The organism is Calothrix sp. CBUCES-K 9914 (genome assembly GCF_059640475.1).
This window is the reverse complement of the sequence record NZ_JBXXZH010000036.1, coordinates 1-50,666: the sequence shown is the minus strand read 5'-3', so window position 1 is coordinate 50,666 and position 50,666 is coordinate 1. Positions and strand designations below refer to the sequence as shown.

49 protein-coding genes, 1 tRNA gene, 1 pseudogene and 1 riboswitch are annotated in these 50,666 nt (G+C 39.2%); of the genes and pseudogenes, 28 read left to right on the top strand and 23 right to left on the bottom strand.

What is annotated here, in order from left to right; translation table 11 throughout:
• Positions 1–340 precede the first annotated feature (340 nt).
• The 6 genes from fcmC to AC2JBO_RS11050 form a co-directional block, all read right to left on the bottom strand.
• Complete coding sequence (gene fcmC, locus AC2JBO_RS11075; RefSeq protein WP_496953700.1) at positions 341–883, bottom strand: filament morphology membrane protein FcmC; 543 nt, start codon at positions 881–883, stop codon at positions 341–343.
• A 5-nt stretch (positions 884–888) separates the two neighbouring features.
• Complete coding sequence (gene fcmB, locus AC2JBO_RS11070) at positions 889–2,076, bottom strand: filament morphology actin-like protein FcmB (RefSeq protein ID WP_496953699.1); 1,188 nt, start codon at positions 2,074–2,076, stop codon at positions 889–891.
• A 241-nt stretch (positions 2,077–2,317) separates the two neighbouring features.
• On the bottom strand, positions 2,318–2,986 hold the full coding sequence (locus AC2JBO_RS11065) for a DedA family protein (RefSeq protein WP_496953698.1): 669 nt from the start codon (positions 2,984–2,986) through the stop codon (positions 2,318–2,320).
• 250 nt (positions 2,987–3,236) lie between these two features.
• A complete protein-coding gene (locus AC2JBO_RS11060) occupies positions 3,237–4,325 on the bottom strand; it encodes a Gfo/Idh/MocA family oxidoreductase (protein ID WP_496953704.1) in 1,089 nt (362 codons plus the stop codon).
• Positions 4,326–4,957: 632 nt separating this feature from the next.
• Positions 4,958–6,283, bottom strand: coding sequence for a hemolysin family protein (locus tag AC2JBO_RS11055; protein ID WP_496953697.1), 1,326 nt, complete (start codon positions 6,281–6,283; stop codon positions 4,958–4,960).
• A 79-nt stretch (positions 6,284–6,362) separates the two neighbouring features.
• Positions 6,363–7,055, bottom strand: a complete 693-nt coding sequence (locus AC2JBO_RS11050; protein WP_496953696.1) for a hypothetical protein — start codon at positions 7,053–7,055, stop codon at positions 6,363–6,365.
• A 231-nt stretch (positions 7,056–7,286) separates the two neighbouring features.
• Here AC2JBO_RS11050 and AC2JBO_RS11045 point away from each other — a divergent pair.
• A tRNA-Ile gene (locus AC2JBO_RS11045) sits at positions 7,287–7,359 on the top strand.
• Between the two features lie 81 nt (positions 7,360–7,440).
• Here AC2JBO_RS11045 and AC2JBO_RS11040 read toward each other — a convergent pair.
• Complete coding sequence (locus AC2JBO_RS11040; RefSeq protein WP_496953695.1) at positions 7,441–7,872, bottom strand: hypothetical protein; 432 nt, start codon at positions 7,870–7,872, stop codon at positions 7,441–7,443.
• A 122-nt stretch (positions 7,873–7,994) separates the two neighbouring features.
• Here AC2JBO_RS11040 and pyrE point away from each other — a divergent pair, with 122 nt between their 5' ends.
• The gene (gene pyrE / locus AC2JBO_RS11035) at positions 7,995–8,639 is read left to right on the top strand and encodes an orotate phosphoribosyltransferase (protein WP_496953694.1); all 645 of its coding nucleotides are present in this window, start codon (positions 7,995–7,997) and stop codon (positions 8,637–8,639) included.
• A gap of 247 nt (positions 8,640–8,886) precedes the next feature.
• Here the strand turns inward: pyrE and AC2JBO_RS11030 are convergent, their stop codons facing one another.
• From AC2JBO_RS11030 to AC2JBO_RS11020, 3 genes are all read right to left on the bottom strand, one after another.
• On the bottom strand, positions 8,887–9,237 hold the full coding sequence (locus tag AC2JBO_RS11030; protein ID WP_496953693.1) for a type II toxin-antitoxin system PemK/MazF family toxin: 351 nt from the start codon (positions 9,235–9,237) through the stop codon (positions 8,887–8,889).
• Positions 9,227–9,457 carry an antitoxin family protein gene (locus AC2JBO_RS11025; protein WP_496953692.1) on the bottom strand — a complete coding sequence of 77 codons (231 nt, stop codon included), beginning with the start codon at positions 9,455–9,457 and terminating at the stop codon, positions 9,227–9,229. Before AC2JBO_RS11025 ends, AC2JBO_RS11030 begins: the two co-directional genes overlap by 11 nt.
• Before the next feature lie 178 nt (positions 9,458–9,635).
• A complete protein-coding gene (locus AC2JBO_RS11020; RefSeq protein ID WP_496953691.1) occupies positions 9,636–10,793 on the bottom strand; it encodes a hypothetical protein in 1,158 nt (385 codons plus the stop codon).
• Positions 10,794–10,933: 140 nt separating this feature from the next.
• On the opposite strand from AC2JBO_RS11020, the pseudogene AC2JBO_RS11015 reads away from it, so the two are divergent.
• Together AC2JBO_RS11015 and acpP are read left to right on the top strand one after the other, a co-directional pair.
• Positions 10,934–12,205: pseudogene (locus AC2JBO_RS11015) on the top strand (hypothetical protein); the annotation flags it as partial.
• 66 nt (positions 12,206–12,271) lie between these two features.
• Positions 12,272–12,532 (top strand): acyl carrier protein, encoded by a 261-nt coding sequence (gene acpP, locus AC2JBO_RS11010; RefSeq protein WP_496953703.1) that lies wholly within the window; start codon positions 12,272–12,274, stop codon positions 12,530–12,532.
• A gap of 343 nt (positions 12,533–12,875) precedes the next feature.
• Here acpP and thiC read toward each other — a convergent pair whose 3' ends face one another.
• Complete coding sequence (gene thiC, locus AC2JBO_RS11005) at positions 12,876–14,255, bottom strand: phosphomethylpyrimidine synthase (RefSeq protein ID WP_496953690.1); 1,380 nt, start codon at positions 14,253–14,255, stop codon at positions 12,876–12,878.
• Between the two features lie 14 nt (positions 14,256–14,269).
• Positions 14,270–14,368: riboswitch (TPP riboswitch) on the bottom strand.
• A gap of 178 nt (positions 14,369–14,546) precedes the next feature.
• On the opposite strand from thiC, the gene AC2JBO_RS11000 reads away from it, so the two are divergent.
• Entirely contained in the window at positions 14,547–14,693 is a 147-nt protein-coding gene (locus AC2JBO_RS11000; RefSeq protein WP_496953689.1) for a hypothetical protein, read from the top strand.
• Positions 14,694–15,025: 332 nt separating this feature from the next.
• Complete coding sequence (locus AC2JBO_RS10995; protein ID WP_496953688.1) at positions 15,026–16,495, top strand: DnaJ domain-containing protein; 1,470 nt, start codon at positions 15,026–15,028, stop codon at positions 16,493–16,495.
• Positions 16,496–16,526: 31 nt separating this feature from the next.
• On the opposite strand, the gene AC2JBO_RS10990 is transcribed toward AC2JBO_RS10995, so the two are convergent.
• Together AC2JBO_RS10990 and AC2JBO_RS10985 are read right to left on the bottom strand one after the other, a co-directional pair.
• Positions 16,527–17,564 carry a glycosyltransferase family 4 protein gene (locus tag AC2JBO_RS10990; RefSeq protein ID WP_496953687.1) on the bottom strand — a complete coding sequence of 346 codons (1,038 nt, stop codon included), beginning with the start codon at positions 17,562–17,564 and terminating at the stop codon, positions 16,527–16,529.
• 132 nt (positions 17,565–17,696) lie between these two features.
• Positions 17,697–17,909: a hypothetical protein gene (locus AC2JBO_RS10985; protein WP_496953686.1), complete on the bottom strand. Its 213-nt coding sequence runs from the start codon at positions 17,907–17,909 to the stop codon at positions 17,697–17,699.
• Here AC2JBO_RS10985 and AC2JBO_RS10980 point away from each other — a divergent pair.
• From AC2JBO_RS10980 to AC2JBO_RS10965, 4 genes are all read left to right on the top strand, one after another.
• Positions 17,908–18,531, top strand: coding sequence for a pseudouridine synthase (locus tag AC2JBO_RS10980; RefSeq protein WP_496953685.1), 624 nt, complete (start codon positions 17,908–17,910; stop codon positions 18,529–18,531). The two genes, AC2JBO_RS10985 and AC2JBO_RS10980, sit on opposite strands and share 2 nt — an antisense overlap.
• A gap of 264 nt (positions 18,532–18,795) precedes the next feature.
• Complete coding sequence (locus AC2JBO_RS10975; protein ID WP_496953684.1) at positions 18,796–20,481, top strand: sensor histidine kinase; 1,686 nt, start codon at positions 18,796–18,798, stop codon at positions 20,479–20,481.
• 423 nt (positions 20,482–20,904) lie between these two features.
• Positions 20,905–22,965, top strand: coding sequence for a serine/threonine phosphatase (locus tag AC2JBO_RS10970; RefSeq protein WP_496953683.1), 2,061 nt, complete (start codon positions 20,905–20,907; stop codon positions 22,963–22,965).
• A gap of 37 nt (positions 22,966–23,002) precedes the next feature.
• On the top strand, positions 23,003–24,211 hold the full coding sequence (locus tag AC2JBO_RS10965) for a protein kinase domain-containing protein (protein ID WP_496953682.1): 1,209 nt from the start codon (positions 23,003–23,005) through the stop codon (positions 24,209–24,211).
• Between the two features lie 55 nt (positions 24,212–24,266).
• Here the strand turns inward: AC2JBO_RS10965 and AC2JBO_RS10960 are convergent, their stop codons facing one another.
• Positions 24,267–24,488 (bottom strand): DUF4327 family protein, encoded by a 222-nt coding sequence (locus AC2JBO_RS10960; protein WP_496953681.1) that lies wholly within the window; start codon positions 24,486–24,488, stop codon positions 24,267–24,269.
• Positions 24,489–25,862: 1,374 nt separating this feature from the next.
• Between AC2JBO_RS10960 and AC2JBO_RS10955 the strand changes: the two genes are divergently transcribed.
• Together AC2JBO_RS10955 and AC2JBO_RS10950 are read left to right on the top strand one after the other, a co-directional pair.
• Positions 25,863–26,198 (top strand): hypothetical protein, encoded by a 336-nt coding sequence (locus AC2JBO_RS10955; protein WP_496953705.1) that lies wholly within the window; start codon positions 25,863–25,865, stop codon positions 26,196–26,198.
• Positions 26,146–26,277, top strand: coding sequence for a hypothetical protein (locus AC2JBO_RS10950; RefSeq protein WP_496953702.1), 132 nt, complete (start codon positions 26,146–26,148; stop codon positions 26,275–26,277). The genes AC2JBO_RS10955 and AC2JBO_RS10950 overlap by 53 nt, the downstream gene beginning before the upstream one ends.
• Positions 26,278–26,476: 199 nt before the next feature.
• On the opposite strand, the gene AC2JBO_RS10945 is transcribed toward AC2JBO_RS10950, so the two are convergent.
• The 3 genes from AC2JBO_RS10945 to AC2JBO_RS10935 all read right to left on the bottom strand — a co-directional run bounded on the left by AC2JBO_RS10945 (position 26,477) and on the right by AC2JBO_RS10935 (position 28,005).
• A complete protein-coding gene (locus tag AC2JBO_RS10945) occupies positions 26,477–27,127 on the bottom strand; it encodes a Uma2 family endonuclease (protein ID WP_496953680.1) in 651 nt (216 codons plus the stop codon).
• Positions 27,128–27,273: 146 nt separating this feature from the next.
• Positions 27,274–27,396 carry a hypothetical protein gene (locus AC2JBO_RS10940; protein WP_496953679.1) on the bottom strand — a complete coding sequence of 41 codons (123 nt, stop codon included), beginning with the start codon at positions 27,394–27,396 and terminating at the stop codon, positions 27,274–27,276.
• A 405-nt stretch (positions 27,397–27,801) separates the two neighbouring features.
• A complete protein-coding gene (locus tag AC2JBO_RS10935) occupies positions 27,802–28,005 on the bottom strand; it encodes a hypothetical protein (RefSeq protein ID WP_496953678.1) in 204 nt (67 codons plus the stop codon).
• 253 nt (positions 28,006–28,258) lie between these two features.
• On the opposite strand from AC2JBO_RS10935, the gene AC2JBO_RS10930 reads away from it, so the two are divergent.
• From AC2JBO_RS10930 to AC2JBO_RS10915, 4 genes are all read left to right on the top strand, one after another.
• On the top strand, positions 28,259–29,611 hold the full coding sequence (locus AC2JBO_RS10930; protein WP_496953677.1) for a glycosyltransferase family 2 protein: 1,353 nt from the start codon (positions 28,259–28,261) through the stop codon (positions 29,609–29,611).
• A gap of 130 nt (positions 29,612–29,741) precedes the next feature.
• Positions 29,742–30,128, top strand: coding sequence for a tetratricopeptide repeat protein (locus tag AC2JBO_RS10925; protein WP_496953676.1), 387 nt, complete (start codon positions 29,742–29,744; stop codon positions 30,126–30,128).
• Positions 30,129–30,174: 46 nt separating this feature from the next.
• Positions 30,175–32,859 (top strand): glycosyltransferase, encoded by a 2,685-nt coding sequence (locus AC2JBO_RS10920; RefSeq protein WP_496953675.1) that lies wholly within the window; start codon positions 30,175–30,177, stop codon positions 32,857–32,859.
• A complete protein-coding gene (locus AC2JBO_RS10915) occupies positions 32,856–34,526 on the top strand; it encodes an O-linked N-acetylglucosamine transferase, SPINDLY family protein (protein ID WP_496953674.1) in 1,671 nt (556 codons plus the stop codon). Before AC2JBO_RS10920 ends, AC2JBO_RS10915 begins: the two co-directional genes overlap by 4 nt.
• A 308-nt stretch (positions 34,527–34,834) precedes the next feature.
• Here AC2JBO_RS10915 and AC2JBO_RS10910 read toward each other — a convergent pair whose 3' ends face one another.
• The 3 genes from AC2JBO_RS10910 to AC2JBO_RS10900 form a co-directional block, all read right to left on the bottom strand.
• Entirely contained in the window at positions 34,835–37,054 is a 2,220-nt protein-coding gene (locus AC2JBO_RS10910) for an O-linked N-acetylglucosamine transferase, SPINDLY family protein (RefSeq protein WP_496953673.1), read from the bottom strand.
• Positions 37,055–37,149: 95 nt separating this feature from the next.
• Positions 37,150–37,707 (bottom strand): type IV pilin-like G/H family protein, encoded by a 558-nt coding sequence (locus AC2JBO_RS10905; protein WP_496953672.1) that lies wholly within the window; start codon positions 37,705–37,707, stop codon positions 37,150–37,152.
• Between the two features lie 122 nt (positions 37,708–37,829).
• The gene (locus AC2JBO_RS10900) at positions 37,830–39,164 is read right to left on the bottom strand and encodes a class I SAM-dependent methyltransferase (protein ID WP_496953671.1); all 1,335 of its coding nucleotides are present in this window, start codon (positions 39,162–39,164) and stop codon (positions 37,830–37,832) included.
• Between the two features lie 298 nt (positions 39,165–39,462).
• Between AC2JBO_RS10900 and AC2JBO_RS10895 the strand changes: the two genes are divergently transcribed.
• From AC2JBO_RS10895 to AC2JBO_RS10885, 3 genes are all read left to right on the top strand, one after another.
• Positions 39,463–39,843, top strand: a complete 381-nt coding sequence (locus tag AC2JBO_RS10895) for a hypothetical protein (protein ID WP_496953670.1) — start codon at positions 39,463–39,465, stop codon at positions 39,841–39,843.
• 627 nt (positions 39,844–40,470) lie between these two features.
• On the top strand, positions 40,471–40,884 hold the full coding sequence (locus AC2JBO_RS10890) for an element excision factor XisH family protein (protein ID WP_496953669.1): 414 nt from the start codon (positions 40,471–40,473) through the stop codon (positions 40,882–40,884).
• Positions 40,872–41,207 (top strand): XisI protein, encoded by a 336-nt coding sequence (locus tag AC2JBO_RS10885; RefSeq protein WP_496953668.1) that lies wholly within the window; start codon positions 40,872–40,874, stop codon positions 41,205–41,207. Before AC2JBO_RS10890 ends, AC2JBO_RS10885 begins: the two co-directional genes overlap by 13 nt.
• Positions 41,208–41,320: 113 nt before the next feature.
• Here the strand turns inward: AC2JBO_RS10885 and AC2JBO_RS10880 are convergent, their stop codons facing one another.
• A complete protein-coding gene (locus AC2JBO_RS10880) occupies positions 41,321–41,575 on the bottom strand; it encodes a helix-turn-helix domain-containing protein (protein WP_496953667.1) in 255 nt (84 codons plus the stop codon).
• Positions 41,576–41,606: 31 nt separating this feature from the next.
• Positions 41,607–41,819 (bottom strand): type II toxin-antitoxin system HicB family antitoxin, encoded by a 213-nt coding sequence (locus AC2JBO_RS10875; protein ID WP_496953666.1) that lies wholly within the window; start codon positions 41,817–41,819, stop codon positions 41,607–41,609.
• A gap of 97 nt (positions 41,820–41,916) precedes the next feature.
• Between AC2JBO_RS10875 and AC2JBO_RS10870 the strand changes: the two genes are divergently transcribed.
• The 7 genes from AC2JBO_RS10870 (at position 41,917) to AC2JBO_RS10840 (ending at position 47,939) form a co-directional block, all read left to right on the top strand.
• The gene (locus AC2JBO_RS10870; protein ID WP_496953665.1) at positions 41,917–42,540 is read left to right on the top strand and encodes a Uma2 family endonuclease; all 624 of its coding nucleotides are present in this window, start codon (positions 41,917–41,919) and stop codon (positions 42,538–42,540) included.
• 224 nt (positions 42,541–42,764) lie between these two features.
• Entirely contained in the window at positions 42,765–44,129 is a 1,365-nt protein-coding gene (gene trxB / locus AC2JBO_RS10865) for a thioredoxin-disulfide reductase (RefSeq protein ID WP_496953664.1), read from the top strand.
• Positions 44,130–44,371: 242 nt separating this feature from the next.
• A complete protein-coding gene (locus AC2JBO_RS10860) occupies positions 44,372–44,596 on the top strand; it encodes a DUF433 domain-containing protein (protein ID WP_496953663.1) in 225 nt (74 codons plus the stop codon).
• Positions 44,597–44,975: 379 nt separating this feature from the next.
• Complete coding sequence (locus tag AC2JBO_RS10855) at positions 44,976–45,866, top strand: ABC transporter permease (RefSeq protein ID WP_496953662.1); 891 nt, start codon at positions 44,976–44,978, stop codon at positions 45,864–45,866.
• Between the two features lie 159 nt (positions 45,867–46,025).
• Entirely contained in the window at positions 46,026–46,211 is a 186-nt protein-coding gene (locus AC2JBO_RS10850) for a hypothetical protein (RefSeq protein WP_496953661.1), read from the top strand.
• Positions 46,212–46,226: 15 nt separating this feature from the next.
• Complete coding sequence (locus tag AC2JBO_RS10845; RefSeq protein WP_496953660.1) at positions 46,227–47,126, top strand: ROK family protein; 900 nt, start codon at positions 46,227–46,229, stop codon at positions 47,124–47,126.
• 363 nt (positions 47,127–47,489) lie between these two features.
• Positions 47,490–47,939, top strand: coding sequence for a hypothetical protein (locus tag AC2JBO_RS10840; RefSeq protein ID WP_496953659.1), 450 nt, complete (start codon positions 47,490–47,492; stop codon positions 47,937–47,939).
• A gap of 90 nt (positions 47,940–48,029) precedes the next feature.
• Here the strand turns inward: AC2JBO_RS10840 and aroF are convergent, their stop codons facing one another.
• Positions 48,030–48,941: a 3-deoxy-7-phosphoheptulonate synthase gene (aroF, locus tag AC2JBO_RS10835; RefSeq protein ID WP_496953701.1), complete on the bottom strand. Its 912-nt coding sequence runs from the start codon at positions 48,939–48,941 to the stop codon at positions 48,030–48,032.
• A 613-nt stretch (positions 48,942–49,554) separates the two neighbouring features.
• On the opposite strand from aroF, the gene AC2JBO_RS10830 reads away from it, so the two are divergent.
• Both AC2JBO_RS10830 and AC2JBO_RS10825 read left to right on the top strand, forming a co-directional pair.
• Positions 49,555–50,043: a hypothetical protein gene (locus AC2JBO_RS10830; protein ID WP_496953658.1), complete on the top strand. Its 489-nt coding sequence runs from the start codon at positions 49,555–49,557 to the stop codon at positions 50,041–50,043.
• A gap of 189 nt (positions 50,044–50,232) precedes the next feature.
• On the top strand, positions 50,233–50,666 hold a 434-nt coding region (locus AC2JBO_RS10825), incomplete at its 3' end, for a J domain-containing protein (protein ID WP_496953657.1).

Genomic DNA, 50,666 nt, shown 5'->3' with positions numbered 1-50,666 from the left:
GAACTGCGAATTGCGAATTGGAGGTGACGTAGTAGGTTTTAGCTTAACTTGACGCTAATGGCATCCTTGCCCGTTCCACAAGATATAAAAGTTCCACAACTCACCGGAATGCACCAACGTATTAATACTTAATATTTATATTTTTAATAAACACATATTTTTGTCAAAAACACGAAAACTCAGCCTTTTTAGCCTGCGCCCGTCTGGCTTTGTTCGTATAGTCTCACCCAAGCGCGGGTGTAGGTGCAAGATATAAAAAAACAATACCCCTCAATACATAGGTATTAAGGAGTGGAAATAAGAGTACAAATGACTCATCTGTAATAAATATTGATTTGAGCTAGAAATCATCAACAAGCAGGCTCAAGCGGCTAATAACGGGGTCAACCTCAACAGGCGCCGCAGGAGGAGGGCTAGTGTTTTTAGTATATACTTCTCCTCCTACGGGTAATGATTGGGTTGGAGAAACTTGGACTGTAATACCCTGCGTCACCATAATTGCGAGTTGTGCAACTTGCTGACTAAGTTGTATTAACTGATGTTCCACTGCATCCAACCGCGAAGCTTCTCTAGAATAGTAACGTCCTTCAAGGTCATTGATTTGACGATGAAGGTCGGCAACTTGTGGTTCGCCAACACCATTGGTTGGCAATGGTGCTGGTGGTATTGATGCTGATGGTGGTAGTGCTTGTGTAGCTTTTTGGTTTGGGCGTACCGCCTCTGGTACGCACAAAGCTTGCCACAAAGCTTCTTTGCAGAGGTCGCTAAACGATTTTTCCGGGTCTTTTTCCAAATGGCTTTCGACTAGCGCAAGCAAACTTTCGTCCGCAACCCCTGGATTGAAGGTAACTGATTTAACTACTTTTTTTGACCATTGGAACATTTCTTTTAAGCCTTAGCGGGACGATTGGATAGCTGTGCCTCTCCATAAATATACTGTCCCAAAGCGTTAGCTTGCCGCGATGGTGCAGCTAAATGAGCGTTAATTTTTGCGTCTTTGAGCAAACGCTGCATATCTTCCCAGAAAAATTCACCACCACCACCTGTGAGAATCACATCTGTTACCCGCTCTGGCAACCATGCTAATACGCGGTTACAAATTTCGCGCGAGAACATTTCGGTAAGATTCGGTAGGAAATCATCAAGGTTTGTTGGTTTGCTGGCGCCACGTGGACGGTAGAAGCGCTCACCTCTTGGACGGTTTACAGCAGCAATCAAAGATAATGATTGTGCGTCACTACCTTCGATTTCGGCGGCAACTAGTTCATAAAACTTATTCATGCCGAATTCTTCGCTCTTGGAAGCACCACGTGCGAAGCGGAAATTATCAACCATTAAGCAATCGATTGTTTGATGACCAATATCAACGATTGCCACGGAAACTTTTGTGAAATCAGGAGTACCAGGACCCTTCTTAGGTTGTGCTTCACACCACAGCAAGCTGCCGTAACCTTCGGGCATTATCCAAACTTTGGTTACGTTGAGTTCAACTGTCTCACCACGGAAGTTCATTACGTGTGGTCCGCTGATTTGACTCATCAACTGGCTTTTTTCTTTTTCAAATTGCTCTTGAGAATGATATGGCAAACTCAGAACTACAGAAATTTCGTCTTTCATTTTGAAATAACCAGCACAAGCCAGCACTTTCGCAAGTGCGTCTTCTACCTTCGATTGCCCGACTCCTAGGTTTGCTCCAAAGTCAGCTGCTAGTTGACCGATAGCGTAACCACTACCTTGGAACTCCATCCACAAATCCATTAATGGGTCTGTTGCGCGCGCTTCAAAGACGCCACCACGTACTTCTTCCATCGTCATTTTTTTGACGTTGGCAGGAATAAATAATACGCTGTTAGGTTCGCGACTGATAGAAGTTTTGGTGGAAGTTCTACCTAAGTCAACGCTAAGTATATTTTTACCTGCGCCGTTTGTAGGTCTTGGCGCCACACCAGTATTTACCGCGATTGGATTTGTACCAATGGGATTTGCAGCCACTGGAGTCCGATTCATTGGTATCGAGGCAGCATTCATTGGAGTTGCTGCACTAAGTGGTGTTGTATTGTTGGGTTGGTCTGTCATAAAGCTCCTAGTAATTACTTAGCCTTAACAAATTATCATGCTCTTATTGCAAAAAAACGAGTACTGGGAAACGCTGACAACAAAAATTTTTACCTAAATACAATTGTAATTAGAGATACTTTGCTTTAAGCCGTGTACTCGAATTATAATTTGCTGCCGCGTGACAATAATGCACGTGATGGCTTTCTTCCTGACTATAAAAGCTTGCTCTCTAGTTGATTGCAACTACTACCGAACTGTTTTATCTTGTTCTGCGCTTGCGCTTGCGTTTAAACACCCACAAACCGAACGCCAACACTCCTGCCACCAGCACAATTTTTGATACAGGGGCAAGGTATTTATCAACTAATTCATACTGTGTACCTAATGCATATCCTGAGTATGTTAGCAAACCAGTCCAGAGTGCGCTACCTAATGTTGTATAAAATATAAAAGGAAATAAATGCATGTTGCCAATGCCCGCAGGAACCGAAATCAACGTTCGTACTCCCGGTACTAGGCGCCCGATAAATACCGCTTTACTGCCTTGACGGTCGAACCATTCCATAGACTTGGTGATATCTTTGCTTGATACAGTTATCCACTTGCCGTACTTGTCAGCAAGTTTCTTGAGACGCTTTTCTCCTAGCATCTTGCCTGGATAGTACCAAACCAACCCTCCCAACACAGAACCAATTAATCCCGCTAAAAAAACACCTGTTAGATTAAGTGGCTGTACATTGTCAGGTAAATTTCCTGCTGCTTGCGCGGCCTGGACTGCTACTGGGTTTGCCGTAAAACCAGCCAAGGGCATTATTAACTCCGATGGAATTGGTGGAAACAGGTTTTCAAGGAACATCATTAAACCTATTCCCAAGTAGCCCAAGGAATATACGATATTAATTACAGTTGGTATTATCCAATCGAACATTGAGTTGATTCCCGAAACCTATAGCCGTCTCGTTACATTCATTTTCGCGCCCTTTGTGCCCTTATTGCTGCGTGCCTGCACGTAGCAATAAGTCAATAAATATAGTCGATTCAGTGCTTAATAAAAAATTAATACATCAGAATCTCGTAGCAAGTATATCAGTAAACATAATTTATTTATCGTAGAAATTTGATATAAATTAAAAATTGGGAATAGGCGCCGATTGGCATACCGATTCCCGATTTCCCACTTACACAATATGTGTTAAAGATTGCATTCTTGCAGAATGTTCCTCTTCCCAGTCTAATGGATTCCAAACACGTTCAGAAAGTGCCATTTGTTCGATTAAACTAGCTAAACGCAAAGCTTTGAGCGCTTGCTCTCCACCTACAGAAGGTGGGTTGCCACCACGAACGCAATTGACAAAATGGTCTAATTCGGCGCGTAAAGGCTCAATATTACTGGTGTAAACTTTTTCAATCAAGCCATCTTGTTTGTAAAGTGCTTGTCGAAAATCTGATGTCGGATTAGATGCTGTGTGTCGATGTATTAATATTTCATTTTTGAGAAAATCAGCCTCAGTCAGCGAGTTTTGACAGTGAGCTACAATATTACGAATTTTTCGATGCGTAATTTTACTAGCAGTTAGTGTAGCAACAACTCCATTGGAAAATCCTAATGTAGCAGTAACATAATCTAAATAAGCAGAGTCAGGACTCCGAGTACCGTTAGCAGTTAGTTTAACTACAGGAGAACCAGCTAAATCAAGCAATAGGTCAATGTCATGAATCATTAAATCCAAGACCACCGATACATCATTTGCACGGTTTGAGTAAGGACTCATGCGGTGCGCTTCTATCGCTAAAACTGTTTCCGTTTTCAGAACTTTACTCAATTCCTGAAAAACTGGATTAAAACGCTCAATATGACCTACTTGCAAAATACATCCCGACTCGGCAGCAGCGTTAACAAGCGACTCCGCCTCGCTCAGACTTGCGGCAATAGGCTTTTCAATCAAAACATGAACGCCTGCCAATAAACAGCTAATACCAACGGCGTAATGCATTCTTGTCGGTACTGCAATACAAACCGCATCGACTAGATGCAGCAGATCTGAGTAATCTTCAAAAAAGCGAGCTTTGTACTTGCTTGCTGTTTCCAGTCCGCGTTCAACATTAATATCCACTACGCCCACTAGCTCGACATCTTTCATCGAACTCAATACGCGCGCATGATGTTGCCCCATGTTACCTACACCTATTACGCCGACGCGAATAGGACGTAGCGGACTGCGTTGTGTATATGGATTTGGTTCTGCCACTGACATGCTTTCTTGCACTATTATTCTCTCCTCAACCACCAAATATAGAGATGCTACGGACATTGGCATATCATACAAAATACCAATAACGAGCCGTTTTAAACCATCCAGATGGTAACATGGAGGTTATATTTATGAAGAATTTCAAAGTTTGTCGTGAGTTCCCGGCGCCCATACCCCTCTGGCTAATTGGTTGTACCGTAAACATCTACTTACTGATTTTTTGTATACTTTGCACAAACTTCAATTTGTCTTATCACCAGCTTTGTATCAGAGCGCTCGCCTCTTACTCTAAACAAACACGAATCTTACTACAGACTAATTGTAGCTAATCAGCAATAAACTAGAAATTCAAGTTTTATGATTTTTGAAACTCCAGTAAATTTACAAGTATCTGTAAACTAAACATTGTTGATGTCGATTGGTATCAGCAGCAAAAATAGTTGTTTTAACTGATACTAAAACTGTATTCTTTGATACGTTTAACACATTTTTTGACTATTATTCCTCAGTTTGTGATATTAAGGTGCGTGAAACTTGTAGGGTGCGTGACGCTACCAGTTATTGCGCTTCGTTTCAAAATCTTTGTAGGGTGCGTGACGCTACCAGTTATTGCGCTTCGTTTCAAAATCTTTGTAGCGTCACGCACCCTACTCCAATCTTCGTAACTGAATTTGGTGTAAACGCGGTCCAACGACGGAGATAACGGTAAACTCCAAGTTTTGGAAAACGAATATTTCGCCTAACGCCGGAATTTTCTGTAATTGATAAAGCAAAAAACCTCCTACCGTCTGATATTCTCTTGCCAGAGGTAAATTTATATGTAAATTCTCATTTAACTCCTCGACGTTTATTTGCGCTTGAACTAGATATGTGACTTCATCCAAAACTTGAATCGATAAATTATTTGTATCCTTCGAGTTGGTTGCATCACCGATAATTTGAGCAATAACATCTTGAATAGTGACAAGTCCGGCTGTTTGACCAAACTCATCTACTACCATTACCATTGCAGGCTTTTGTCGCTGCAACATCGGTAGTAGTTCATGGAGTTGTGTGTTTTCTGGAACAAACCGCGCGGGTCGTATCCAAGGTTTGATTTGTGTATCTAGGGTGAGTTTGCCTAGAGCCAAAGGTTTTGTTAGGTCTTTGAAGTAAGCAAGACCGCGAACGTTATCCAAAGTTTCATCTATCACTGGGTAGCAAGAGTAACCAGTAGCTATCATTGCCTTGAGAAGGGTTTGTAAAGAGGCATTTATCGGCAGCGATACAATGCTAGTACGAGGAATCATTACTGCTTGAACTGTAATTTCCCCGAATTCAAAAACCCTTTTTAGCAGTTCGCGTTCTTTTGCCAGCAGCCCTATTGATTCACGTTCGGTTGATATAATTAACTGCAATTCTTCTGATGTAACAGGTGGGCGCCAGTTATGCTGTGTGTATTGAATACCAAAAAACTTGAGTAGCCAACGGTTAGATTGATTGAGTACCCAGATCAAAGGGCGAAAAAATCGTACTATTGCTTTAAATAAAGGCCCTAAAAATCTTGCTAGTTGTTCAGAGTATAGGATGGCTAGTGACTTGGGGCAAAGCTCACCCAAAACGATTTGCAAGTAGGCAATCAAAATAAAAGTGATGGGAATTGAGAATGAATGTAAAACAAAAAAATTCATCTCACTTGGTACTGGTAAGGACTCAAGCAATGCGTCGATTAACCCAACCATCGTGCTTTCCCCTATCCACCCCAACGCCAAGCTTGAAAGTGTTATACCTAATTGCGTAGTAGATAACAGTCTATCTATACTACGATGCAGCACATCAACTGCAACGGCGCCAGTATCACCTGATTCTACCAACTGGTGGATGCGCGAACGTCGCACCGTCACCATCGAAAATTCAGCCGTCACAAAAAAAGCATTGATTGCAATCAGCAACAACACCGACAACAACCTCAACCCTACATCTGTCCAACTCACTTTATTGACAACCCACCTTTAATAAGCGCCCTGTTTTGGATTTTGGATTTTCCCGGTATAGGGAAAATCTAAAATTGTTTTATCTTTCCACCGGAATATTTGGAACTTCGAGCCGCATTTTTTGTGCTGGGTAGTCAGTTAAAGCAAGTGAGATTTTTTTAACATCATCGAGCAGTGGTGTGGGAATACTCACTGTTCCTGTGAATTCTGAACTATTTCCCGGTAATTCTGCTGGTAAACCCTCAGTACTTTGTGAGAGTGTTCTTCCCTTATCGTCTGTAACATCCAAAAAGCTATACAAAAAACGTGCAGTTTCTGAACCTTTGTTTTGCATTTTCACTTTTAGCACTAAATCTCCACCAGTAAAACGCGCGGACTGTACCGAAAAGTTGATGCCACTATTTTCAGCGTTAATCGGAAATCCGGCTTGGGGCTTTTCTTGTGTCTCTTTAGGCTTTTCCTCTGGCTTTTGCTTTTGAGGAGCATCTTCGTCATCATCAGACGACTTCGCTTTCGCGGCTTTGGTTTTGCCCTCAATACGTGCCTTTACAATTTTTAATATTTCTTCTTCTCTTAGTAACGCCACTCCTGTATGTGACGTATTGCCAGATTTTGCCGAACCGAACTTACTTGATGGGCGCGCGTCGGGTGTAGTTACACCTTTTAGCGCCTTAGTACCGACATCAAAACCTAAAATTGCACTTACTGAACCAGCTCCCAACATCAGGGTTAACAAAGTTAACGTCAGAAGCACAGTAGAATTAAGTTTCATTGGTCTTAAGATTCTCTTAGAATAAGTAATTGGGCTATTTATGTAAATCAGGGAGCTTGCGGACTTCTAGCTTACATGAACTTTATCAATATTAGTTTGCACCATTTCATTCTCAAATTATGTATTATGATCTTGTAAACAACCACTACCATATATAAGCCACATTTTTTTTGACTTCTGATCTGTCAATTTCGGTTTTTGTGAGTTATCATAGATTATTAGTTTAGTTAGCCAGGGTTGGCCGATCGGTTTAGGCAACGAACTCATAATTCGTCCCAGACAGGTTCAACTCCTGTACCCTGGATTTAGTGGAAAGTAAAAAGTGCTGAGTGCTGAGTAGGTAATTTTCAATACTCAGCACTCAGCACTCAGCACTCATTACTCTTTATCTTTGTTCAAATCGAAACTCAGTACCACTTCTGAGTCTTTCTTGATTTAATCGTGGAGACGACATCAAGGATGTGTTGTAAGGATTGGGAAGGTCTGGAGTACGAATGTATGGATCATTCATTGCTTGCTGCATAATTACGTCTCTGTAAAGAGCATTAACCAAGTCACCATCTCTTTCAATTTCCTTTTCTGGAAAAGAGCTACGGAACAGTGAACCTGGACCAAGTATTAAGTCAATGTCTCGGTTTATACCTTGATTGCGGTAGTAGTTAGGACTATTTTTGAAATAAGCTCTTTCCATTGCTTCACTTGCGGTTTCGTAGTTGGGTACGTTATCTGACGTACTTTGTTGTGCTGTCGCAACAGATGGAACCGCCGCAGTAAGTAGTATAAAAAGACTACTTAAAAATTTTAACTTTAAACCCATAATTAAATTACTCCTCAGTTTTTCTGTTATTGAGCAAAGATACGCGCGCATCTTAATTTATGCTTAGTTTGGGAACTCGGATGAGTTCAACTTTGGTGTAGCACAATTTTTTACCAGTTGTAATGAGTTATTCCGCTGAAATTAGCCAAAAGTCCGATGTTTGGGCTGCAAGTACTGATATATCCACCCTGCGTCATCAGTTATTAGATTTACTTTGCCAAGAAGCTTATAAGGAGGGGGATTTTGTTCTTTCCTCCGGCGCCAAAAGTACATATTATATAAATGGCAAATTAATAACGCTGCATCCTATTGGCGCCTTAGCTATTGGTAGATTGCTTTTAAGTATGTTGCCAGCAGATACACAAGCAGTAGCTGGGTTAACTTTAGGCGCCGACCCCATTGTCAGTTCTGTTAGCGTTGTATCGGCATATGAGAATAAACCTGTATGCGCGTTGATTATTCGTAAAGAAGCCAAAGGTCATGGTACACAAGCGTATATTGAAGGGCCTGTTTTACAGAGTGGCGCCAAAGTTGTTGTGTTAGAAGATGTTGTCACAACTGGACAGTCAGCAATGAAAGCTGTAACTCGACTACGTGATGCTGGTTATGTGGTTGAAGAAGTTATTTCGCTGGTAGACCGAAAACAAGGTGGCGCCGAGTTTTATGAGTCACAAGGGTTAAAGTTTGAAGCAGTGTTTGATATTGAGGATATTCAGAAAAGGTATAAAGAATTGATCCCCCCAACCCCCCTTAATAAGGGGGGCTGAGAGCGATAATTGTGACGGGTTGTAGCACGGGCGTCTCGCCTGTGCAGTGGTTACAAATAGATATATTTACCACGGAGACACAGAGCGCACAGAGAAGAAATTAAGAGTAAGAGGAATGAACCACAAAGGGCACAAAGGACGCAAAGTAAGATTGGCAACGGATGATAAACGGATGTAACGGATAGGTAATTTTAAATAAGTAGACTTTGTTGGAGTTTCAATAACTCATCGTTATATTTACCAATTTTTAACCAAGTCCAAAAGTATGAGCTAGTGCAACATCAACAGAAGACATATCCGACCAAATTCCAATTACTCTGTCAATTTCTACTTCAAGGACGGTCACAAGGTTGTCAGTCATGATAACTGAGTCATGTAGTAACCCTGTTTGCTGTCCTTCTGGTGTTGCTATTTGCACCAAAACCCGACTTGGATGTCCAGCACGCGATAAATTACTGGTAATCATTGCAACAATTGTTTGCGGTAAACCAGTAGTTAAATTATCGGCTTGCACAACAAGAGCCGGACGGCGTTTAGCCGTGCGAAGGTTTGAGCTTGGAAACAAAACTAATACTATTTGTCCGCGATTATAAGGCATCGTAGGCATCCATATCGGGGTGTTCCCAATCAGAAGCAAAACTTTGTAATCTGGCGCGCAAGTTTGCTGCTTGTTCTGAGTTTATGCCACGAGAAGATAAATCTACAGAATTATCAGTTGTAACAAAAGTAACGATGACCTTTGTTCCTTCCGATAAATCCGGTGTTTCAAGTAACTCAATTTTACCGTTCTGATAAATACCTTCTATCGATTTAAGCATTTCCACTGTTTAATTGATACACTACTATACATATAAGTTTCCTCTATTTTATCGTAAACCTCCGATTGCGGGAGGAACTTAAGCTCATACTTGTAACAATATGCATTTAATTATACCTCTTTTATAGTGAGCTATAAACAAAATACTTGTACTATAGTATTACTAAATAGCCGTACTGTTACCTTATTGCTTCAATTTGATTGTTTAGCTGTTCAAGGTCTTGCCGTTTTTGACATATCCATGCTTTGTCAGCTTGACATTGTATTAAGGTTTCTTGATGTACTTTAGTGTACTGGTCTAATATTTTTTCATAAAAACAAATTCCATCATGAATTATTTTTTCAGATTGCATAGTCTTTTCGTTAAAAGCTGTACTAATAATTTCGTTTATGTTGTCAAAAATAATGTCTAATGAATTGACAAATTGCTGACAACCTGTGTCAAAAACTTTACTTTTTATTTCTAGATCAATTCCTAGCACACCTCCTAAACCACTTCCTAACAAACCACCTCCTATTAAACCTCCTATGACTGCTAAAATTGGACCAGCAAAAACAAATGCTGGTATTAATACTGCTGCTCCTACTTCATCAATTAATGTGCTATGCAAGAAACCACGCGCGTTACAGTCTTCAACTACTTGCAAAACACGATGACAAAGAGAATCTAGTTCTTTTTGATTTTCTTGATACTTTTTTAATTCGCTATAAGCTACTTGGTTGTGTTGAGTTATTGTTATTTCAGGTTTAGTAGGTAAAGCAACTAATATATCACTTGCAGCATTAACAAAGACAATATCTAACTCGCTAAATCTACACGGGTCGAGCTTACATCTTACTTCATCTAAAGCTACATAGTCTGTATGATTATTATGAGCGAATGCTGACTCTAGAACTGATAAATATTTAGGGTTAATATTTATATGCTTACCTAGAATTTCTAAGTATTGCTTCTCAGACAAACCAATACCATCTATGGCTGATATTTCATAACCATAAGCTATTATCAGTAATTTTTCAGATTCAGATAGAGAATCGCTGAGGATGAGTAGATTATTGATTTGTCTATAAATCTGATTTTCTTTAATCCCCTTAATCATTAAATGCGTTAGGCGCCGTATATCGCTTTCAGGTGTACTAAATCTATAAAGGATTGTTAGTAGCTTTTGCTTTTCCTCTTCTGCCACTGTGCCATCTACAAATATTACTCCTAGCAACACTGTGACTAAATTTGCCAGAAATGTTACAGACGGTGTGATAAGACTTTGAGTCAGCTTTTGCCCAGTAATGCGTGATAACAAATCAACGGCTTGAGAACTAACTAAGGAAGTATTCATATATACAGTACATAGACTAGTTAGATTTAGTATTCCCACATCCTTAGCCAAAATTTATCTACATACCGCGTAATTACGGTTATTTTAATTTTCCTGAACAAGTTAGGCTCGAAAAAATTAACTTATAGCAACTTAAAACAATGCATTTTCAATTTTCTCCTTTAATTGACGCTGGTATTCAAGCAGGTAAATACGCTCAGGTTTTTAGTAATGGAGTACCAATAGCTATGGCTAGAGATAGTGTTACAGGGCAATTTGTTGCCCACGCTGTCGGCGCCACTGTTAATAACAGCCCTTTATCTCCACTGTTAGCTGCTTCTCAATTTGTTAGTGGTGGAGTGCAAATGTATCAAACGCACCAAGGGTTTATAAGCGTACTAAGTAGTTTACAAACGATGCAGGCTAGTTTAGGAGTGCTGCAAGCTACCACAGCATTAATTGGTGTAGGAACTGTAGCAGGTGTAGCATTGACGGCAGTAAACTTACATCAAACACTAAAATTAAGAAAAGAAGTTGAACAGTTACGACTAGAGGTCAAAAATGGCTTTGTTGACCTTAAACAAGCTTTAAAAGACCAAGGAGCAGAAATTAGGCAGTTAATTGAAGAGGTATCCCAAGATATTAAATTTGAGCAACACCGTATAGTGTTAGTACGAGCGTATGGATTATTTCTTCAGGCAATGAACCGCTTTCGTTCAGCGATGCAATTACAAGATTTAAGCCGTAGAAATGCTGAAATAGATGGCGCGCGCGGGATGTTATTTGAGGCTTTAGCTGATTATACAAACCTTCATTTATTAGAACAAACTTGTGCTGCTGGAAGACTGCGGCGACTTGAGTGTGCTTGGATAATTGAGCAAGGAATAATTGCAACTTATCAAGTACAGAATGAAATGTCAGCAGTAAGCGATAGAATTGTTCAGCTACAAGATAACATTTGTCAAGAGTCTGTAAATATTATTAATAATTGTGAATCTCATGATGAGCTTGATTTTATTTTTCCTGAGATTACACGTATTTACAGTCATGATTTACCTGTATTAGACTCATGGCAAAATCATGTTGACTGGATGCACGCGCTTCCTGAGTCAGAATCTAAACTTTTAAGTAGTGCTGATTTAAATGACTTTGAATTGATAACTAGTCAAGATGCAGTGTTAACGGCGCCGAGAGAGGAATTAATATATGAAGAGTTAGCGGAAAAGTCGCATTTTTACTCTTTGCGTGACCAGCTATTATTTTTGTTTGATTATGAACTACGGCAAGAATACGAATTTTATATTAATCAACAGTCTATAAATGCTGGTTATAAAACACTCGTTCCATCTAATTTGGAAAAAGCATCAGATTTAACTGTTGCTAATCTTTATTATTATTTCAAAGTTAGAGATGAATCTGAAGACGAAACTGAAGAAGAATTAGCTGGTAGCCATCAAACAACTAAAATAGCTACAGCAAGTCTAGAAAAAGAGCCTTTAATTAGCAATACTTTACAGGTAAGCATATTTCAAAAACTTAAAACTGTTGTAGCTAATCAGTTATCGGTTGATGTCAATAAAATAACTCTAAACTCGAACTTAGCTCAAGATTTGGGGGCAGATTCTTTAGATGCGGTAGAGTTAGTTATGGCTTTAGAAGAAGAATTTGATATTGAGATTCCTGATGGAGATGCTGAAAGAATTACAACAATTCAACAGGCTATCGATTACATTAGTAAAAAAGTTTCCGCAGCCCTTTAGTAGGTAGGGCGGCTATGCCTGACAAAACCCAGATGTGGTGGCTTAAGCCACCTTACTTGTAATTTTCTGTGCGGGCAGGGATGCCCGCTCCACAAGACTTTTTAACTCCTCTTGTTCCCCCCTTATTTAAGGGCAGGGCTGATTCATTCTTGGAAGGAAATTAAATTCAGTTGAAATTTGCTACGAAATTACACGTAACTTGTTCTTTTCCTTTGTGCCCTTTGTGCCCTTTGTGGTTTATTTCTTTAAGGAACCGCAAAGACACAAAGAACACAAAGGGCAATAGCGATTTTTCTTTTTAGAATGAAACAGCCCTGCCTTATTTAAGGGGGGCTAGGGGGGATTAAGATTGAGCTACAACTTCTTTATCCTTCGCCAAGAATTTCTCCAACTCTGTCAAAGCATCTGCATCAACTTTGGTTTGCATTGGGCAGAATTTGGGGCCACACATTGAGCAGAACTCGGCAGTTTTGTAAATATCTGCTGGTAGAGTTTCGTCGTGGTATTCCCGCGCGCGTTCTGGGTCGAGTGATAATTCAAACTGACGGTTCCAGTCGAAGTTGTAACGCGCGTGTGATAATTCATCATCTCTATCACGGGCGCCGGGACGACGACGGGCGATATCAGCGGCGTGTGCGGCTATTTTGTAGGCTATTAATCCGTTTCGCACGTCTTCTGCGTTGGGTAATCCTAAGTGTTCTTTAGGTGTTACATAACACAACATGGCTGTGCCGTACCAACCAGCCATAGCGGCGCCAATTGCTGAGGTGATATGGTCGTAACCTGGAGCAATATCGGTGACAAGTGGACCAAGTACGTAAAAAGGCGCCTCGGAACATTCTTCCATTTGCTTTTTAACGTTAAATTCGATTTGGTCCATTGGTACGTGTCCGGGACCTTCGACCATGACCTGAACGTTGTGTTCCCAAGCTTTGCGGGTTAGTTGCCCTAAAGTTTTTAGCTCAGATAATTGTGCGTCGTCGGATGCATCATGTGTACAACCTGGACGTAATGAGTCACCTAAGCTGAAGGAGACATCATATTTTTTAAATATTTCGATGATGTCGTTGAAGTGGGTATATAAAGGGTTTTGTTTATGGTGTTGCAGCATCCAGCGCGCGATGATACCACCACCACGGGAAACTATACCTGTAATGCGCGATTTTACTAAAGGTAAGTACTCAATTAGTAAACCCGCGTGGATAGTCATATAATCTACCCCTTGTTGAGCATGTTTCTCAATTACATGCAAAAAGTCATCAGGAGTAAGTTTGTCTAAGTTGCCGTGAACGCTTTCCAGTACTTGGTAAATAGGTACAGTACCAATGGGAACGGGTGAAGCATTAATAATAGTGGTGCGAATTTCGTCTAAATTACCACCACCCGTAGACAAATCCATCACCGTATCGGCGCCATATTTTACAGCCAGGTTTAATTTAGCTACTTCCTCAGCCATATCCGATGAGTTAGGAGAGGCGCCGATATTGGCATTAACCTTACACTTGGAGGCAATACCAATTGCCATTGGTTCCAAGTTAGTGTGATTAATATTAGCAGGAATAATCAACCGTCCCCGTGCGACTTCATCACGAATCAAATCAACAGGGAGATTTTCCCGCTTGGCAACGTAGTGCATTTCCTCAGTAGTTACACCAGTACGAGCATAATGCATCTGAGAAACATTATCCTGCCCACGTCGTTTGGCAACCCATTCAGTTCGCATAATTTTAAATCATTTCCTTCATGAAAGAGCTTCCCTCCGCTGGTATTACCCAGACTCAGGTGTTAAGGGTGTAATCTCAGCCCGGATTTACTCAGGCACCCCTAGCAAGGAAATTAATCCTATTGTTTTTATTGTGACAGTTTTTTGCGCCGACAAAAATTAATTAATGTATTGTAAATTGTCCAAATGCATTACTTTTATGTGCTTTTGTAAAGAAACCTGTAGCACAGACCGGAAAGCCTGTGCAGTAACATATTTTTAGCATCAGTCAGCATCAAATTTGATGATTATATGGAAAATAGCACCATTCGGACGACTTTAACCTTACCAGCAGAACTAGTACAATCAGTTGACAGCGCCATTAATCAAGGAAAAGCTAACAGGACTTACGATATTGTCACAATTGAGAGTCGGTGCGTGACGCTACAGGTCTTATAGCTACGTTGAAGTTTTTTTGTGGCGTCACACACCCTACGATTTTTATGTGCCAGTTGCGTAAGTCCTGGCTAAAAGTCGTAATGATTTTGTAGCACGTGCGATTCGTAACGAATTAGCAGCTTTACAAAGAGCAGAAATTAATGCCGAATTTGCGGAAATGGCTAACGATACTGAGTATCAGGCATAAGTTGAGATTTTGAATCAAGAATTTGCGCGTTCAGATTGGGAAGCTTTTAAATTAGGCGAGTCTCAATAAAGATATAAGAGTTAGACCGTAAGTATTTTTGGGAAAAATAAAGTAGTCTTAAATACTAAAGTTTTACGTAGTCGTCATGGCTGAACGTCTTGATCTAAATTCTGCTTTAAAAATACTTGATTTAAAACCAGGTGTGTCTCAGGAAGAAATAAAACAAGCTTATCGGAAGCTTGCGAAACAATGGCATCCCGACTGTTTTTTAGAGCCAACCCAAAAACTAGGCGCCGAAGAAAAGATTAAAATTATAAATCAGGTTTATGAGCAGCTTAAGAATTATCAATATATTGACACGCAAAACAGTGTAAACACAACTTCAGCAAATAAAACAAGTGTCTCTTCTACTCCATCCACTCCAGAAACTATTTACCGACGCGGAATGAGTAAAGCTTCCACTGGTAAATATAATGAAGCCATTGAAGATTTTACTATAGCGATTCGGATGAAGCCTGATTATATTGAGGCATATAAATTCCGCGCGCTTGCTTGTGAAAAGCTAGGGTATCTCAACCGGGCAAAGTCAGATTATAAAAAAGTTTCAGAGTTAGAAGTTATTCAGCGAAAATTGGAAGTTAGGGAACGACTGCGAAAAGAGCAAGAACAAAAATATCAGCAAGAAACTGCTTCTCAAAAGTCAAAACGTGCATATCGATGTAAATTAGTCAAGTCTTTAAATCATGGTAGCTGTATTTGGAAGTTAGCAGTTAGTTCCGATGAAAAATTTATTGCCAGTGCAGGTAGTGATAATACTGTCAAAATTTGGAAATTATCAATATCTGAATCAACAGGTGACTTAATAAACACTTTTACCCATGACCAATTAATACGATGTGTTGTATTTAGTAATGATAATCAAATAGTTGCTAGCGGTAGTGATGATGGTAGTATTACCGTTTGGCAAGTCGCAACAGGTACACTAATTAACAAATTTAAAGTACATTCGGCGCCTGTTTGCTCGGTTATTATCAGCCCAGATAATCAAACTATAATCAGCGGTAGTAATGACACTAGTATCAAAATTACCCATATCAGTATGGGAGAAATGTTACATGTCATTAAAGCGCATACTCATACTGTTCAGTCATTAGCACTTAGCACAGATAACCAAATATTAATAAGCTGTAGCAGTGATAAAACAATAAAACAATGGAATTTAAAAAATCGTAAATCCCTAAGTGTCATATCACATTCGGCGCCTGTTACTTGCACCTGCTTTAGCCCAGATGGAAAATATATAGCTAGCGGAGGTTTTGACCAAAGCATTACATTATGGGATATGACTACTGGAAGCAAGATTAATACTTTTGCTGGACACCGGGCGCCTATTTCCGAAGTATCTTTTAGTTATGATTCTCAGATTATTGCCAGTACAAGTACAGATGGTGCTTTAAAATTGTGGCAAATTAACACGGGAGAAGAACTTGATATGGGCGCCAGTTTAGATAATATTGGCACAAGTAAGATTAATGTTGCGAAGTTTAGCTTCGTTTCAAAAAGCCTTGTTTGTGCTAGTAATGAGGGAATAATTCAAATTTTACAATGCAATTAATAGTAGGGTGGGCAGTGCCCCACCATATTAGTTAATAAGTGCTATATTGATCGGCGACTTTATCTAAGATTTTACCTAGTGCGGCGCCACTTGATTCACAAGAAAAGTTTTCTTTAGCGTAGCGTTGTGCTGCTTGACCGAGACGGTTTCTTAGGTCTGCGTCATTCCAGAGCATTTCTATTGCTTGGGTTAAGTCGTCAACGGAGTTTGGTTCTACTAGTAAGCCTGTTTCACCATGTTGAATATAATCTTCTGCTCCGTGACAACGGGTGGCAATAACAGCACGACCCATTTGCATTGCTTCGACTATGGTAACTTGTCCGGCTGCGGTGACTTCCGGGTTGGGAAGTAAGGGGACTACATTTATTCGCGCTTCTTGAGATAGGCGCCAGCATTCTGCTTTACTAATACCGAAAGGTGTTTGAACGTTTTGTGGAATGTCTAATCCTTCTAACGCGCGTTTTCCTGATGCTACAATTGTTGGTACATTGAGCTTGGAAACTGCTTGAAATAAAGAAGGAAAATCACGGTGGGCAGAACCAAGAGCAGTAATAAAAGGTTGTTGTGTATTTTCTTGATGCGTTATCGGAATATGTTTCTCTTGGAATGGAACGAATTCAAAGCGCTCTTTGGGAATTCCTAACCATTCATGATAAATGTCACGTTCACGTCGTGTATGAACAACAAAGCAGTCAATTTCATCTAAAGAAGCTTTGGCTAACAGGCGCCTCCATCCATCCGAACAAGTACCAATATTAAACAGCCAAGCAATTATTGGAAAACGTTTACGAGTTAAGCGCCTTTGCATCCCAAGTACTGCTGGCATTTGTGGAAAAACTGTTATAGTTCCTCCCTTGGTTAATTTTAGTGTATCGATTCCATGCTGCCAATAAATCAGCCAATCTTGGAAACCAGTTACTTTTGATTTACGCTCATGCCAGTTCTGTAATGGTTGTCTACGCGGTATAATCTCAAATTTATGTCGATCACCAGGAACATGTTGAGTCAACCAATGCTCCTGCATCCGGTTTAATCTGTTAATAAAAGGGGCTGCAACTGTCCAATGCATAAACTTGGTTTGATACTTTTTACTTTTTATGTTATTTAAGAAATAATAGTAGTCGATAATTTACCCGCATTAGAGAAAAAGATAAAATCTTTAGATAACCAAACCTTAAAATTACAGTAGCTTTAATGTGCGTTAATTAAACTTTGCCCATTCTTGTTGTAAAGATTGCGGTGCCGGATTTTTTGTATCGTATATCACAATCACGTTTGTTAGTTTACGTCCAGCAGGCACTAGAATTTTACCATTCGCAGCCAATGCCCTGGAGGCGCCTCCTAAAAATAAGAACGAACGTCGGCTGTAATTTGCGATATTATTATTTTTCTCTTTCGCGTCTCTGTAACTCATGACCAAGTATATTCTTTTTTACAAACCATACGGGGTACTGTGCCAATTTACACGCGATACTCCGGAACGTCAAACGCTTCAAGATTATATAGATGTTCATGACGTTTACCCAGTTGGGCGCCTAGACTGGGATAGTGAAGGTTTAGTATTATTAACAGACGATGGACAACTACAACACCGTCTGTCAAATCCAAAATTTGCACATCAGCGAAGTTATTGGGTACAGGTTGAGCGTATTCCTGATGAAGCAGCACTACAAAAACTACGTACTGGTGTAGAAATTCAAGATTATCGCTCTTTACCTGCTTTGGTACGGTTATTACCCTCTGAACCAACTCTACCCGAACGTGACCCACCAATAAGATTTAGAAAAAATGTGGATACCGCATGGTTAGAAATGACGCTTCGAGAGGGGAAAAATCGTCAAGTTCGTAGAATGACCGCAGCAGTAGGGTTTCCGACTTTACGGTTGGTGCGTTTCCAAATCTCCCATCTTACTTTAGATAGTTTACACCTCGGTGAATGGCGCCACCTCACATCTCTTGAAGTCGATTTGCTGCATAATATTGTTTCTACAAGCTGTAAATATAAACAAGATAAACCTAGAAAGAAGCGAGGATAATTTTTCTATCTCTGAAATTTAACCATTAAACTTAAATCAATTCTAATAATTTCTTAATTATTTCTTAATTATTTCAAAAGTATACAACAGGTGCTAGTAGTACGGTGGGCAGTGCCCACCCTACGTGTGTCTAAAAATTTGTAGTTAAATATTTGGATTTGGAATAAATCGCGAAAAAAGCTGTATAATCAGCTTCTTTTCATTTTACTGTTTTTGATTCAGCCTTGTTTATATAAAAATTTGGGTGCTTTCTTACTTAATATTATGAGCCGAAATCAGACATCTAGCTGGAATCGTATTTCTAAAGAGCAAGATAATATATTGCCCTTGCCCGCAACACACTTGGAACTAGTTCCTGATAAAGTTGTAACTAGTACAAACCAAACAGGCGAAGTATTTTACTCTCAGACAGATTGTAATTTATTATACCGCGAGCTTTACGAAGAATCACCTTTGATTCAATTTGCGCTCGATGAAAAAGGTTTTGTTCTAGCAGTAAATCAATTTGGTGCTAACTTACTTGGTTATACCAAAGAAGAGTTACTTTATAAGCCAGTTTTTCACTTGTTTGCTTCCGGAGCGCGTGAATGTTTAGCAAGTACAATATTAAGTTTATTCAAAGTATCATCTGCGAGTGGAACCGTTAGTTCAGAATATCGCCTAAATTGCCCTCATAGCGAAATTCTTTGGGTAAAAGTAACGTTACGAATATTGCCGGGTGAAGCACAAAAAACTGTAATTTTAATGGTTTGCGAGGATATCACCGCACAAAAGCGTTCGGAAGACGCTTACGATGAATGCGAGCAAAGGTTCTTTTTTGTTGCAAATGCTGCTCCTATAATGCTGTGGATGTCAAGCTCCAATGGGATGTATAACTTTTTCAATACGGCTTGGCTCGAATTTACAGGATATACTATTGAGCAAGCGCAGGGAATCGGATGGCTGGAAAGCGTACATGTAGATGATAAAATTAATTGCTTACAAATCTATTATTCAGCACTCAATTCTCGACAAAAGTATTATATAGAGTATCGCTTACGCCGCGCGGATGGTGAGTATCGTTGGATTTCTGATACAGGTATTCCAAGAAAAACACCGGATGGAGAGTTCACAGGTTATATTGGTTGCTGTATAGATATTAACGAGCGTAAATCAATCGAAGTTGCTCATTCACAAATCGAAGTTGACGACGCGCGAGTTTTGGAGCTTGAAAAACTCGACCATCTTAAAGACCAGTTTCTTAGTACTGTATCGCATGAATTGCGTACACCGCTTACAAATATGAAAATGGCAATTCAGATGCTTGGTATTGCTCTGAATATAGGTCAAGCATCAAGAAATGCAATAGATACAGTAAATCATACAATACAAAGTAAAGAATCAAAAGCCGCGCGTTATTTTCAGATTTTGAATAACGAGTGCGAACGCGAGATAAATCTGATAACCAACTTCTTAGATTTACAGAAACTTGATGTCAACACGAAACCTTTAGTGTTGGAAACCGTATTTATTCAGAAATGGTTGGTAAAGGTGGTGGAGTTATTCAAAGCAAGAAACCGTAACTACCTTAAAGACTTATATGTGGATATTGCCCCAGACCTACCTCAATTTGTTAGCGACCCATTTAGTTTGGAGCGAATTTTAATCGAGCTACTAACTAACGCATGTAAATTTAGCCCAGAAGGTGAAGAAGTCATCGTTAGCGCGCGGTTAAAATCTCAGAACATCGAACTGAGTGTTACAAATACGGGTGTTGAAATTCCTGTATCTGAGTTACCGCGTATTTTCGATAAGTTCTACCGTATCCCCAGTAACGACCCTTGGAAACAAGGTGGTACGGGTTTGGGTTTGGCGTTAGTTCAAAAGCTTACCAGGTATCTAGGACTTACAATCGAAGTTGAAAGCGGGTTGAACCGTACCTGTTTTAAGTTGCATCTGCCAATTAGATAATAAATGTATTAATTGTTAATCGTTGGCGCCGGCGGAGTTTGTCAATCATAAGCTAGAATAATTCCCTGTACCACTTAGATTCTATCTAAGGTACTGGCTGATGTGTTTTATTTAACAATAACCCTTGTATGTAGAGACGTTACATGTAACGCCTGTACGTACATACGTTAACCTGTTTTAATTGATGTACTCTAAAGTAGGAGCTGCCAGCTGGCGCCTGAGCGAGAGTAATGCTCTTAAGTGCGATTCTGAGAACCGGCAAAGAAACAAGCTTTAGTCCCAAAAATACCAAACCTATTCATAGTTCTGACGGGTATCGGTATTCTTTCACAAAAGATTGACTCTGAAGGGCGAAGTTTGTCTTTATGACGAATTACTCCAAAAAATCGCCACCTAATAATACGGGATTAAGGAATTTCCGCAATGTTGATTTGCCCTGAGTGTAAATTTGAGAACCCAAATAAAAATAAGTTTTGTCAAAATTGTGGCACTTCTTTGACCGAACGGGCTTGTCCGGCTTGTGGCGCCGATGTGCCGAACGATGCTGAACGATGCCAGAATTGCGGTAAGTATTGTGCCACAGTATGGTTAGCTATTGTCCAATTTGATCAAGAGAAAGAAGCACCGCAACAGGTGAATGATGTACCCTTGGATGAAGAAAGCATTTTGATTCAAGTTAAGCGACCTGTACCTTTGGAACAAGCTATTCAAGTCGTCCCTCAAACGCGCGCGCTTGAGGTTGGGTCGTACTTGGATAAACAACAGCGTTATAAAATACTTGAAGTGCTACCACAAGAAACGAGTACTGATACAGAGTTATTGATACGAGTACAAGATTGTGAACCGTATCAAGTTACGCCAATTGCTGCATCGTTACAGCAAGGTTCAAAAGCTTTGGTAGAGGCGCCTGGTAGAAGCGAGGTAGCAAAACCGTATTTAGCTTTGCAGTCGCTGTGTAATTATGGTATTCCACCAATACACGACGCTTGGACATTGGAGAACATGCAAGTAGTGCTGCTCGAAGACCGTTCAAGTTGGGAATATTTACTCGAACTTTGGCAAGAAGACCAAACGTCATCGCTACAAGTTGTCCATTATTTCCACCGCATGACTCAGCTTTGGCAAATGCTTGAACCATTAAATTGTCGTCAAAGTTTATTAGAGTTAAGCAATTTACGACTCGATGAAGACGAAGAGCTAGTACTGCAAAGACTTTATCTAGAAAAACCTTTGACGAATAGTGAGTCAAATCTTAGTTTTGAAGATTTTGAACCAGAACAAACTTCTTCAGATGTAGCAGGTGAAACATTAAGCATTAAAGCATTGGGTCATGTTTGGCACACTTTGTTCAAACAGTCGCAGCGAACACAGTTTGGACCATTGATGCAGTTGCTGGGAGATTTGGACGTTGGTACAATAGAGACGGTTGAGCAGTTACAAGCACGGTTACGCAAAATAGGCGCCGAACTTGAAACGCCACCGACTGTTAATGATAATGATAGTGATAGTGATAAGAATATTCTGAGTAATCACGAGTCGGACGATGTAACCGTTACGATGGCATCGACATCAAATACTGCGGCACCTACTGTTCTACAATTGGTCGAAGCAGAGGAGAATGAAACAAAAAGCGATGATATGCCTACAGTCGTTCTCCCGATGCAGTTAAACAGTCTGGACAATGCAGGACTTACCGATGTTGGTCGTCAACGCGACCACAACGAAGACTATTTTGGTATTGAAACAAGAGTCAATAGAGTAGAATTTCCTAAAGCGCAAGCGATTGCAGCAAGGGGATTATATATTTTATGTGATGGTATGGGTGGACATGCGAGCGGCGAAGTTGCCAGCGAGCTAGCAGTTAACACTCTGCAAAAGTACTTTAATTCGTATTGGAATTTTAATCATCTACCGAGTACTGATATTATTCGTGAAGGAGTACGTCAAGCAAATAAGGCAATTTACGACCTCAATCAAAAAGATGCTCGTTCGGGTGTTGGCAGAATGGGGACGACTTTGGTGATGCTTTTAGTACAGGATACGCATGTTGCTGTTGCCCATGTTGGTGATAGCCGTTTATATCGTTTAACTCGTAGGGGACTCGAACAGGTTACAGTTGACCATGAAGTTGGGCAACGCGAAATTATGCGTGGAGTTGAGCCAACTATCGCTTATGGGCGCCCAGATGCGTATCAACTGACACAAGCATTAGGTCCACGTGATGAGAATTTAATCGACCCAGACGTGCAATTTTTCCAAATAAATGAAGATAGTTTATTTATTCTTGCCTCAGACGGGTTAACGGATAATAATCTACTCGAAACCAATTGGCAAACGCATCTCAAGCCGTTACTGAGTTCTAATGCTAACTTAGATAAGGGTGTGCGTGAGTTAATTGACTTAGCGAATAAGTGCAACGGTCATGATAATATCACTGCTGTGCTTGTTAGAGCCAAAGTACGTCCAAATCCAAGTACGGTTTAATACACATTAACCGTCAACTATTATTAAATTTTGTAATGTGGTTACGCTCACCTTATTAGAACCGCAACAAAAAAACCCACTTCAGAAGTGGAGTTTTAGCGACGAACCTTTGATTCGGATAGGTCGCTCGGCTGATAATCATATTGTCATTGCTGATGATTTGGTATCTCGCCATCATCTCGAACTTCGACGAGTCGATACAGGTGGGCAGAATAGTGCTTGGCACTTGGTTAATAAAGGCATTAACGGTACTTTTGTCAATGGTATTTTAGTTACTCAAGCACAAATACCTGACAGTTGTTTGTTGCAACTGGCAAACGGTGGTCCTTTATTAAAGTTTGAAGTCGAACCTGTAAGTCCTAAAATAAGTCCTAGTACGTTACCTACCTGTACTCACGAAGGTAATAATCCGAATAATTTATTTTGTATTCATTGTGGTCAACCCATAAAAGTCCAGCAAACGGTTCGTCACTACCAAGTCCTGCGAACGCTTGGACAAGGGGGGATGGGGACGACTTTTTTAGCTTGGGACTCTTTGGGAAAGATTTCTCTTGGGCGCCCGCAATTGTTAGTACTAAAGCAGATGAATGCCGATATGGCGCGAATTGCCAAAGCGCAGGAACTGTTTGAACGCGAAGCAAACACCCTGAAGTCGTTATCGCATCCAGGGATACCAAGGTACTATGATTTTTTTGTCGAGGACGGCAAGAAATATCTAGCAATGGAATTAGTCCAGGGGGAAGATTTAGAGAGACTGGTTTTATTCAAAGGGCCAGTAAATCAAAATCAAGCGGTTTTTTGGATGATTCAAACGTGTGACGTGTTGGACTACCTGCATAACCAAGACCCACCACTTATTCATCGCGACATTAAACCAGCGAATTTAATGATGCGTTCCTCGAATAATAGTATTGTGGTACTGGATTTTGGCGCCGTGAAAGAAAGTTCATCGATACCGGGTACACGTATAGGTGCAGAAGGGTATTGCGCTCCAGAGCAGGAGCGAGGACAACCGTTAACGGTATCAGATTTATACGCAATCGGACCTACCCTGATTTTTTTACTATCAGGGGAAAGTCCATTCAAATATTATCGCCAACGCGGGCGCCAGTTTCGGTTTGAAATAGGAAATATTCCGACAATTACCCCGAAATTGCGTGAAATCATCGACCGCTTGACGGAACCATTGCCACGCGATAGATATCAAACAGCAAAAGAGGTAATTGCCGCACTTAAAGAATTGTAGATTGGTGTGTGTGTAGAGACGTTACATGTAACGTCTCTACATCAACGGGTTAGAATTATTCTTCTTCGTCCCATGCTTCCACGGATAATAATTCGCCAATTTGGTCTTGCATAGTAAATCCAAAATCCAGCAGTTCCTGTTTCCAGTGCTGCCAGTCATTGCCAAAAAGCAAAGCAATCTTCCAAATGCTGTCTGTTGGTTTGACAATATCAGAATCTACAAGTGATTGCACATTGCGCTGCAATTTCACCATTGGGTGAAGTACTTGTTGAGCCATAACATCAATTTAATTTTGATTTTGTTTGAGTAAAAACTTGGTCAAAACTGCTTTCCATTGAATCTGGAAAACTTGCCTATACGTAGAGTTGTATTACCTTTGGCAAAGCCAGTCTTATCTTTTTAACTATACCACAACTAACAGGAAGTTGTGAGCATCAAATTCTGGTTTGTACGGTAATTACCACAGAAAAGCATAAAGTGCGGCAGATGAGAGAGTTAAATTTAGGCGGAATCAAGAGTCATCCTACTACTTGCAGATATTACATAGCTCATGAGAACCGGATAATCGGGGTAAAAAACAAACAGTAAGCGTAAAGAATACATCTTTAGTACATTTACAGTTATTTTTGAGATTATCTGGAGATAAACGTGACTTTATCGAATCTGTCAAAAAATGGCAAGATGCATTCGTTAATCAACGCACCAGAAACAGAGGGGGTAATGGTGCTATTCGTCAAGTAACTACAAGTATATCAGAGATATTCTTATAAATATTTCTTAATAATTAGCTCGCAGTCAATCGACTTATAGCTTATCGCAAACATCTACACCTGGATACACATCATGCCAATCTTTAGAAAAATTTAATATTTATCTATCGTAGCACAGGCATCCTGCCTGTGCAGTGAATAAGTTAGAACAGGCGCCCATTCGTAAAAAAAAATATCCATTATTAACTTGTTATATGTAACATTATTTACAACACCCCCGTAGGTTGGGTGAAGCGCCAGGGCAACCCAACAAAAACATCTTGCAACGGATGCAACGGATGTAACGGATAAGCTATTGGTTACAAATAAAATCCGCATCAATCAAAATTAACTATCCGCTACATCGGTTCATTCAAATATATTTACCACTCCAGACACAGAGACACAGTAGAGACCGAATAAATTCGGTCTGTAGAGAAGTGTAAAATGTTGGTGTCTACTCCCCAAATGTAATGAAACAACAAAGCTTATAAGTATAATTTGTTGCATAAACCCAAGTTAATTAGGAATTGTTGACAAAGGAGCAACATATAGCAGTCCGCGCATCATTTGTAAAATTCGCACTCCGGTAGAGACGCGATTAATCGCGTCTCTACGTATAAAATTTTTTACAAATTATATAGGAATGCTAAAGAAGAACCGCTTGATTTTGACGCTTGTTATGATAATGAAACTGTAGATGTTGAGTATCTTAGAATTCATGCTCCTCGACTACTGAACTGTTATGACCGTGCAGGACAAAAAGCCAAATACAAAGGTGAAATTTTTCCGTCGGACTAGCCTGTAGGTAGTTACGGTGTAACTTCATATGAATTATTTCAGCGTGATAGAGCTTTAAACAAAAAAGGTATTATCGCTATTGACTTATTAAGGTGGGAACCATGATTAAGAATGACCAAGAGTATAAAAATACTAAGTATTTAGCAGAAGAATTTGAAAAAACTATAGCAGCAATGGAGCTAGATGAAGAAAGAAAAAGGCACGACTACCAAAAATGGGAAATGGGGAGAGGGGCAGCACAGTGCCATTTAGATAAGTTAAGAGCAGAAATAGCGGAATACGAAATGTTGATATCTCATGATAGTCAGGTGCCTATTGTGTTAAAACTTGATGATAATTGGTTATTTGCCAGATATTCTAATCAAAGCGCGCATTGCTGCGAAGTTGAGCCAAAAAGAGCTTGCAGCTTTGTGTGGATTTACAGAAGAACAAATTAAACTTTATGAAAAGAACGATTATCAAGGCGCCAGTTATCTTGATGTAAGATTTGTAAATAGAGGACTTACGTTCATCTAAGAGTAGAGCAAAAAGTCAAGACAATCTTACTGAAAATAAACAACTTCAACCTCGCGCTTGAATAGAAAATTATTAGGGTTATAAATACAAGGCGCCTGTTATTAATCTTCGAGAGGCACCATCAAAAAAATCTTTGCTTATTAATCAATAAATTATCCGTTACATCCGTTCATAATCCGTTGCAAATTTTACCAACTAATTACGGGTTGATGCCTTTTTCAAATTCGTCCACAGCTAAAATTGAATCTGAAATTGTAACACACTGCTCAAGCAACTTAATATCTAGAGAAGGCAGTAACTCGCTTGCTGTGATTAACTCATAGCCGTAGGTAGCAGTAAAAACAGTAGCTTTTGGAAGCTGTCCACTATCTCGTAGGTGGTATATTTTAAGCTGGTTAATTTCCCAAAACCATACTTCTGCAACTCCTAATCTTCGGTATATTTCTAACTTATTAACGCTGCCACTAGTAACAACTACTTCTATAACTAAGTCTGGTACTTCTTTTTCTTCCCCTATACAGTAGCATTCATCTGGTTCGGCGCCTGCTTTTCTGGCTTTGTTTCTAAAAGTGGAGCTTCCCAAAGGTACATAACGAATGCGCTTAATATAAAAGAAGCGCTCCACTAAAGTGCCTAAGTTCGTTTTTACTTTTTCATGCCTTCTCGATGGTGACACAATTTCTAATATTCCATCTAAGTAATTAATGCGGTAATGAGAGTTATCCTCTAGCTTGGCTAACAAGGACTCATAATCTTCCCAGCTAACATCACTGCTAGCAAACCTTTCCTCTGGGTCGGCGCCATATGTTAGCTCTGGCACTGTAATAAGTTCCTTAAGACTGGCTACCATATGTTAACTACCTTTGCTCAAAATTACGTGTAAACTTATATATAGAGTCTACAACTGTTATAACATCTGTAGTAGGTTGGGTGGAGGAACGAAACCCAACATCCACCCATCGCAGAACAAAAATAACTCTCAGTAAAAAATAATAATCAATCCCACCACGCAAATAACTGCTGCGATGAAACGTCAATATCATCACATCCCCTAGTAAACTTTACAAACTCACCAGCAAAGTCTAAATCTTGAACGCCTACTACTGTTATAGTATCCATACGAGTATCCCCATCTTCAGAAATAAAAGCAACACCGTCAAACGTAGCAACTGCTCCAATTTCGGTACAACGCTTGGCAAACTCGATAAACTTAGAGGATGTTTGAAAAGTTATTTTTAATACATAATCCTTCTGTTAATCCCCCCAACCCCCCTTAATAAGCAGGGCTGATTCGTTCCCTAAAAAGCTTGAAAAATCAAGGGTTTCGCGCAAAATCTGATTGGTAATTTTGCTACAGAGGCGCCTCGAAAATAGACAATCACACTTATGTTGATGTACTTAAAAGTCTATTTCACTGTTACCCATACTTATGATTTTTCTTGCTAACCATCTTGACAAATCCTGTTTGAGAGGGAATGAAACAGCCCTGCCTTAATAAGGGGGGCAAGGGGGGATTTTCCAAAGCTATAGTTTAATTTTATACTTTTCAAACAACCTCTTAGCAGTTGTCGGCGCCCCATTGAAATATGCTTCCTCAGTAGTAATATCTTCTGCTAGCAATTGTTCGAGCTGATTTAATGAGATGCCTGTAAACTTGATAGCGTTGGGTGTGTATTCGGTAATGGAGGCGCCTAAGATTTCTTTTAAGCGTTGGTTGTTTTTGGTCATAATGTCTTAAAGGTAGTTATAGAAGGGACTGTAAACATTTTATGAAGCAAACATTAGTTTTTGATTGGCAATGGGTATCCTGACTAAAGGAGAATTGCTTGAACACTGAGTAATAACTACAACAAACGCTTAAGCGATGACTAGCTCTGAAAAAGAATACTTTGAAGGGCGTTAAGAAAACAAAGAGGTTGCAGCTAATTTTAACATGGGCATCTATATATATGAGTAGAAGCATTAATCAGAAAGGAAAAATATGCAAATTGAAGAATATATTGACAAAATTCAAACAGCTTCTTTGAAAAATAGAAAAGATGCTGATTGGATTAAAAATAATCTTTTAGTAAAATTAAAACTGAATGACGAAGAGTTACAAAAATTTGAACCAATTTTAGATAAACTCCTAAATTTACCTCAACCGGAACAAATACAATCTCAAGTCTCAGAAAATCAAGTTATTGAAGTTGACTTTCCACCGATTAAAGCTATTAAGAAAAAAAATGATAGGCTTTTATGGTCTGTTATGATTCCTACATATAACAATACGAAATTTTTAGAACAGGTTTTGAAAAGTGTGCTTGAACAGGCGCCTGACCCTGAAGTGATGCAAATAGAGGTCGTAGATGATTGCTCTATACAGGGAGATGTTGAGGAAATTGTTAATAGGGTAGGTAAAGGAAGGGTTAGTTTTTATCGTAACCCCCAAAATCTTGGGTTAATAGGTAATTGGAATGCCTGTATAGAACGCGCGCAAGGAGATTGGGTACACATTTTACACCAAGATGATTTGGTGATGCCTGGATTCTACGCTAAATTACAAGCTGGTATTGAACTCAAGCCGAATATTGGCGCCGCCTTTTGTCGTTATTCATATGTTGATGATGAAGGTAATACACAGAGGGAATCAGGTTTGGAGCGGCAAACACCAGGAATTATAGAAAACTGGTTAGAGCGTATTGTTGAACAACAATTAATCCAATGTCCTTCAATAGTAGTCAAGCGTAGTGTTTACGAACAGTTAGGTGGTTATTGCTCACAAGCAGGTTATGCTGCAGATTGGGAAATGTGGAAGCGAATAGCTACTTATTACGACTTTTGGTTTGAGCCAGAAACTTTAGCTGCTTACCGCTGGCACTCTCTTTCCGCAACTTCTAAATATACTGAATCCGGAGCAAATATTGCTTACACTCGCAGAACGATTGTAATTTCTGATACTTATTTGCCAAAAGACATTGCACAAACAGTTTCGATAAAAGCTCGCGAACATTACGCATATCATGCTCTCTGTCTAGCTGACGGGCTTCTGGGTTTAAATAATTTCAACGCGGCGATTAATCAGATTAGAGAAGGGTTAAAATGCAGTGAATCTTCTAGAGTCATGAATAAACTCGCTTCTGTGTTAAGTTGTTCAGAACCATTAGTGAGACTGTTTGTGTACTTACTTAAAAATTCTCAACATGAGCAGATAGAGGCTTCTATAGTTCTAAGTCAGCAAAGCAGAACCAATGTAAGTAAGTTGGCGTTAAAAGCCAATATATTTAGATTTATAAAGAAGCTCAAGTTCAAGCTAGAGAAGGCTTTTCATTATAATTTACATTCCGTTACATAGTTTGGTTTACTCCCACTCACCTATTTAGAAGGGACTGTAAAAATTTTATAAAGCGAATGTTAGTTTTTGATTGGCAAGTGGGTATCTTAACTACAGGACATTGGTCATAACCATAACAAACGCTTAAACAATGACTAGCTCTGAAAAAGAATACTTTGAAACGCGCACCAAAAAAACGAAAAGGTTGCAGCGGATTTTAACATGGGTATCTATAGTATCTTTTGGTGGTTCTACTGCAATGGCAGTAGTTCCAACGCTTTACAACGCAATTAAAGAAACGCCAAAACAACAAACTGTATCTAATGCTTCTACTGCGTTACAAAAACAAGCTCAGGGTTTTGAGATGGTGCTACAGCGTGAACCTGAGAACCGAGTTGCTTTGGAAGGATTGGTTAATATACGACTTCAGATGAAGGATGTAAAAGGAGCAGTGGCGCCATTAGAGAAGTTAGTAAAGCTATACCCAGATAGACAGGATTATGAAGTGACGTTGGAACGAGTGAAGAAGCAGCATTAATAAATTTATTAGTTTAGGAAAAATATAAAAAAGGAGATAAAAATATATGAAAGAAAATCGTAGTCAATTCAAGTTACATATTGGTTGTGGATATAATATTAAAGAAGGATACTTTAATATCGATCAATATGTTTCAAATTCCAGCATAGTTAATATGGATATTTTTAATTTATCGATTGAAGACGATGCTGTAGATGAAATATTTACTGAGCATATGTTAGAGCATCTTACTAAATATGAAGTCCCATTAGCATTGAAAGAGTGGGCAAGAGTCCTAAAGCCAAATGGCAAATTAATAATGAACTTGCCAAATTTTGAGTGGTGCTTACAACAGTGGCTATCTAAACCAGAACAAGAGCGTTGGGATTGGCAATTAGACACTATTTTTGGCTTGCAAACTCATCCTGGTGAGTTTCATAAGACAGGCTTTACCAAAGCCCGTTTGCAGCAATTATTAACAGATGCTGGCTTTAAGGAAATCATCATTAATGATTACTGGTCTCATGCACAAAGTTGCTTTTGGATAGAAGCTAGTAAGGTTGAAACTTCTCGATATCAACAAACGGACATAATTGAAGCAAACAAAGAACATATATTTTTAGATTCTACTACCGCAACAATCAATAATAATTCTGGGTATCTCAGTATAGTTGTTCCTTGGTGGGATCATACAGAATTATTAGAGATTTGGGAACATAATCTCAAATTTTTAAAGGATATAGAAGTAATTTTTATTGATAATGGTAGCCAGCAAGAAGGAAAATTAGCACTGCAAGACTTTTGTAATGTAAATAATATTAAATTAATACGTAATGAAGAAAATCGAGGTTTTTCGGCAGGTAATAATCAAGGAGCAAAAATTGCAACAAGTGAATATGTATTATTTTTAAACAATGATATAAAAATACTAAATTTTTCAGCAAAATTTCTTTGTGGACTAGCTGGAAATGGTATTTCTGGTCCTGGGTTTATTACAAATGAATTGAATGAACTTTATATCGAAGGGTGGGCACTATGCATTAAAAGGTCAACTCTTCAAGCTTTAGAAGGATGGTGTGAAGATTATGGTCCGGGTTATTGGGATGATGTTGATTTGTGTTTACGAGCACGATTAGCAGGTTATCCGCTTACACCTGTCCCTGGAATTCAGACCTTTATGCAACACAAGCAAAATACTACGGGTCGTGATGGGCGCCTAGACCAATTAGCTTTGCATATTAGGAATCGAGGAATATTTATTAATAAATATTATTCATTACATCCAAAAATAGTTGTTGATGGTGTATTCTTTCAACTTTATCAAACTGGTATCGCCCGCGTTTGGAAATCATTATTACAAGAATGGGCAGGCAGTGATTTTGGCAAATATATAATAGTAATAGACCGCGCTGGAACAGCACCTAAAATACCAGGGATTCGATATCGGTCTTTTTCTACCTACGATTACAATAATACTGAAGCTGACCGAGAAATGCTACAAAAAGTATGTGATGAAGAAGGCGCCGATGTATTTATTTCCAGTTACTATACAACTCCTTTAACAACGCCTTCGGTATTCATGGCGCATGATATGATTCCTGAACTGTTTGGCTGGGATTTAAGAAATCCTATGTGGCAAGAAAAACATTATGGAATTCAACATGCCTCAGCTTATGTTGCTGTTTCTGAGAATACAGCAAAAGATTTAGTAAAGGTATTTCCAGATATATCTAAAGATACTGTAACTGTTGCTCATGGTGGGGTGACAAGTGTATTCTCACCAGCCAAAAAGCAAGAATTAAATGCATTTAAAACAAAATATGGAATTGTAAAACCTTACTTTCTATTAGTAGGTGCAGGAGCCGGGTATAAGAATAGTATTTTATTTTTCCAAGGATTTTCTCAGCTAGCTAGTAACAATGGATTCGATATAGTTTGTACAGGCAGTGGAGGTGTGTTGGCGCCTGAATTTAGAAGTTATACATCTGGTTGTACTGTACATATGCTACAACTTACTGATGAGGAACTAGCAATAGCATATTCTGGAGCTTTGGCGCTAGTGTATCCTTCTAAATATGAAGGGTTTGGCTTACCTATTGTTGAAGCAATGGCTTCTGGATGTCCTATAGTTACGTGTTCCAATGGTTCAATTCCAGAAGTTGCAGGTGAAGCTGCTATATATGTGAAGGATAATGATATAGAAGCATTAGCAGATGCACTGTGTGAAGTACAAAAGCTTACAGTTCGTAATGCTTTAATTGCTGCTGGTTTGGAACAAGTAAAACAGTTTTCATGGTCAAAAATGGCAGAAACTGTAAGCTCGGTGTTGATTAACACTACACTTCAGTTTTTAAACCTAAAGGAAATTAACTTAATTGTGTTTCCAGATTGGTTGCAGTCAGAAGAGGTATTAATTGCTGACTTAGAACAAGTCATTAGAAAACTTGCAACGCATCCCAATTGTCAATACATAACTTTACTTATTGAAACAAGCAACAGTGCTGATAACTATGCTGAGTTCTTACTATCTGCGGTAAGTATGAATCTTCTCATGCAAGAAGATACTGACATCAGCGAAGGGTTGGAAATTTCTTTTATGAGTCAGCTTGGTGATTTACAATGGCAAGCTTTACTGCCTCGTATCAAAGCTATAATTCCTTTAGAATATGAAGATAAAGAAGCTTTAATACAAGCAAAAGCGCAATCTCTTCCTCATTTTGACTTTGAAGATAATAGTTTTTTTTTGAGTTGACCGATAAATTGTTTAACGAGGGTAAATGGCAAGAGGCAGCAACGCAGTATCATAAACTACTAGAAAAACAAATTGGAACGGCTGAAACTTATTGGCGCCTAAGTGAGTGCTATAGACAGTTAAATCTTCTTGATGAATGCTTTGCTAATCTAAGGCAAGGCATTCAACATCATCCAGAAGACGGAAATTTACATTTTACTTTAATTATCGATTTACGCCGTGCTGGTAAAATACAAGAAGCAATTGACAGTGCCAATATCGCTTCCAACTGCTTACCGAATGATTACACTTTTACACTGCTCAAACATTTAACAGTTCCTAGCATTTACAATAATCCTGAAGAAATTGGTATTTGTCGTCAGCTATACATAAGAGGACTAGAAAATCTGATTCAGGAAACATCGCTTTTATCATCAGAAGCAAGAAAAAGCGCTCTTGATGGTATAGGTAGGTTAACCAATTTTTATCTGTCTTATCAAGCACAAAACGATATTGAATTACAGTTCCAGTATGGGAACTTAGTGCATGAAATAATGGCAGCAAATTATCCACAGTGGGTTGTGCCGTTATCCATGCCAGCATTAATACCTGGCGCAAAAATTCGTATTGGCTATGTTTCCAATTATCTACACAGCTACAGTGGCACTCTTTGGCTAACAGGCTGGGTACAGCATCATAACCACCAAAATTTTGAAATTTACTGTTATTACACAGGAAACTCTCCTGATGCAATCACACAAGAATTTCAAAATAATAGTGATTATTTTTACCATATTCCCTACAATTTGGAAGCGACTTGTCAACAAATAATTAACGATGAATTACACATTCTCGTCTTTCCAGAGATTGGTATGGACGCACCAACAATGCGAATGGCTGGTTTGCGACTGGCGCCTATACAGTGTGTAGCTTGGGGACATCCAGTTACAACAGGTTTACCAACAATTGATTACTTTTTGTCAAGCGAGTTAATGGAACCAGAAAATGGTCAAGAACATTATTCGGAGAAATTAATTCGCTTACCGAATATAGGTGTTTCATACCCCAAACCTTATATTCCTCCAGTTAGTAAAACCCGTTCAGATTATGGCTTACCAGAGAATGCTGTCATTTACTTAAGCTGTCAAGCACCGTTTAAATACCTGCCACAGTATGATTTTATTTTTGCAGAAATTGCTTGCCGTGTTCCAGAGGCAAAATTTGTATTTTTACGAGGTAGCTTATTACGGGAACGTTTACAACGCGCGTTTGATGCAGTGAGTTTAAATTTTGAAGACTACTGCGTTTTTCTCACTATTCCTGAACGTTTCGACTATTTAATGATTAACTTGCTTTCAGATGTTTATCTTGACACCATTACTTGGTCAGGTGGAAATACAAGCTTGGAAGCCATAGCGTGTAATCTCCCAATCGTTACCTGTACAGGTGAATTTATGCGTGGTCGTCACACTGATAGCTTCTTAAAAATGTTGGGAGTAACAGATACTATTGTCCAAAACGAAGCTGAATATATTGATACTGCTGTCAAACTAGGACTAGATGTAGATTGGCGCCATGAAATTGCTGAACGTATAAATCAAAATCATTACCGATTATTTGATGATACAGTTTGTGTAGAAGGTTTAGAAAGCTTCTACAAACAAATCGTTCAAGACAAACTTACCTAAAATTTCAATTTATATTTATATTATCCTACTCATCAGTAGTCAAATTTTCGCTGTGGTAGAGACCTGACTTTTCACGGCATCTTTAAAACCTCTCCCCCGACCCCGAATGTCACTGACTTAACGAAAAAATGGTGCGTGAAAGCACTTTATTTGGCGTTACATTGATTGATTGTAATAGCTTTCACACACCCTACCCAATGCACGTTGGCACCGACAAAAGCGTGAAATAGTGCCATTCAGCCTTACGGTGCGTTATGCTTCATAAGTACACCATAAGGAAGAATGAATTTTTCCAATAGTAGGTAGTTCTACCCGTCTATATATTTTTGCCACATTTGCTCATAAGCTTTTTCCATTTCACGAGTAAACTGTTTAGCATTCCACAAAGGAGCTGTTTGCCGTGACTGTCGCAATTTCCAAGAAATTTCTTGCCTTAAATTAGTATCTTTCCCCAGACGAACGCCCCATTCAACATATTCGTCATCTGTCCAAGCGATGCCTTCTGTAATACCAGCATTCATCATCATGGTGTAGCTATTACGAGCGGCGAATTGCTCACCAACTTTTGTGACTAAAGGCAAACACATCCACAGGGTTTCCATTGTTGTTGTCGCCCCATTGTAGGGATAAGTATCTAGCATCACATCAGCAATGCCTAAGTTAGCTCGGTGAACTGATTCAAAAGCAACGTCAGGAAGGAAACGTAGTTTTGAAATATCTACACCTTCTTCTTGTGCTAGCTGATAATAAAAATTTTTAGTTGATTCTTCGTCGGCAATCCCTTTTACTAAGAAGTAGCTGTTAGAAACTTCTTTAATTATTCTTAACTGCAATTTTGCTATATTTGGATGCCATTTACTTCCACGTTGCGTACATAGATAAACAACTGCATCATTTGGAATATCTAAGTCCCTACGGCGAACTGTGGGCACACCAACCTCAAATCCATCTACAGCAATATAGGTTTGAGGTAAACGCCAAATTTTCTCGCTATAGTATTCGTCTGCTGATTCTGGTAGAACGTAAGGGTCAGCTATAAAATAATCGATATTAGGAACTCCCGATGCATCCCAACCTAACCATGTAGCTTGAATAGGTGCTGGTTTTAACATCATTATTTCGCAAGTAGTATCTAATGTGATGCTATCTAAATCAATTAATATGTCAACTTCATCTTGGTAAATCTGTTCAGCCATTTCGATAACATCATTTGATTTGTATGCGGTATCAACTTGGCTTAAATACCATTCATGCAAAGGGTCAAACACTGGATTTGTATTTAGAAAATAACCACAAATTTGAAATTTATCTCTGTCGTGATGTTGAAACAACCATTTTGATAGCCATCCAACTGAGTGACGTTTTAGACAGTGAGATACGTATCCCAGTTTTAACTTCTTAGTAAATAATTCTTTTTGTTTACGCTCTGCTAGTCCTTGACGAAATTTATTTACTTGCTCTTTAGCATAAATATCGCAATTATTTTTACTAACAGACAATAGCTCATTTTGAATTCTCCTAAATTTTTTTGGACTATCTTCAAAATAAGGTGCAAAGTAGTTGGCATTAAATAATCTGACATTTCTAGTTTTTTCAAGGTTTATTGGCTTTTCTTCAATTAGTGATAAAAGTAACAATTCTTGTTGCTTAGATGTAGCATAAGCTTCTTCCCAATATCCTCCAGCAGCCATTAACCCGCGCAGAATTTGACGATTAGTAAAGATAATATCGGGTAATTTATTAGCTAACGAGTATGCTAATCTTGCTTTTCTTATACCCTGATCAAATTCACTTGCATTCTGATAAAAACAAGCTAAATGGCATAAAATTTCTATATTGTTTTCATCAATACGTAAATATAATTCACACAATTGTGCAGCAATTTTAGGAAATCGTTGAGAAAAGCCTATTTCTAGAGAAGATGGCAGTATAATTTTCAGTAATTCAACAGGTTTTTCTTTAAAATAAGGCAAACACGCTTCTACAAAATCCAGCGTTGATGGAAACAACGCAGCATCATCTAAAAAAGTTTGTAAAACTTCTTGCAGCAAATCAAAATTTAATTTAGCACGTGGTTCAGACTTAAGTATTTCAGCTATTTCAAGTTTATTTAATTCTTCTTCATTATATATATCTAGTTTGATAGCCAGTTGTGCAAGATGTAATAAATTATCAACCTCTTTAGGATTAATTTCTTTAATTTGCTGGCGAATTTTAAAACTAATTGTATATTCTTCGAGTTGTTCTCGTCTCTCAGCTTCTATCTGCAACAGTTGCATTAGTTCAGTATTCCACTGTTCGACTTGTTCTTGTTCACCTTCCAACATTGCCATGAACCAAGTCGTTTGTGCTTCTACATCTTGTCCTTGCAGTAGCAAAATTAATCCTAAATGCCAATAGTGAGATTTAACATTAGGCTCTGCTTCAATAGCCTGTTCATAAATACTTATAGCCTGAGTGTAGTTTCCTTGAATAAAAAATTGTGCAGCCATCTGCTGCCATTTCATAGGAGCAATTAAAGAAGACATAATATTTTTACCAGAAATTTTTAACGACAAATTGGGTAATGTATAATCACACTACCCAATCAAATAATAAATTTAGATACTTCTACGTATAAACATTAACTACCTAAATTAACAAAACTTGCTACAACAGCAGAACAACTCGTAGCATAAGCTGTAGCGTCTCCTACAACTGTTACTGGGTTAGCAGATTCACAAGCCAGAGCCAAAGTTAATACTTCAGATGTTGCTGTATCCCCAATTCTTGTACCAGTGACTCCAAAGTAGGATTTTAAGGCAGCTTTTCTGGCTATTGCTTTGGCTTGGGCAAAAGAATTGGTTGCGCTTGTATTAGAAACCATTGTGTAATTGTAGTTTTCACTCTGAGTTCTAATACCAATACCTAGTTCTGGAATAGTATCAGAAAATTGCTGTTTATCCAAGAAATATGCTTGTTGCGCGCGGTTAATAGCACCAACGTTTTGTCTAGCTTCAGACTGTTTAGCCTTGCTGACTTGTCCTAACAATGAAGGTAAAGCAATTGCTGCCAAAACACCGATAATAATAACAACAACTAATAATTCAATTAATGTAAAACCTTCATCAGCTTTCTTATTACGGTTGTTTAAAAAACTCAAAAACTTAGCTTGCAATTCTGGTTTGATAGCGGGTTTCATCTTTGTTTTCTCCAAAACTTATGAGATGTGTGATTAATGCGTTTCTTATTGTTTTCTATAAGTAACTTACCCAGGTTGATACGCTTTCATATCACTAACTGAAAAAATTCTGGAACAGTAACTTATTCCTTACATACGCCGTTTTCCAGAAGCACATATAAAAATATTTCTAGCTTGCTTAACAAACCTTGAATCTTATTGCAAGCTGCCTGACGACTTTCTGTTTCCGAAAGCACATCATCCACTGTTATAGTGCAGTACCAGCGTTCTACTAAGGTCGTAAATGCTTGTGCTTCTCCCCACAGAGGCAATAAGCAAGCAGCAATATCACTATCCACTTCCACAGGCGCCAGGGTAGGAAGGTTAATATAGTCGCTAATTGTCCACGACTTGCTCTCAGCGATACAGTTAATTAAATTTTCCTTAATTTCAGATGTGCGTAACTGCGGATGGAGATGTACGCGCGATGATTGCCAATCTAACTGCGTCCATTCAGCAACTGGCTTGATTTCCACATTTTGAGCAGGATGACCGCACCAAAAGTCTAGCAAGCGATGGGCTGGATGTAATAACTCAAATACATGCAACTGTTCTTCTACAGAAAGCTCTGGTAAGCTAATGGCAACAAAAGCTGGCAAATCATCAAAACTTTTAAACAAGTCCGTCAATTCCCACTTGCGCCACTCCACCATACTGATAAAATCCAAATCTGCCGCCCTTAACGCCGCGAACATCTCTTTAATGGTGTAGCCTTTATCACCCTGTAATAAATGATTGAGCAGTGCTAACCCTGGTGCGTCATCGAAAACATCATCCCAAGTTTGTTGTTTAAGAATCACGTTATCTTTTAAAGCTCGCATGATATCTCTTACTAACTCCACCTCCTGTTGTTGCGGTGCTTCTTCCATCAAGCCCATCATTTTGAATAGCTCTTGAGCTTGATAATAATAAAAACGTTGTCGATAACTATGGAGATTGGTATGAATTATTCCTTCTGGCTTTAATACCGATTGCATTACCTGTAAACCCAAAACTGGGTCAGGTAGGAGATATAATGTTTCGTCACAATTAATATAGTCAAATTCCATCCCTAACTTCGCCAACTCTTCGATGGAAAGAGCATAAAACTCTGCATCGTCAAAGCCGTTATGCTGCAAGCGCTGCCGAGCTAGTTTAACTGATTCTTCCGATAAATCTATACCAACTATTTTGGCACCGGGATTTGCCTCAGCCAAAGCTAATGATGTATATCCTGAACCGCAACCCGCATCTAAAATTACTTTTCCTTTTGTTTCTATAACTTTTTGACTTCTGAGATAAAAAGGAGTGACTAAATTATATACGTAGAGTAAATTTAACTTTTGCTTCGGTGACTCATCTAAGCAATTATTAGGATAGGGAGTCGCCTCAAACTGCTGCCGAATTTTTTCTCTTATCTGGGATGCTTGATTGTCCATTTGTGTTTCTCCTGACACTAACTGTTTTTTGGTGCTTCCCGCGTTCCAGCAAAAACTAAGTTTTTGACTTTGTGGCTTGTACTTACCCACCTTCCCCAGCTTCATGAGGCACCCAAACTTCAGTATTCCCAGTCTCGTAAAATTTCTAACACTAAAAGATGAAGATGTTACCAAATAATGGATATATAAGAGTTAGACGCTGTTGCGAATAGAACCTACAGGAGACAAAATCCTAAAAGTGGAGTGCGTGTTTAAGGGCGATACTAAATTTCCTGATTATCACCAAGAGGACTAAAAAATGGGCAAATACATTATTTTTAAGACTGAAACAATGTCAGATTCTGGGTGGGAAGAGAGGGTACTATCTCATACAGGCGCCTTAACGGATATTCTTGCAGAACACTATGACTCATCTAACTCCCCCTCACCAACACAAGGTTATAGACTAAGGGAGTATCACAAAATTGAACAATTTGCTGACTCTAAATTTCCTGCAGCTAGTACCCACAGCAGGATTGGAGATTGGGAGGTTACGAGAGTCGAGGAGTACCCATCGGGACAACCGGACAGTGGTTTTGAGGCGATAGTTATTTGCTACTGTCGCTACTCCCCTGTTACTACACCGTTGGAACCACTGCCAAAAATTCAAACTACACACTCGTTACAGGAAGTTCAGTAGGAAGAGTGGCAACGGATTATAACGGATGTAACGGATAGATCTGTTCGCTACATTCGTTACTGAGTGGCGCCTTTTAACAGAACCCTTGGATAGTCGCTCCTGTAATAACACGGCGCCGAAAATAGCTACTACATAATTCAGCAATAATTTCGACTAGTAATTGATGCTATAGCAGTCCTAAATCATTCGTAAAATTCATCTAGGAATGCTATATAAATATTTTGTTATCTAACGCTGGGTCAAATAATCCTAAAACCCAAGCCGAACCTGTTTCAGTGATGTAACGCTTTACCAACGCACTACTATCTAATAAATAAACTGCCATTCAGCGGCGTTCCTCGATTATAGTTTCTGAAACAGGCTTTCCCTCAACCTTGTATAAACGTCGCTCAGAAATTGGGTCATAGCAAGGACGCTTAATCTGTTTTACTAAGCCAGATTCTAACAGTGCTTGATGAAATGAGTCACGCGCGTGTGACTTTTCTTTATCAGCCAGATGCTTTTGGATTGTTTGGTTAAGTTGATTAAGTTCTTCTAGGGTTGTAAGAGATAAATCTATGTGCTACATTCTTGATTAAGTAGGTTATAATTACTCTAAAAGCCAGATAACATTTAGTTGCTACGAATATGGCTCGCGATGCATTTCATTATATTGTCAGGTCAGCCTTAGAAAAAGATGGGTGGAATCTTACAGATGACCCACTAATTATTAGTTCTGGAGGTGTTGGACTTGAAATAGATTTAGCAGCAGAACGTTTAATTGCAGCAGAGAAATCTGGAAAAAAGATAGCTGTTGAAATAAAAACGTTTGCAAGTGCTTCAAAAATTTCAGAGTTTCACACAGCTTTAGGCCAATTTATTAATTATCGTACTGCATTACGTATCGAGCAACCTGACAGAAAGTTGTTTTTAGCTGTTCCTTTATACACATATAATACTTTTTTCATGCTCCCGTTTACTCAAACAGTGGTAACTGAAAATCATCTAAAAATAATAGTTTACAATGTAGAAACTGAGGAAATAGTGCTATGGACAAATTAAATTTGTACAGAGAAAAAGTGAAAACTATACTCGATGATTATGCACAGCATAAATATAGCTATGGAAACATTGATATCGAAAAAATTTATGATTTAGAGCGTGACCATTATCAAATTATCAGTATAGGCTGGAATGACCAAACGCGCGTTTATAACCCAATTATGCATTTAGACATAAAAAATGAAAAAATTTGGATTCAGGAAAATATTACAGAGGTGGATATTGCTGCCGAATTAATTGAACTGGGAGTACCCAAATCTGATATTATAATTGGATTTCATACGCCTAAAGTGCGCCAGTTAACTGGCTTTGGCGTTGAATAAAAAAGTCAAAAAATGTACCTGTACTGAAAATAAATTTGCTGACTGATAACAAAACTAGCGTTCAGCAAGTAGAGCGCGTTAAGTTGTAAGTTGGTTGAAGGCGCCATCACAACCTAATATATATTTAAAAATTGAAAAAGTCTTTCAGTTGAAAAGTCTGATAGTCTTCCTTTGATTAGCGCCGAAATTTTTAGTTCGTCAATTCCTAAAAGTTCTGCCGCTTGAATTTGAGTCATGTTTGAAAAGTTAATTATTTCGCTGATATGGCGTACCAGTTCTGCTTTTACAAGCAACTCTTCAGGGTCTGGTAAACCCAAATCGGCAAAAACGTTTCTACTGCTGTCTTGTACGCTGATTTCTTCAGTCATGTTTTTCTTCCTTTTCCTGGCTACTGTATAATTAAGCTGACATTAAACGGCGCCTAGGTTCAGGAATGATACGTTCTAATTCTTGAGCCGTTTCTATCCATTCAAGCATAATAGTTTCTAGATTATTTAACGCTTCTTGATAAGTGGCGCCATCAGCAGCACATCCAGCTAATTCAGGTACTTCTGCAATAAATGCTTGGTCTTCTTCACTCCAATAAATAGTAATTTCGTAACGAATTGTCATCTCAATCTCCTAAGTTATATTTTAATATTTCTTCTATACCATCTTTTGTAAAGATGTGATGACTGCCACGAATTCGTTTATCAAGGTTAAATAGCTTATGACTCAAGCCCTAACCGAGCCTTTACCTCAATTACGAACCCATGAAGAATTCATGGATTGGTATCCCAACGACGGCAAGCGGTACGAATTACATAAAGGAGTAATTGTTGAGATGGCGCCACCTACTGGAGACCACGAAAACGTTGTTGGATTTTTAGCAGTGCAATTAGGCTTCCAGCTTTTACAAATGGGACTCCCGTATCGCATCCCCAAAACCGCATTTGTTAAACCAGATGAATCTACCTATATACCAGATATTTTGTTAATAAATCCTAATAATTTAGTCAATGAACCTCTTTGGAGCAAACAATCAACTGTAACCCAGGCAGCTTCGGTTCCCTTAGTTGTTGAGGTTGTCAGTACAAATTGGCGGGATGATTACCACGACAAGTTTGGGGACTATGAAGAAATGGGTATTCTGGAGTATTGGATTGTAGATTATAAAGCGCTAGGGGGTAAAAAGTTCATCGGAGACCCTAAACAGCCTACTTTTTCAGTATGTCAACTAGTAGAGGATGAGTACCAAGTTACCACATTCACGGGCAACCAGCTAATCATTTCCCCAACCTTCCCTCAACTTAACCTCACTGCACAGCAGGTTTTTGATGCATCTCTTATATAAGCATAAAATACAGCAGATTGCATACCCATACGATACATGTAGAGACGCGATTAATCGCGTCTCTACGTGGTTTTGGGCATTATGTTTGTACCTCATATACCTGAATATGTTGGGTAACGAAACGCCGCTCTCGCTTCGTTTTTGTTATGTCGTGCAATAACACACCCGAAAATAATGTGTTATATTGAATTAAGCGTAGTCGTTATGAGTTTGTATAACCTATTATGACAAATCCCACAGTTGAAAACGTAGTAATTATTGGTTCTGGGCCTGCTGGATATACCGCTGCTATATACGCGGGTCGTGCGAACCTAAAGCCTGTTGTGTTTGAGGGTTTCCAAGCGGGGGGTTTACCTGGTGGGCAGTTGATGACGACGACTGAGGTTGAGAATTTTCCTGGGTTCCCTGCTGGTATTACTGGGCCTGAGTTGATGGATAAGATGAAGGCTCAGGCTGAAAGATGGGGCGCCGAGTTATATACTGAGGATGTGATATCAGTTGATTTGAGTCAGCGTCCGTTTACTGTTCGCTCGGAAGAACGGGAATTTAAAGCCCACAGTATTATCATAGCTACTGGCGCCACTGCGAAGCGTTTAGGTTTACCTAACGAGCATGAGTTTTGGAGTCGAGGTATAAGCGCTTGTGCGATTTGTGACGGTGCAACTCCGATATTTCACGGTGCTGAACTCGCGGTAATTGGCGCGGGAGATTCAGCTGCAGAAGAGGCTATTTACTTAACTAAATATGGTTCCAACGTGAATTTGCTTGTGCGTTCTGAGAAAATGCGCGCGTCGAAAGCAATGCAAGACCGTGTATTAAATAACCCCAAAATCACCGTACATTGGAACACCGAAGCTGTAGATATTTACGGTAACGGGCACATGGAAGGGGTAAAAGTCCGTAATAGCCAAACGGGTGAAGAAAGTTTATTACATGCCAAAGGCTTATTTTACGCCATCGGTCACAAACCCAATACTTCTTTATTTGAAGGACAAATTGAACTCGACGAAGTAGGTTACATTGTTACTAAACCTAGTTCACCAGAAACCAGCGTAGAAGGTGTATACGCAGCAGGTGACGTACAAGACCATGAATATCGCCAAGCTATTACAGCCGCAGGTTCCGGATGTTCCGCTGCAATGTTAGCCGAACGTTGGTTGTCTTTAAATGGCTTAATTCAAGAATACAAACAGGCGCCCCATACTCCAGACAACGAACTTGAACATCAACCTGAAGCTAAAGATGGCGCCTCTGTAGAATTTAGTATTGACGCAACACGTCACGAAGGTGGTTTGGCACTGCGGAAACTATTCCACGACAGCGATAGATTAATCGTCGTCAAATATGTATCACCAGGTTGCGGTCCATGCCACACTCTCAAACCCATATTAAACAAAGTAGTAGACGAATTCGACGGTAAAATACACTTCGTCGAAATAGACATCGACAAAGACCGCGACATAGCCGAAAACGCCAACGTCACAGGTACACCAACAGTTCAATTCTTCAAAGACAAAGAACTCCTCCAAGAAGTCAAAGGTGTCAAGCAAAAAAGCCAATACCGTCAATTAATCGAAAACAACATCTAAACACTTCCCAAAAACCAAACCAACCATCTTGTGCTAAACATCTTGTGGGATGGGCATCCTTGCCCGTCCCATGAAATTATCTAAAAAGCTTTAAGACAAGACGCAGTTACAACGGAGAAAAGAATGATATCTTAAGCAAAGAAAAAAGAAAGCTGTTTTCAGAGGAAGCTCAAAAGCGTATTTAGAAGCGCGCTCAAGAAATAAAAGACGAACTTCACATTTTAAAGTAATCAGAGTAAATTATGCAAAACCTTACTAGAATTACTTGTAACCCTGAAGTTATGGGTGGTAAACCTTGTATTCGAGAGATACGTGTTACTGTCGGCGCCGTTATTGGTTTACTAGCATCTGGACACTCACACAAGGATATTTTACAAGCTTATCCTTACTTAGAAAAGGCAGATATTTATGAGGCAATTGCTTATGCGGCAGGTTGTGCAAAAAACCCAAGCGTAGCTGAAGATTAATGTAAAGCCGCCCCAAACACCCAGGTGCCAATTAATCTATACATAAAAAATTTTGACGGTTTGGGCGCCACGGACGGGTTTAGATTGTAATATCAGTAAATATATACATCTTGTTTGTAACAAATAAACTATCCGTTACATCCGTTGCTAATCAATCCACCAGAATTAATGATATGGACTACTAGTAGCTTAAATAAATGTAACAGACAGGGATGCCTGTTCCACAAGAGGTTCATAAGAGGTATATTTGTTTCACAATTTGTTAAATTTGCCCCAATGAAACATTTTGTTGCTGCGCGCGTTCAATTGGTTTAATATCCCATTGACAAAAGTCTTGTTATATATTAGAAATCTTAACTCATAACTCATAACTATATATATGGCGGTTACAAAGAGTTCTCTACCGAAGTTTCTACAGCTTCCCCAAAATCCTAGTCTTTCGCAAAAGTTAATGTATATAGGGTTAGCGTTAACTTTATTTTTTATCTTTCTGGCGTTTTTTGCGCCTCTATTACAAGCAATAGGAATACTACAAAATCCGACTGAGTTTCTTAGTAACCCTATGCATGAGGCGCCTTCTGGTAAGTACTGGTTTGGTACTAGTCGCCTTGGGTATGATGTGTTTTCTCGAACTATGTTCGGCGCCCAAGCTGCGTTACAAGTTGTAATAGTCGCGACGGCATTGAGTATGGTTATAGGTGTACCACTAGGAATGTTGAGTGGTTACATAGGCGGGAACTTAGACAAAATATTGCTATTTATTATGGATAGCATTTATACTTTGCCCGGATTGTTACTTTCGGTAACGCTGGCGTTTGTTGTTGGACGTGGAATATTAAACGCTGCTATCGCTATTAGTATTGCTTATATACCTCAATATTATAGAGTTGTACGCAATCATACAGTTAGTGTAAAGACAGAAGTCTTTATCGAAGCTGCACAGGCAATGGGCGCCAATACTTGGCAGGTTCTTAGCAAATATTTATTTTTTAATGTCATCCAAAGTGTACCTGTACTCTTTACCCTTAATGCTGCGGATGCCATTCTAGTGTTAGGTGGTTTAGGATTTTTAGGTCTAGGGCTTCCGGATGAGGTTCCTGAATGGGGGCATGATTTAAAGCAAGCTTTAGAGGCTTTACCTACAGGAATTTGGTGGACTACTTTATTTCCGGGTTTGGCACTGACGCTCATGGTAGTAGGTTTATCCCTATTTGGTGAAGGGTTAAATGAATTTGTTAACCCTCGTTTGCGAAAACAAATTAGGAATTAGATAAACGTTACCTGTAGAAACGTTATATGTAATGTAGAGACACGATATATCGCGTCTTTACAATACACGGAGACGCGATATATCGCGTCTCTACGTACAAATCCCAATTTCATTTGTTAATCTATATATTTTGTTCTATTTATTACAGAGAGTCTGAACGTGAAAGATAAGATGTCCTTGATTGCTGCTACGGCTGGCGGTTTCATGCTTTCGGTTGCTTTAACCGGGATATTACAGGGTAAGCCTGTAACTAATATAGCTAGTGAAGCTAGTTTTAATATTTCTCCTGTCACTTATGTGAGTATCAAAAAATCTGAAGTACACGAAGTCAAGAAATTAGGCTAGGTACAAAAACATCCAATGACAAATAATAATATTCAAGTTATTGGGATTGACCTAGGTGGAACAGCGATAAAGTTGGGGAGGTTTACTGTTGATGGCGCCTGTTTACAGTCGATGACGGTTGCAACTCCTCAACCTCCTGCTCCTGAATTAGTATTGAATGTCATAGTAAAAGCATTACAAGAACTTGACCCAAATAATCAAGCTGTTGCAATTGGTGTTGGAATGCCTGGACCAAGTGACCCAGAGGGACGAATTGCGCTAGTCTCTATTAATTTACCAGGTTGGCGTGATGTTCCCTTAGCCCAATGGTTAGAAGAAAAAACTGGCAGACCTACTATTTTGGCTAACGATGCTAACTGTGCTGGGTTAGGTGAAGCTTGGTTGGGCGCCGGTCGTCGGTTCAAAAATTTTATTATGCTCACCTTGGGTACTGGTGTGGGTGGCGCCGTCTTTATTAACGGTAAATTATTTATTGGACATTATGGCGCCGCAGGTGAACTAGGTTTAATTAGCTTACACTCAGATGGTCCAGAGTGTAACAGTGGCAACCAAGGCTCATTAGAACAATTTACCTCAATTCGGGCAATTAGGCGCCGTACTGGTAAAGAACCTTCTGAGTTAGGTGAATTAGCCGAAAATGGCAATGTAGAAGCTTTAAATTTTTGGCAAGAATACGGTCGAGATTTAGGTATTGGTTTAACTTCAATTATGTACGTACTGACACCACAAGCTATTTTAATCGGTGGTGGAGTAGGCGCCAGTGCAAAGTTTTTTTTACCTAGTGCCAAAGCTGAAATTGAAAAACGAGTCTTTATTACATCGCGCGTTGGTTTAGAAATTTTATCAGCAGAACTGGGTAACTCAGCAGGAATGTTGGGCGCCGCAAAATTGGCATTAACAAAAATTAAAAATTAAAAATGTAGAGACTTGGCATATTGCATCTACCTAATTCTTCTGCTACAGCAGTGGTTCCACTTCCTGAAAATGCAGGATGTAACGAATAGTTTATCTTAAATAACTAGATTTTGTTTAGCATTAATAAGTCATCCGTTGTATCCGTTGCAAGTAGTTCCCCGTTTTAAATACTTTATAAATTTTCTGTGAACAAAGTATATTTACTGATTAATTAACAAAAACAAATAATTTACTATTTACTTATTTTCTGGATTGACGATAGAGCAATTGTTGTGTCAGCTTGTATAAGTAAGAGCAATTGAGATTACTTTACCAGTTGTTTAACAATTTTTTTTGATTTTTTAAAATAGGATAAATTACAAAATGTTTCGTAAGTTTATTTTATCAAATGTTATTGTTGTAAGTTTCATGCTCACAACGTTGCCCACTATGGCAGCAAATAATATTCGTAACTTTAATAACACATCAGCTTCGACATCCTCGTCGGTACTCGTTGCAGTAGATGCGGATGCTCTTAATAAGGCGACTGAAGCGTTAGGAAGAGTAGCAGATTTGATGGTTGCCGCACAGTCTGCTAAAAGCGCCGAACAAGCAAGACAAAACTTTAATGCCGCGTTAGCAGCAATGGAAGAATCTGCTACTTTGTTAGAACAAGCTGGTGTTCCTGATGGCGCCAAAGCAATGAACCGCGCGCTTGTTTTTATGCAAGCTGCTATAAATGCTGAGTCTGATGCAGAAGCAGATCAATTAATAAAAGACGCAGGTAAAGCTTTGGATGATGTTATTGCGGCAATAGAAAAAGCTGCTAGTTAGTGCTGAGTTATGAGTGCTGAGTGCTGAGTGCTGAGTAGAATACAAAACTCTTTACTCAGCACTCAGCACTCAGCACTTTTTACTTACTTTCTACTTAACAACTAAATGAAGAGGGGTAGCTTTTTGATAGCTTACCCCTCTGGTGTTTGTTGATATTTTGCGTCCGACTGCTGCTGCTACTGGTTCTAATGTATGAACTAAGTTAATCATTTCTTCTAAGGAGAGTGCTTGTTGGGCATCGGATACTGATTTTTCTGGGACTGGATGACATTCTATAATTAATCCGTCGGCGCCACATGCGACTGCTGCACGTGATAGTGGTGCTATTAGTGTACGTCTACCCGCAGCATGTGAGGGGTCTACGATAACTGGTAAATGTGTGATTTGTTTGAGCGCTGCTACGGCACCTAAATCTAAAACGTTACGAGTATAGTTATCGAAGCTGCGAATACCACGTTCGCATAACACAACATTTGAATTACCATGACTTAATATATATTCTGCTGCCATGACGAATTCTTCAATTGTGGCAGCTAACCCTCGTTTAAGCAGAATTGGTTTACTAATACCTCCGAGTTCCTTGAGTAAGTCGAAGTTCTGCATGTTGCGACTGCCTACTTGCAGCATATCAGCATTTTGGGAAATAACTTCGATTTGTGAAATCGCCATTACTTCTGTAATTACAGGTAGATTATATTTTTCTCTGACTGCTGCTAACACCTTTAACCCAGTTTCACCCATTCCTTGAAATGCGTAAGGAGATGTGCGGGGTTTGTAAACTCCACCGCGTAATGCTTTGACAGGACATGAGTGCAGTTTTTCTGCTACGGTTTCCATTTGTTCATAACTTTCTACCGCACAAGGTCCACCGATAATGATTACTTCTTCGGCGCCGAAGGTAACATTATCTGAGATTTGGACGAGAGATTGATGGTTGGGATTTAATTTTGCGGCAAGTTTAGCGTCTTTCATGGCTTGTTTTGTATTCTTGTGAGTTTCAATTTTTGTGAGTTGAGCAAAAAAAAACCCGGAGTCTTAACACTCCGGGCTTCTACAGTTCGTCGTCATGACGTACCATTGACCCGGAGGATACCCGAACCAAAAATAAAAACCGTAAAACCAGCTTGTAAGATATGTCATGACTAGTAGTACAAATGTAGATAAATGGGATTATAGGGGTTAAAATGCAAAAACCGCAGAGTTTACGCTCTGCGGTTCACTGGGTGATTTCCATACGGAAAACTAATTCACTCCCAGTGAACCACCCAACGCCAAAAATAAAAATAGCTGCTTCTGTACATAATTGATAGTATTGCTTAAGAAACCTATAATAATCCAATCCTTTAAAATCTAGCAAGGTATAGCAGTAAAGTCAAGCCTGAAACGTAAATCCAATTGCATCGGAAGGAGGCGCCCATATACCGGACTTCATGACTGGCATCATTAAATAAAATAGTGTTTATTTTATGAAGCGTGCTGAGGGGAGTAAACCATTATAGATAATAGGTAGTAGTCAATCGTCCTACCAGGGTAAGCAAAACAAACAGAACAATTATCTCTTATCACATACCTGTTAACCATCCATTGCACAACGTTATCGATCCCACGACTCTATATGAAGCCCAGTTCCAAATCTTTATCAACAGCTTTTAACTATCATGGTGCTTATCCCTGTCCGGTTTGTCGTGTGGGTAAAATTACTCATATGCCCATGATGGAGGCAATGTCTTGTGATTTTTGTCAGCAAATCTTCACCGTCAATATTGAGTTGCAGCAACTAAAGATGCCCTCACGACAACCTCCCCTGGTTTGGCGTTGGAATGGTTTCAACTGGACAGAAGCTCAACTAGAGGGAGTTGAATTTGGTTGGGGTTACTTTTTTGCTGCACTTGCCTTCATATTTTTACCAACAGGGCTTATCGGTATAGTTGCTTACAATTTCCCCCCATCGCCAGAGGCTCCATTAAGCTGGATACCTTATATTTGGACTGCGCTGACTTTTATATCACACTTTACAATTATTTTATGGTTGTTTATTGAGATATATCAAGTACCGATACGAGCATATTTGCGAGCTATACGTGAGCGTTTGCTAACTCGGTAAATAAAACTGTTCAGAGGAGCCACCACTTTAAGTACGAATCTTGCTCCTCTGCACTGCTTGTCATCACAAAAATTAAAAAATGCTGCATTTGTGATGTGTAAAACTCAACATCAAAAGATTTACTCCTGAAAAACAGCAGATAAGGGGCTAAATCGCTCATAATTAAGATGGTAAAAATATTAATACCTTATGAGAGAACTGGAGCGATACTACCGAATTTTAGAATTGGAGCCAGGAGCTACTCTTGATGAAGTTAACCAGGCTTACAAGGATTTGGCTTTTGTATGGCATCCAGACCGTATCCCGTTAGACAATCAGCGTTTAAGAGAAAAGGCTGAGAAAAAACTTCAAGACATCAACGAAGCGCGCGAGAAGTTACGGTCACATAAATCGCGCTTCAATGTAACATCGCGCACTACCTCACAGACAGCATACAGGCAAACCACTAGACCTGCATCGCCGCCACCCAAGTCTACCCCTAGATATACATCACAATCATCTTCACACTCAACAGCACAACCAAAACCAGCACCGGAACCAACAAAAGACTCTGAACCGTCGCATAAACCCCCATCGCAAACCCAAACCCAAACCCAAACCCAAACCCAAACAACTTATAAATC

Coding starts and splice junctions, on each gene's coding strand:
- fcmC (WP_496953700.1), bottom strand. CDS start 883: ATGTTCCAATGGTCAAAAAAAGTAGTTAAATCAGTTACCTTCAATCCA.
- fcmB (WP_496953699.1), bottom strand. CDS start 2,076: ATGACAGACCAACCCAACAATACAACACCACTTAGTGCAGCAACTCCA.
- AC2JBO_RS11065 (WP_496953698.1), bottom strand. CDS start 2,986: ATGTTCGATTGGATAATACCAACTGTAATTAATATCGTATATTCCTTG.
- AC2JBO_RS11050 (WP_496953696.1), bottom strand. CDS start 7,055: ATGAAACTTAATTCTACTGTGCTTCTGACGTTAACTTTGTTAACCCTG.
- AC2JBO_RS11040 (WP_496953695.1), bottom strand. CDS start 7,872: ATGGGTTTAAAGTTAAAATTTTTAAGTAGTCTTTTTATACTACTTACT.
- pyrE (WP_496953694.1), top strand. CDS start 7,995: ATGAGTTATTCCGCTGAAATTAGCCAAAAGTCCGATGTTTGGGCTGCA.
- AC2JBO_RS11030 (WP_496953693.1), bottom strand. CDS start 9,237: ATGCCTTATAATCGCGGACAAATAGTATTAGTTTTGTTTCCAAGCTCA.
- AC2JBO_RS11025 (WP_496953692.1), bottom strand. CDS start 9,457: ATGCTTAAATCGATAGAAGGTATTTATCAGAACGGTAAAATTGAGTTA.
- AC2JBO_RS11020 (WP_496953691.1), bottom strand. CDS start 10,793: ATGAATACTTCCTTAGTTAGTTCTCAAGCCGTTGATTTGTTATCACGC.
- thiC (WP_496953690.1), bottom strand. CDS start 14,255: ATGCGAACTGAATGGGTTGCCAAACGACGTGGGCAGGATAATGTTTCT.
- AC2JBO_RS11000 (WP_496953689.1), top strand. CDS start 14,547: ATGGAAAATAGCACCATTCGGACGACTTTAACCTTACCAGCAGAACTA.
- AC2JBO_RS10995 (WP_496953688.1), top strand. CDS start 15,026: ATGGCTGAACGTCTTGATCTAAATTCTGCTTTAAAAATACTTGATTTA.
- AC2JBO_RS10990 (WP_496953687.1), bottom strand. CDS start 17,564: ATGCATTGGACAGTTGCAGCCCCTTTTATTAACAGATTAAACCGGATG.
- AC2JBO_RS10980 (WP_496953685.1), top strand. CDS start 17,908: ATGACCAAGTATATTCTTTTTTACAAACCATACGGGGTACTGTGCCAA.
- AC2JBO_RS10985 (WP_496953686.1), bottom strand. CDS start 17,909: ATGAGTTACAGAGACGCGAAAGAGAAAAATAATAATATCGCAAATTAC.
- AC2JBO_RS10975 (WP_496953684.1), top strand. CDS start 18,796: ATGAGCCGAAATCAGACATCTAGCTGGAATCGTATTTCTAAAGAGCAA.
- AC2JBO_RS10970 (WP_496953683.1), top strand. CDS start 20,905: ATGTTGATTTGCCCTGAGTGTAAATTTGAGAACCCAAATAAAAATAAG.
- AC2JBO_RS10960 (WP_496953681.1), bottom strand. CDS start 24,488: ATGGCTCAACAAGTACTTCACCCAATGGTGAAATTGCAGCGCAATGTG.
- AC2JBO_RS10955 (WP_496953705.1), top strand. CDS start 25,863: ATGATTAAGAATGACCAAGAGTATAAAAATACTAAGTATTTAGCAGAA.
- AC2JBO_RS10945 (WP_496953680.1), bottom strand. CDS start 27,127: ATGGTAGCCAGTCTTAAGGAACTTATTACAGTGCCAGAGCTAACATAT.
- AC2JBO_RS10940 (WP_496953679.1), bottom strand. CDS start 27,396: ATGGATACTATAACAGTAGTAGGCGTTCAAGATTTAGACTTTGCTGGT.
- AC2JBO_RS10935 (WP_496953678.1), bottom strand. CDS start 28,005: ATGACCAAAAACAACCAACGCTTAAAAGAAATCTTAGGCGCCTCCATT.
- AC2JBO_RS10930 (WP_496953677.1), top strand. CDS start 28,259: ATGCAAATTGAAGAATATATTGACAAAATTCAAACAGCTTCTTTGAAA.
- AC2JBO_RS10925 (WP_496953676.1), top strand. CDS start 29,742: ATGACTAGCTCTGAAAAAGAATACTTTGAAACGCGCACCAAAAAAACG.
- AC2JBO_RS10920 (WP_496953675.1), top strand. CDS start 30,175: ATGAAAGAAAATCGTAGTCAATTCAAGTTACATATTGGTTGTGGATAT.
- AC2JBO_RS10910 (WP_496953673.1), bottom strand. CDS start 37,054: ATGTCTTCTTTAATTGCTCCTATGAAATGGCAGCAGATGGCTGCACAA.
- AC2JBO_RS10905 (WP_496953672.1), bottom strand. CDS start 37,707: ATGAAACCCGCTATCAAACCAGAATTGCAAGCTAAGTTTTTGAGTTTT.
- AC2JBO_RS10900 (WP_496953671.1), bottom strand. CDS start 39,164: ATGGACAATCAAGCATCCCAGATAAGAGAAAAAATTCGGCAGCAGTTT.
- AC2JBO_RS10895 (WP_496953670.1), top strand. CDS start 39,463: ATGGGCAAATACATTATTTTTAAGACTGAAACAATGTCAGATTCTGGG.
- AC2JBO_RS10890 (WP_496953669.1), top strand. CDS start 40,471: ATGGCTCGCGATGCATTTCATTATATTGTCAGGTCAGCCTTAGAAAAA.
- AC2JBO_RS10885 (WP_496953668.1), top strand. CDS start 40,872: ATGGACAAATTAAATTTGTACAGAGAAAAAGTGAAAACTATACTCGAT.
- AC2JBO_RS10880 (WP_496953667.1), bottom strand. CDS start 41,575: ATGACTGAAGAAATCAGCGTACAAGACAGCAGTAGAAACGTTTTTGCC.
- AC2JBO_RS10875 (WP_496953666.1), bottom strand. CDS start 41,819: ATGACAATTCGTTACGAAATTACTATTTATTGGAGTGAAGAAGACCAA.
- AC2JBO_RS10870 (WP_496953665.1), top strand. CDS start 41,917: ATGACTCAAGCCCTAACCGAGCCTTTACCTCAATTACGAACCCATGAA.
- trxB (WP_496953664.1), top strand. CDS start 42,765: ATGACAAATCCCACAGTTGAAAACGTAGTAATTATTGGTTCTGGGCCT.
- AC2JBO_RS10860 (WP_496953663.1), top strand. CDS start 44,372: ATGCAAAACCTTACTAGAATTACTTGTAACCCTGAAGTTATGGGTGGT.
- AC2JBO_RS10855 (WP_496953662.1), top strand. CDS start 44,976: ATGGCGGTTACAAAGAGTTCTCTACCGAAGTTTCTACAGCTTCCCCAA.
- AC2JBO_RS10845 (WP_496953660.1), top strand. CDS start 46,227: ATGACAAATAATAATATTCAAGTTATTGGGATTGACCTAGGTGGAACA.
- AC2JBO_RS10840 (WP_496953659.1), top strand. CDS start 47,490: ATGTTTCGTAAGTTTATTTTATCAAATGTTATTGTTGTAAGTTTCATG.
- AC2JBO_RS10830 (WP_496953658.1), top strand. CDS start 49,555: ATGAAGCCCAGTTCCAAATCTTTATCAACAGCTTTTAACTATCATGGT.